Genomic DNA, 56,781 nt, shown 5'->3' with positions numbered 1-56,781 from the left:
GCCTGATTGCAGCCGATGCACGTGTTGATTTCGTCCGCCCGGCCCTGCGCCGCCTTGACGACGAATTCCGGATCCGCGAGCAGCGGGCGCGCCATCGATACCATGTCCGCGCAGCCGTCGGCGAGAATCCGTTCGGCGATTTCGGGCCGGTTGATGCGGTTCGTCGTGACGAGCGGAATGCCGACCTCGCCCTTCATCTTCTGCGTGACCCACGCGAACGCGCCGCGCGGCACCGACGTCGCGATCGTCGGCACGCGCGCCTCGTGCCAGCCGATTCCCGTATTGAGAATCGTCGCGCCCGCGCGCTCGACCGCCTTCGCGAGTTGCACGGTCTCGCGCCAGTCGCTGCTGTCCGGAATCAGGTCGAGCATCGACAGCCGGTAGATCAGGATGAAATCGCGGCCGACCGCTTCGCGCGTGCGCTCGACGATCTCGATCGGCAGCCGGATCCGGTTTTCGTAGGCGCCGCCCCACGCGTCGGTGCGCTTGTTCGTATGCATCGAGATGAACTGATTGATCAGGTAGCCTTCGGAGCCCATGATCTCGACGCCGTCGTAGCCGGCTTCGCGCGCGAGCTGTGCGCAGCGGACGAACGCGCGGATCTGCCGCTCGATGCCGCGCGCGCTCAGCTCGTGCGGCGCGAACGGCGAGATCGGCGACTTGATCTTCGACGGCGCAACCGCGAACGGGTGATAGCCGTAACGGCCTGTATGCAGGATCTGCAGCGCGATCTTGCCGTCCTCCGCGTGGACCGCGCGCGTGATCGCGCGATGGCGCCGCGCGGCGGCCGACGTCATCAGCGTGCCGCCGAACGGCTTGGTCCAGCCGGCCACGTTCGGCGCGAAGCCGCCCGTCACGATCAACCCGACGCCGCCGCGCGCCCGCTCCGCGAAATAGTCGGCGAGCCGCGGCAGCGTCTTGCGGCTGTCTTCGAGGCCCGTATGCATCGAACCCATCAGTACACGGTTCTTCAGCGTCGTGAAGCCGAGATCGAGCGGTGCGAGCAGATGCGGGAAAGGTGTCGTCATGATGGTCGGAGCGATACGCGATGAGCGTCATCGTAGGCGCGCGCCGCGTTGAACGTGAGGGGACAAACAGCCATAATGCTTGTCATTTCCGGCCAATATCCGATGAGCACACCGTCCCGCAAGGATCGCCTCGGGCTGCGCCGCCCGACGATTCCCGTCGCCTATCCGCGCCTGCTGCTGCAGGCGCTCGCCGCGCGCGGCATCGACGCGGCCGCCGTGCGCGCGGGCACCGGTCTGCGCGACGCGGTCCTGGCCGAGCCGGACGCGCGCGTCGCGCCGGCGCAATGGGGGCGGCTCGTGCTGAACGCGATCGACATCGGCGGCGATCGCGGCATCGGCCTCGCGTTCGGGCTGCTGCTGAAACCGACCGTGCACGGCTTTCTCGGCTATGCGACGCTGACCGCGCCGGACATCCGCACGGCGCTGCACGTGACGCAGCGCTACTTCCGGATGCGCAACCGGCAATATCGGCTGACCTATGCGGAAGACGAACGCGGCGCGACGCTGGAGCTGCACGGCGTACAGGCGAGCCCCGTGCTGCAGCATCATGTGATGTTCGAGTTCGTGCTGACCGGGCTCGCGCAGAACATCGCGCAATGGGCAGGCCGCACGTCGCCGGCGATCGCGCTGCGCTTCGCATGGCCGGAGCCCGACTATTTCGCGCGCTACCGCGACCGGCTGCCGCCGGTCGAATTCGGATGCGCGGCCAATGCGCTGTGGGTCGCGCGCGACGTGCTCGACTGGCCGCTGCCGTTCGCGGACGAAGTCGCCCATCGGCAGGCGCTGGTGCAGGTCGAACGCGAGTATGCGCAGGTGCGTCACGACGAAGGCGATTTCGTCGAGCGCGTGCGCGCGGAGCTGGCGCGCACGACGGGCGGTTATCCGGACCCGGAGGCGCTCGCGCACACGCTGCTCGTCTCGACGCGCACGCTGCGCCGCCGGCTCGAGGAGGCCGGCTCGAGCTATCGGCAACTGCTCGACGAAGCGCGCTTTCGCGACGCGAAGCAGCTGCTCGCGGCGTCGGACCTCGACCTGAAAACGATCGCCGAGCGGCTGCAGTTCACCGACCCCGCGAATTTCACGCGTGCGTTCCGGCGTTGGGCGGGGCAGACGCCGAGCGCCTATCGGCAAGCGGCGGCGGACGTGCGGCGCGGGTGATGTGCGGAATGCGCAGTGCGGGTGCGCGCATGCGTAATCCGACCGACGGCTCCATCTATCTCGTTCGCCTTGCGCGCGTCCAGAGCGCGCGCACCGACCTCACGGTAACGATCGGCGCGCTGCTCGCGTTCGCATTCGTCATCGGCATCATGTCGGCCGTACAACGCAGCACCGACGGCATGCTCGCCGTGTTTGCGTGGTGCGCAGCCGCCACGCTCGGCCTGTATGGGCTCAGCACGGTCCTGCGTTCGCTGTTCGGGTTCGCCCCGTGGCCCGATATCCGCCGGCTCAAGCCGCCGGGCGGCAGGCGCGAGGGCGGCGCGGCAAAAGCCGCGCTGACACTCGCGCCCGAAGAGGCAGCGCGTATCCGTTTCCTCTGACGCGTCAGCGCACCGGCGCCATCTGCCCGTCCTCGAACGTGAACACGGTTGTCGGCGCGTTCAGCAGCTCGCCGCGCACCGTGAACGCGTACGTCCCGGCCACGCCTTCATGCGAGGCCGAGCGCAGCGCTTGGATCAGCTTCGCGGGATCGGTCGTCTGCGCCGCCGCCATCGTTTTCGCGAGCAGCAGCATGCCGTCGTAGTACGTGATGCCGTATGTCTGCGGCTCGCTCTTGAAGCGCGCACGGTATCGCGCAACGTAGTCCCGGCCGGCCTCGGTCCTGTCGAGACCCGAGCCGCTCATCGCGCAGTACACGTTGCGCGATGCCGTCTGCGCGACGGTGCCCATATTGGCCGAGCAGATTCCGTCGCCGCCGAGCAGCCGCGCGCGCACGCCGCGCTGGACCATCTGCTTGGCCATCGGCGCGGCCTGCGCGGTATAGCCGCCGAAGAAGATCACGTCCGGGTTCTTTCCCTTGATCGTCGCGAGGATCGCGAGGAAATCGGTCGCCTGCGAATGCGTGAACTCGCGCGCGACGACCTGCAGCCCGAGCGACTTCGCCTTCGCGATGAACTGCTCGGCGAGCCCCTGCCCGTAGGCGGTGCGGTCGTCGATCACCGCGGCCGTTTTCGCGCCGAGCTTCCCGGCCGCAAACGCGGCCATCGACGCGCCGAGCACCGAATCGCTCGCGCCCGTGCGAAACACGTTGTCGTAGCCGAGCGCGGTCAGCTGCGGGTTTGACGCGACCGTCAGCATCGGCACGCGCGCGGCGTTCGTCAGCCGTGCCACCGGAATCGCGACGCCCGAATTCTCGGGGCCGAAGAACGCGGCCGGCTGGCGGTCCAGCAGGCGCTGCGCGACCTGCACGCCGGTGCGCGGGTCGGCCTGGTCGTCCTCGGCGACGATCCGGAACCGGACCGGCTGTCCGTCGACCGTGATCGGCGTGCGGTTCAGCGTCTCGACCGCGAGCCGCAGCCCGTTCTCGTCGTCCTTGCCGCTCACCGCTTGCGGCCCCGTCAGCGGACCGGAAAAAGCGATCGTGACGACGCGTTCCGCGTGGGCGGCGCCGATCGTGAATCCGCCCAGCGCCAGCACGGCAATCATGCATTTCAGCTTCATGGAGTCTCCTCGACGATGGCTCGCGATACGCGAGCCGGGATGGGCCGGCGCGGCGGTGCTAACCGTGTGGCGGCCGGCGGGTGAAGGACACCAGGGCGGACGTGCAGCTTTCTTCGGCACACTATCCGTTGTCCTTAATATCTGCAACGCAATTAAGACTTCGCGCAAGGCAACCGTATCGCATAGGCGCTTGCTGGCGACGAGCGTGCGCCGCTAGAGCAGGATGCGCGCGCCGCCGTCGCCGTCGTTCGCTTCGATTCGTACCGGTCCCGATGCTCGCGCGATCGCGTCGTACACGGGCGCCGAGACGCAGACGACCGGCACCGCCATCGCATACAGCTCCGCCGCGACGATCGCGCCGATCGAGATGATCAGGTCGCGCTCGCTCAGCACGATGCCGACCGGGCCCGTGCCGTTGCGGATCGCTTCGGCGAGCACGCTGCTGCTCGAGCTCGAGCCTTTCGCATGCGCCATCACCATGATCCGCCCGGCGAGGCTCGCGCCGACGAGCGGATGCCCGCGATCGACGATGCGCCCCGCGACCGAGTCGTAGCCGCCCCAGAAGCTCAGCGGCTTGGGCAGCACGATCGTCTCCGCGTACGCGTGGCCGGGCACGAGCGTGTCGCCGGCGAGCACGGTGCCGGCCGCGCCGGCGTGATGGATCTCAGTCATCGAATCGCACCTTTCCTTCGAATGCCGATCGCACGCACTCGCTCATGCTGCCGTACGCGACCGTGACGCCGATGTTCGCCGGCGCGTACGATGCCCATTTCCCCGAATTCGTCATCACGAGCCCCGACAGCTGCTTCATCACGGGCGTGATGTACGTGCACGTGTCGACGACGATCTGCACGCCGCGCGCCGCGAACTTGTCGGCGAGGCCGAGTTCGCCGAGCTCCCACAGGATGAAGCGGCTCGTGTTTACGTAGATATCGCATGCCGGCTTGCCGTCGAAGCGGTCGAGCACCGCGTCGAGCGTGCGGAATTCCGCGAGCGAAAAGTGCGGCGTGCCGAGCGCGACCGCGACGAGCGCGTCGCCTTCCGCGCCATGATTCAGCGTGCGCCGGATCTCGGCGAGATCGGCCATCGACACGTCGATCGTCTGCCGCGGCGCGCGGCCGTGCAGCGCGGCGTCGAGCGTCGGCGCCTCGGGCGTCACGCCGACCGCATGGAACAGCGCGACCGCACCGCTCGACGCGGCCGCGGCGCCGAGCGCCTTCAGTTCGTCCTCGGTCGTATCGGTCGGCAGCCCGACGATCACGGGCACCGTCGCGCCGGCGATCTTGCCGACGAGCAAGCCGAGCGCCGCGAAATGGATGTCGCGCGACGGCAGCCGGCCGAAGTCGGGCGCGTTGAACACGATCTGCCCGGCACGGTTCGCTTCGACGTGCAGCCCCGCATAAGGCGCGCGCCCGGTGATCGCGGCCGCCAAATCGAGAAAGTCGCCGTAGCGGCTCGTGCGCGCGCCGAGCACCGAGTTCGCGAACACGATCGCGTTCGATTCGGCCCAGGCGATCTGCTCGCCCAACGCGGGGCGGTGCTTCAGCTGATACGGCGCGCACGTGAAGCTCGATTCGCAGCCGAGCTGCAGATGCGCGTCCATCAGGCGCTGCGCGTCGCGCTCGATCGTGCGATCGCCGTGGTACAGCTCGGGATGGATCAGGTCGAGCGAGCCGACGTTCAGCGTCGTCGGCACCGCGACGCGCGCGCCCGTCGCGACGAAATAGTCGACGAAGTCGAGACTCGTCTGCCCGTGATACAGACAGCCGTCGATATGCGCGCACGTGATGTCGATCAGGTGCGGCGCGGACATCACCTGCGCGGTACGCGCGACGATCCGCATCGCGCGCGCGACGCCTTCGCCGAATTCGCCGCGCAACATCGCGTCGTCGCGCTCGCTCAACTGCAACATGGGTTGCTCCTCGTGACCCGCCCGGCCGCCATCGGCCGCTGAAGTGCGTGGAGCGACTGTACAACTGGAAATAAAATATGTCCAGATGGTCGGCGAAGGCCGTCACATCGAAACCAATTCAGCAATTTTCTTGCGGAAACGACGCTATCAAACCAATTTGGCGCGCCAATTGGATGGTGATACGTACCACTTTGCCGTTCTGTGGCTCGTACTCGACCCGGTTTCGCACGCGCGGCTTCGCCCGACTGCTGCGGATCGCGGGCCGATCGCCAGGGAAAGGGGAATGAATCGCGGCGGCAACAGCCAACCGCCGCCACCGTGCGGGAACGGACTGACTGCGGCTCAGCGCTTGCCAGTTAGCTGCAGCAGTTCGTCGCGCAGCGCCTGCGCCCGCTGCGCGCCGAACGCCGCTTCGAATTCGCGCTGCGCGGCCTGCCACGCGCGCTTCGCCTGACCGAACGCGCGCACGCCCTGCTTCGTCAGGTTCAGCACGTGCGCACGCGGATCGTGATCGGACGGCGCCGACGCGACGAGCCCGTCGCGCTGCAGCGGTTTCAGCGCGCGCAGCAGCGTCGTGCGGTCCATCACGAGCGCATCGGCGAGCTCGCTCATCAGCACGTCGGGCCGCCGCGACAGGATCGCGATGATCGAGAACTGCGCGGGCGTCACGCCCGCCGCGCTCAGATGGCGTTCATAAATTTGCGTGACAAATCGCGTCGCCTGCCGAAGCGCGAAGCAGTTGCACGCACCGATCGTCTCGATGTCGTCCATGCCGGCAAATGTATATGTGCATATGCATAAAGTCAATGTACACTCGATCGATCATCCCGCCGGTCGCGCGCGTCCGGCGCCCGCGACCGCCCGAGGAGACGGACATGGACTACATCGACAAGCTGCGGATCTTCCGGTCGGTCGTCGAGCTGCGCAGCTTCACGCGCGCGGCCGACATGCATGGCCTCGCGCGTCCGGTCGTCTCGCGCGCGATCGCCGAACTCGAGGCGCGGTTCGGCGGCCGCTTGCTGCACCGGACCACGCGCCAGGTGTCGCTGACCGAAACGGCCGAACGCATCTACGAGCGCTGCGCGGCCGTGCTCGACGAGCTGGACGCGCTCGAAGCCGAAGCGCAGACGCAGACGCGCGAGCCCGACGGCCTGCTGCGGCTCGTCGCGCACACGACCGCCGCGCTGAATCAGTTCGTGCCGTTGATCGCGGGCTTCAAGGCTGCGCATCCGAAAGTGCGTATCGACGTCACGTTGACCGAGCGGCCCGTCGATCTGGTCGGCGAGGGCTACGACATCGGCATCGTCGCTCCCTACATGCTGAGCTCCGACACGATGATCGTGCGGCTCATCGCGCGGATACCGTTCGTGATCGTCGCAACGCCCGCGTACCTGCGCGCGCATGGGAACCCCACGGCGCCGGCCGATCTCGTCGACCATCCGTTCGTGCCGCTGTCGCCGTCGCTGCGCCGCCCGGCGCTGTCGTTCCGCGTCGACGGCGACGTGCTGACCCTTCCGCTGCGCTTCGACATTTCGTCGAACAGCCCTGTGTTCAACCGCGAGATGGTGATGCACGGTTTCGGCATCGGCATCGTGCCGAGAACGCTCATTGAGACCGAGCTCGCGTCGGGCGCGCTCGTGCAACTGCTCGGCGACGCCGATCTCGTCGACGGGTGCGTCGAGCTGAAGCTCGCGTACGCGAACCGGTCGCTGCTGCCGGCGAAGGTCAAGGCGTTCATCGACTATGCGAGCGCCATGTGCGACCGCGAAGGCTGGATCACGCCCGTCGCGGCGTAGCGCCGGTTCGCGCACTCCGTTTGCCGTCGATTGGTACGCGCGGCGCACCAATCTGATCGCGCGGCCGTCATCGCTCCGTGCGCGCAGACTGCTTAAAGTGTGCACATGCACACGATGACGCTCACCGACGACGATTGTTTCGCGATCCGGCAGGCCGCACGCCGGATCTCGCAGTTCTACGAGCGCCATCTCGCGCATGCGGGCGTGACGCCGTCGCAGTACAGCATTCTGGCGCTGCTGCGCGAACGGCCGGGCCTGACGATGGCGGCGCTGTCGGCCGAGCTGGTCATCGAGCGTACCGCGCTGCTGCGCGCGCTCAGGCCGCTCGTCGGCGCCGCGCTCGTCGCCGGGCATACCGAGCCGGGCGGGCGCCGGCAGACCTTCTCGCTCACCGCGTGCGGCGAAACGAAGATCGCCGAGGCGCATGTGCACTGGCTCGCCGCGCAGCAGGCATTCGAGCGGCGCTTCGGGGCACGGCAGGCCGCCCACCTGCGCGACGAGCTGTTCCGGATCGCGCACAACCTGCCGGCGCGCTGACGGACTTCCTATCCGTCGCGCGCAGGCGTTTTCCCGATCGACGCATCGCCGTCGGTCGACTTGATCAGTGCATATACATAGGTGAATCGATGGACACGACTCAAACCGCAGCCGCCCGCGAAGCGGCCACGGCCGAACCGCCCGCGAAGCAGCGCCGCCGCGTACGCTGGATGCGCATCGCCGTGATCGCCGTCGTCGTCGCGGTCGGCGCGGCCGCACTCGACTGGCTGTTCGTGCTGCGTTTCCAGGAGAGCACGGACGACGCGTATGTCGGCGGCGACGTGACGGTGCTCGCGCCGAAGGTCGCCGGCTTCGTCGACCGGATCGGGGTGACCGACAACCAGCGCGTGAAGGCCGGCGACGTCCTCGTGCAGCTCGACGCGCGCGACTACGCGGCGAAGCTCGCGCAGGCGAGCGCGGAAGTCGATGCGGCGCGCTCGGCGGTGGCCGAGCTCGAAGCGAAGCAGCAGCTGCAAGACGCGGTGATCGGCCAGCATGCGGCGGACAAGAACGCATCGTCGGCCGAGCTGACGCGCGCCGCGGCCGATCGCGTCCGCTATCGCGAACTCGTGAAGGCCGACGCGGTATCGAATCAGCTCGTCGAGCGCGCCGACGCCGACTACGCGAAAGCGCACGCGGCCGTCGAACGCAGCGATGCGGCGCTGCTCGCGTCGAAGCGCGAGCTCGACGTGCTCGGCGCGCAGCTCGCCGATGCGCGCGCCCGCGTGAACACGGCGCTCGCCGCGCAGCGCGTTGCCGCATTGAACGTCGAATACACGACGATCCGTGCACCGGTCGACGGCTACGTCGGCAACCGCACCGGCCGCGTCGGGATGCTGGCGAACGTCGGCGTGCCGCTGCTGACGATCGTCCCTGCGTCCGGCTTGTGGATCGACGCGAACTTCAAGGAGGACCAGCTGCGCAAGATGCGCGCGGGCGATCGCGTCGACGTGTCGCTCGATGCGTCGGGCGCGCGGCTGCACGGCCGCGTCGACAGCGTCGCGCCCGCGACCGGCGCGACGTTCAGCGTGCTGCCGCCCGAGAATGCGACCGGCAACTTCACGAAGATCGTGCAGCGCGTGCCGGTGCGCGTCCATCTCGATCCGCAGCCGGGACTCGAGCAGGTGCTGCGTCCGGGGCTGTCCGCGGTCGTGACCGTGCACACCGACCGCGCGCACTGAACGGGAGACGACGATGACCACCGCGTTTTCCGGCGACCCGGCGTCGCAACCGACGAAGCAGCGCGTGTTCGCGTTCGCGCTGATGTGTGTCGGCTTTTTCATGGCGACGCTCGACATCCAGATCGTCGCGTCGTCGCTGCGCGACATCGGCGGCGGACTCTCAGCAAGCCAGGACGAACTGTCGTGGGTGCAGACGGCCTATCTGATCGCCGAGATCATCGTGATCCCGATGTCGGGCTGGCTGTCGAAGGTGATGTCGACACGCTGGCTGTTCGTCGCGTCGGCCGTCGGCTTCACGATCACGAGCATGCTGTGCGGGCTCGCGTGGGACATCAATTCGATGATCCTGTTTCGCGGACTGCAGGGCGCACTCGGCGCCGCGATGATTCCGACCGTGTTCACGACCGCGTTCGTGCTGTTTCCCGGCAGACAGCGGCTGATCGCGTCAACGACGATCGGCGCGCTCGCTTCGCTCGCACCGGCGATCGGCCCGGTGATCGGCGGCTGGATCACCGATCGATGGTCGTGGCACTGGCTGTTCTATCTGAATCTCGTGCCGGGCATCCTCGTCGCGGTACTGGTGCCGCGCTACGTGCGCATCGACGAGCCCGATCCGGGACTCATCAAGCGCGGCGACTATCTCGGGATCGCGCTGATGTCGGGCTTTCTCGGCTGCCTCGAATACGTGCTCGAGGAAGGGCCGCGCAAGAACTGGTTCGGCGATCACGTCATCGTTGCATGCGCATGGATCGCCGGCATCTGCGGCTTCCTGTTCGTCGTGCACGCGCTGACCGCCGAGGATCCGGTCGTCGACCTGCGTGCGCTTGCCGTGCGCAACTTCGGCATCGGCAGCCTGCTCTCGTTCGTCACGGGCATCGGCATCTTCGTGACCGTATTCCTGACGCCGCTGTTTCTCGCGCAAGTGCGCGCATTCAGCTCGCTGCAGATCGGCATCGCGCTGCTGTCGGTCGGCGCGTTCCAGTTGCTCGCGCTCTGTGCATACGCGTTCGCGGCCCGCTACTTCAGCCTGCGCTCGCTGCTCGTGTTCGGGCTCGTATGTTTCGGCGTCGGCTGCTATCTGTACACGCCGATCACGCACGACTGGGGCTGGCAGGAACTGCTGCTGCCGCAGGCGCTGCGCGGCATCGGCCAGCAGTTCAGCGTGCCGCCGATCGTGACGATGGCGCTCGGTTCGCTGCCGCCGTCGCGGCTGAAATCCGCCAGCGGGCTGTTCAACCTGATGCGCAATCTCGGCGGTGCGATCGGCATCGCGGTCAGCGCGACGATGCTCAACGACCGGCTGAACTTCCACTACCTGCGGCTCAACGAGCACGTGAGCGCCGGCGTGCCGCAGGTCGCGTCGCTGCTCGACGGCCGCACCGCGTACTGGGCGTCGGTCGCCGGCAACACGGTCGATGCCGCGCAGGCCGCGCTCGCCAACCTGCATCGGCTGATCTACCGCGAAGCGCTGACGCTCACGTATGCCGATGCGTACTACGCGCTGTCGCTCTGTTTCGTCGTCGCGCTGGTCGCGGTCATCTTCTCTCAACCCATCTCGCTGAACGCGCCGCCGCCGGATGCGCACTGAGGTCGTCATCATGAAACAGCTCATTGTCGCGCTCGCCGTCAGCGCGTTCGCCGTCGGTTGTGCGGTACAGCCGGCGCAGCATGCGACGCTGCCCGACGCGGTCGGCGCGCTCGCGCCTGCTACATGGGACACCGCCGTTCCGGCCGCCACGAGCGATGCGGCGGCGTGGTGGGCGCAGTTCCGCGACCCGACGCTCGACCGGCTGATCGCGACCGTGCTCGACGGCAACCTCGATCTGCAGGTCGCGGCCGAACGCGTGAAGCAGGCGCAGGCGCTGACCGCAAGCAAGCGCGCGGCGCTGCTGCCCGAACTCGACGCCACGGCGCATGCGTCCGACGCGCGCCAGAACGTTCCGCCGCCGCTCGGCTACGTGCGGCAGGCCGGCGCGGGGCTCGCGCTGAGCTGGTCGCCCGACGTGTTCGGCGGCGAACGGCTCGACCTGCTCGCCGCGCGTGCGGAACTCGTCGGGCAGACGCACGCGGAAGATGCGATGCGGCTCGCGCTGGCGGCCGACGCGGCATCCGCGTACGTCGATCTGCGCTGGGCGCAGCAGGAACTGAAGCTGCTGCAGGACAACGCGGCGATCCGGCAGCGTGCGCTCGATCTGACGCGCAAGCGGCAGGCGTTCGGGCTGTCGACGGAGCTCGACGTCACGCGCGCGAAGAATCAGCTCGATGCGCTCGAAGCGCGGATCGCGCCGACGCGCGCGCAGATCGCGCATCAGCTGAATCTGATCGCCGTGTATTCGGGCCGCACGCCGGAATCGATCGACCGGCTCGTGCTCGCCGAGTCCGCGCCGATTCCCGCGCCGCCGGCCGGCGCGCCCGTCACGCTGCCGTCGCAGGCGCTGCTGCGCCGCCCCGACGTGCTGACCGCCTACGCGCAGGTCGAACGGCGGGCGGCGCAAGTCGGCGTCGCGAATGCCGAGCGGTATCCGAAGTTCTCGCTGAATCTGGCCGACGGCGTGCTCGCCGCGTCCTATCTCGGCCTGCCGACGCTCACCGACAATCTGTTCAGCGCCGCGCTGAGCGCGACGAGCCCGATCTTCGATGCAGGGCGCATCGCGGCCGACATCGCGCAGAGCGAAAGCCGCTTGCGCGAGTCCGAACTCGCGCTGCGGCAGACGATGCTGCAGGCCTTGCGCGAAGTCGAGGATGCGCGCGCGAGCCTCGTCGCGACCGACGCGGCGTCGCAGCAGCTCGGCAGTGCGCTCGCCGCGTCCGACCGTGCGCTCGCGCTCGCGACGCGACTGTACAAGGGCGGCGCGACGGACTTTCTCGATGTGCTGACCGCGCAGGAGGCGTATCTGCGCGACTCCGATTCGCTGAATCAGGCCGCGCGCGAGCATGCGCTCGCGGCGATCGCGCTGTATCGATCGCTCGGCGGCGGATGGAGCAGGAACGATGCGGGGCAGGCGGCCGCGGCTGTCGCGAGCCGGTGAGCGCGAACGCGATGCGCTGCGCTGCGCTGCGGTGGGGGAACGTCGCCGAAGCGGCGAGGCGGCAATCATGGCAGTCGTGGCCGCATGCGGCGGCCATGACTGCCGGCGATACGCTTAGCGATCGAGCGCGAGCTTCGCGCCGAGACCGAGCAGGATCGTGCCCATCACCGCATCGATCGGCTTGCGCAGTTTCGCGTAGCCGGTCTGCACGCGGTTCGTCGAGAACAGCAGCGCGACCGTGCAGAACCACGCGAGCGACACCGCGACGACGACCGCCAGCGTCGCGCCGTGCACCCACGCGGGCGCATGTGCGGGCAGCAGCGTGACGAACAGACTGCCGAAGAACGCGGCGGCTTTCGGATTCGTCAGGCCGACCAGCAATCCTTTGCGGTATGCATGCGCGCCGCCGCGCACGGCCGGCGCGCGCATGGCATCGGCCGGCTGCGCCGACTGGCGCAGCCCCGACAGCGACTTGATGCCGAGGTAGATCAGATACGCGGCGCCGGCGATCCGGATCGCCTCGTAGAGCCACGCGAGCTTCGCGACGATCAGGCCGAGCCCGAAGATCGCCATCGCCGCCCATACGGCGTGCGACGACGCAATGCCGAGCGCGGCCAGCAAGCCGGCGCGGCGGTTGCCGAGCGCATGGGAAGACACGGCGATCAGGTCGGGGCCGGGGCTCACGCAGGCCAGCAGCATCACGCCGCCGACCGCGGCAAGTTGGGGAACGTAGCTCATGACGGTTCGGATCGGTACGGGTGGAAATGTCCAGGGAAAGCGGACGAATCGACCGACTGTAGCACGACGCACGGCGCCGTGCCGACGCCGCGCTGGCCCGCGTGCGGCGCGTTCATTCGGCGTGCGGCCAGCGATAGGCGATCACCGACGCGACCGGATACGCGAGCTCGCGCACCGCGCCGAGCTGGTTGCCGCCGAACAGATGCACGTGCGCATCGTCGTGACGCAGATAAAAGCCGACATGGCCCTTCCAGCTCGCCGGATCCTCGCGCGTCAGCACCGCGATGCAGCCGTACACCGGCTGCGCGAGCGGCCGCCCCCACTCGAGCCAGGAGCGCGCGAGCGCCGAGCCGGTGCCGCGCAGGCCGGCGCGTGCCATGCACCAGTTGGCGAACGACGAGCACCACGAAATCTTGTCGTCGTAGCCGGCGAGGTTCGTGTGCCCGTTGTATTCGACGATGCGCGGGTTGACGCGGCCCGGTGGAAACCGGCGCACGCCGCGCTCGGCGAGTGCGACGGCCATCCACGGCACGAGCGTGCCGTGCGGGTGGTCTGTGGGGGTCGGTCGGATCACGTCGTCCTCGGCGAAGTGGCTGGGCGATGGCGCTCCATCTTCGCATAGGTGCATGAACGCCGCGCGCCGCCACAGCATTCGCCGAGGCAGCCGCGCATCGATTGATAACCGGCGAACATCAATCGTTCAGAAAATTGCACTTATCGTTTCTGCGGCATCGCGCGAACATTCGCGAAAACAACAATCGCCGCCCTCCCTCCCCGCATTTTCCGGAGACATCCCGATGCACCCCTCGTCCAGTCTCTCGACCGGGCGCTCGAAGGCCGCTGCGGTCTTCCGCGTCACGGCCGGGAATTTTCTCGAGCAGTTCGACTTCTTTCTGTTCGGCTTCTACGCCACGCAGATCGCCAACGTGTTCTTTCCGGCCGCCAGCGAGTTCGCGTCGCTGATGATGACGTTCGCGGTGTTCGGCGCCGGCTTCCTGATGCGGCCGCTCGGCGCCATCGTGCTCGGCGCGTATATCGACGACGTCGGCCGTCGCAAAGGCCTGATCGTCACGCTGTCGATCATGGCGAGCGGCACGATCCTGATCGCGTTCGTGCCCGGCTACGCGACCATCGGCCTGCTCGCACCCGCGCTCGTGCTGCTCGGGCGGCTGCTGCAGGGCTTCTCGGCCGGCGCGGAGCTTGGCGGCGTATCTGTCTATCTGGCCGAAATGGCTACGCCGGGCCGCAAGGGCTTCTTCACGAGCTGGCAGTCCGCGAGCCAGCAGGTCGCGATCGTCGTCGCCGCGGCGCTCGGCTTCGCGCTGAATCGCTGGCTGAGCGCGGCCGACATCGCCGCGTGGGGCTGGCGCGTGCCGTTCTTCGTCGGCTGCATGATCGTGCCGTTCATCTTCATGCTGCGTCGCAAGCTCGAGGAAACGCAGGAATTCACCGCGCGCCGTCATCGTCCGACGATGAAGGAAGTATTCGCCACGCTGGCTCAGAACTGGGCCGTCGTCGTGGCCGGCATGATGCTGGTCGCGATGACCACCGCGAGTTTCTATCTGATCACCGTGTATGCGCCGACGTTCGGCAAGACCGTCCTGCATCTGAGCACCGCGGACAGCCTGCTCGTGACGCTGTGCGTCGACGTCTCGAACTTCGTGTGGCTGCCGATCGGCGGTGCGCTGTCCGACCGCATCGGCCGCCGCCCGCTGCTCGTCGCGATGACGGTGCTCGCGATCGCGACCGCCTATCCGGCGCTGTCGCTGCTCGCCCATGCGCCGACGTTCACGAACATGCTGCTCGTGCTGCTGTGGCTGTCGTTCATGTACGGCATCTACAACGGCGCGATGATCGTCGCGCTCACCGAAGTGATGCCCGTGCAGGTGCGCGTGGCCGGCTTCTCGCTCGCGTACAGCCTCGCGACGGCCGTGTTCGGCGGCTTCACGCCGGCGATCTCGACCGCGCTGATCCACATGACGGGCGACAAGGCCGCGCCCGGCTACTGGATGAGCTTCGCCGCCGTATGTGCGCTGCTCGCGACGTTCGCACTGTATCGCCGCCAGGCCGCGACGCTGACGCCCGCGCATTGACGGTCCGCTCGTCCCCCATGCTCACGTAACCTTCCCGTTCGCACGACCACGACGATGAAAAATCTGCTGCTGAAACTTTGCGCGACCGCGCTCGTCGCGACCTCCGTCGCCACCGCCCCGGTCCAGGCCGCCGAGCTCCACGTGATGAGCTCGGGCGGCTTCACCGCCGCATACAAGGCGCTCGGCCCGCGCTTCGCCGCCGACACCGGCAACACGCTCGACACGACACTCGGCCCGTCGATGGGCAAGTCGCCCGAAGCGATTCCGAACCGGCTCGCGCGCGGCGAGCCCGCCGACGTCGTGATCATGGTCGGCTACGCGCTCGACGAGCTGATCCGGCAAGGCAAGGTCGTGCCGGGCTCGCGCGTCGAGCTCGCCGATTCGCGGATCGGCATGGTCGTGCGCGAAGGCGCCGCGAAGCCCGATATCGGCACGGCCGACGGGCTTCGGCAAGCGCTGCTGCACGCGAAGTCGATCGCGTACTCGGACAGCGCGAGCGGCGTCTACATCGAGCGCGAGTTGTTCAGGAAGCTCGGTATCGAAGCGCAGGTGAAGCCGAAGGCGACGATGATTCCGCGGATTCCGGTCGCGTCCGTCGTCGCGAACGGCGACTATGAAATCGGCTTCCAGCAGGTGAGCGAACTGCTGCCGGTGCCGGGCGTCACGTTCGTCGGCCGGATTCCGGAGTCGTTGCAGTCGGTCACGCGCTTCGCCGGCGGCATCCCGGTCGGCGCACGGCATCCGCAGGAAGCGAAGGCGCTGCTCGACTATCTCGCATCGCCCGGCGTGCAGCCGGACGTGAAGGCGACCGGGCTCGACCCCGTGTCGGCCCGCTGACGCAGACCGAGCGCCGCATGCACGCGGTCCCTCGCGCGCCGTTCGGCACGCCGCTCGGCGCGCCGGCCGCGTATCACGATGCGGCCGCGCTCGCCGCGCTCGCCGCACTACTCGCGCGCTTCGCGTCGACGACCATCTCGTGAAACGCCTGCGCGGCCGGCGTCAGTTGCCGTCCGCGCCGCTTGACGATGCCGACGCGCCGCTTCACGACGGGGTCGACGAGTGGTACGCTCGTGAGGATCGGATGGTCGCGTCCGGGCATCGCCATCGACGGCACCGCGGCGACGCCGAGCCCCGCCTCGATCAGGCCGAGCAGCGTCGTCACGTGCCGCGTCTCGCACACGCTCGGCACCGGCGGTGCGACGCCCGACAGCGCCTGGTCGAGCAGCAGCCGGTTGCCGGACGTCTTGTCCACCGAGACGTACTCGTGCGCGTACAACTCGTCCCACGTCACGCGCTTCTTGCGCGCAAGCGGATGATCGCGGCGGCACGCGGCGACGAAGCGCTCCTGCAGCAGCACCTTGAAGTCGATCTCGGGCTCCTGGCTGCCGATGAAGCTCACGCCGAAATCGGCCTCGCCGCTGATCACAGCACCGAGCACCTCGTTCGCACCCGAATCGAGCAGCTTCACGCGGATGCGCGGGAAGCGGCGGTGATACTCGGCAATCACGTTCGGCAGGAAGTAATACGCGACCGACGGCACGCACGCGATCGTCACATGACCGAGGCGGCTCGACGACACGTCGCGGATGCCGAGCAGCGCCGCATCGAGATCGTCGAGCAGTTGCTCGGCGCTCGGCGCAAACACGCGGCCGACGGTCGTCAGCGTGACGCTGCGCGTCGTGCGCTCGAACAACCGCACGCCGAGCGCGTCCTCGAGCTTGTCGATGCGGCGGCTCAAGGCGGGCTGCGAAATGCTGAGCGCGTCGGCGGCCTTGCGGAAGCTGCCCAGCTCCACCACCGCGCGAAACGCCTGCAAGTCGGTCAAGTCGAAATTGATTCCCACGGGACAGCCTCCGCATTTCAATGCCCGGTATTGTGCATGAAGCGGAGGACGCAAGTGGGCGCGCGACGGCTTGGCGGTGGGCGTCGATCGGTAGGCCCGCAGCATCGGCACGAAGCGATCACCGTTGCCGTGCTGTGCGACCCGCCGGATCGACGTTGTCGACACCGGCAAGTTGCGCCAAGTCGATGCGCAAAGCGATGACCCGCCGCAAACGGCGGACAGCCGGCGTACTGCCGGCTGCTACGGAAAGGACAGCCGGCATGCGGGCGCGCACGCCACCGCACGCCGCTGCATGCCGACTTCTCGCTCAGATATGAAAGATCTGCGCGACCAGCGCGGCACCGAGGAACGTGCCGGCGTTCGCGACGAACGACACGAGCACGATCCGCCAGCCGAGGCGGCGAAACGCGGGAATGTCCTTGGCGATCGAGAGGCCCGCGAACGTCAGCATCGGCGTGACGACGCCGAGGAAATCGTTCTTCGCGCTCATCGCGGCGACGGCCGTCGCCCAGGGACACAGCGGCGAAGTCATGAACATCGCGACGACCGACACCCAGCAGACCGCCGGAATCTTGCGCCGCGTGACCGTCGACAGCGCATCGCCGATCACCGTCGCGAGCACCATGAACGCCATGCCGGGCAACCCGAACAGCGGCGACGTGCCGTGCGTGATCCAGTCGCATACGAGCGAGAACACGGCCGTCAGTAGCCAGGCCGCGACCTTCCCCGAGTAGCTGAGCGCCGGCGCCTCGGTCTGCACGTCGCCGAGCGACGGACGCGCAGCCTCGACGGATGCCGACGCGGACGACGCCTTCGTCGTGCGTCCGATCAGCGGTTCGAGCACGCGATAGCCGAACACCGCGAGCGGCAGCGAGATGAACAGCGTGAAATACGTGCCGATGGTCGTCGTGATCAGGTTGCTCGCGGCGGCGAACGTCAATACGTTCTTCGCGACTTCCGGCGACTGCTGCGCGGCGGCGATCGCGCCGGACGCGGCCGCCATCATGCTGCCCGAGCCGACGCCCGCACCCATCGCGAGCGCGAGCGGATGAAAGATGTTCAGGCTCGCGACAAAGCCCGCGAAGATCGCGATGAACACCGCGCCAAACACGGTGCCGGTCAGATATTCGGCGAGCACGCCGCGCCCTTCGGCCGAATTCATCCCGTACTTCTCGCCGATGATCGCGAGACTCGGCTCGCGTCCGACCGAGAACGTCGCGCCGATCGCTTCGCGCTTGATCCCGAGCAACAGCGCGAGCGGCAGGCCGAGCAGGATCGTGCCGACGAAGTGCCCGAGCTCCTGGAACGCGAGCGCCCAGCCGGCCGCGGCGAGCTTCGGCAGCGCGCTGCCGACCATCAGCCCGAGCTTCGCGACGAACAGCAGCAGCGCCGGCTGCAGCACCGCCGCCGCGAGAAACTGCGTCTTCACGTCGAGCCGCATGCTGCTGCGCCAGCGCTCGGACAGCAGCCCCAGCGCGCCGCCCATCAGCAGCGCCCAGATCATCGGCAGCAGCACGACCTTGCCGGGCCCGACATTGAACGTGAACGCGCCGATCGATTGCGCGATCAGCAATATCGCCGCCGCATAGACCAGCAGCTTCGCGCCTCTGAAACCGTCGCTTCCCGCGCCGTCCGCCGTCATCGTATGTTCCATGCTGATCTCCGCTCGAAGGCTCGTCGGCCTCGTATCAGGTTGTGTCGACTGGTCTCGTATCGTGCTGCCGCGACGCGTGCGCCGAACGACTCGGCGCCCATGCCGCGTCGCGCCGCCTTACAAATAGCCGAATGCGCTCGCGGGATGCTTCGCCGTTTCGACCCACACGCTTTTCGTCTGCGTATATTCGTACAACGCCTCGACGCCGCTCGAGCGGCCGTAACCGCTCATCCCGTAGCCGCCGAACGGCGACGCCACGTTGATCGTCTTGTAGCCGTTCACCCAGAACGTGCCGGCGTCGATCTGCGCGGCCACGCGATGCGCGCGCGCGACGTCGTTCGTCCATACGGCGCCGGCCAGCCCGAAGTCGGTATCGTTCGCGATCTCGATCGCTTCTTCCTCGGTGTCGAACGGAATCGCGACGACGACGGGCCCGAAGATCTCCGTGCGCGCGACGTCCATCCGATTGTGCGCGTTCGCGAGCACGGTCGGCGCGACGAAGTAGCCGTGCGCGCTCCGCTCGGTCGAGCCGGCCGCGAGCGTCGCGCCGGACTCGACACCGCTCGCGATCATCTTCATCACATGCTCGTACTGCGCGCGATGGCAGATCGGGCCGACCTCGGTGGCGTCGTCGGTCGGCGCGCCGACGCGGATCTTCTTCGCGCCCGTCGCCACCATCGCGACGAAGCGGTCGTAGATCGAGCGCTGTACTAGCAGACGCGAGCCGGCGACGCAGCTCTGCCCCGCGCCCGCGAAGATCGCGGCCTGCGCCGTGAGCGCTGCGCGATTCAGGTCCGCATCGTCGAAGACGATATTCGCCGACTTGCCGCCCAGCTCGAGCACGCACGGCAGGACGCGTTTCGCGGCCGCCTCGGCAATCCGCGCACCGGTCGCGGGCGAGCCGACGAACACGACTTTCTTCACGGCCTTGTGCGCGATCGCCGCCTGCGCGATCGTGTGCCCGTAGCCGGCGAGCACGTTGATCAGGCCGGTCGGAACACCCGCACGCTCGGCGAGCTGCGCGATCGCGAGCGAACTGAACGGCGTGAGCTCGGACGGCTTCAGCAGCACCGCGTTGCCCATCGCGATCGCCGGCGCGAGCTGCCAGCCGCACGTAAACACCGGCGCGTTCCACGGCGTGATCTGCAGCACGGTGCCGGCCGGCTCGCGGCGCGTGTAGTTCAGATGCGACGTCGGCACCGGAATCACGTCGCCGTAGAACTTGTCGGCCCAGCCGCCGTAGTACTCGAACATCTCGGCCACTTTCGCGACCTCGCCGCGGCAATCGCGGATCGGTTTGCCCGAACCGAGCGATTCGAGGCGCGCGAGCGCTTCCGCATGGCTGCGCACTTCGCGCGCGACGTCGAACATCGTGCGGCCGCGCGCCGCATGCGTGAGCGCCCACCACTGCCGTTGCGCGGCCTGAGCGGCCGACGCCGCCAGCGCGACGATCTCCGCGCCGCCGTCGCGATAGGCGAGGCTCTGCTCGCCGGTCGCCGCGTCGAACAGCTGGATCGTGTCGCCGCGCCCTTCGACGAGTTCGCCGTTCACGTATGAGCCGACGGTCTGCGCGCCGGGAAAGAACTGTCGAAATGCGTCGAGCAGCGTCTGTTCGATGGGGGATGCCATATCGTTTCCTCGTGGTGATGGATCGGCGCTCAGCGCGCGTCGACGAATTCGACGATGCGGTTGAAGTCTTCCGCGTCGCCGATCAATTCCGCGCTCGCGGCCCACAGGCGGCTCGCTTCGCTTGCGATCGGCGCGCTCACGTGTGCGCGCTGCAGCAGTTCGAGCGCGAGGCGCATGTCCTTGCGCATCAGTTTCATCGTGAAGCCCGAATCGAAACGCTCGTTCAGGATCCACGTCGGGTAATTGGTCAGCGTCGCGCTGTTGCGCCCGGAGCCGCCGCTCAGCGCTTCGATCAGCCGCGCCTTGTCGACGCCCGCCGCCTCCGCGGCTCTGACCGCTTCGCTCGTGACGAGCAGATGCACGCCCGTCAGCAGGTTGTTCAGCAGCTTCGTCACATGGCCCGCGCCTGCAGGGCCGACATGCACCTGCTTCGCGCTGATCGCCGACAGCACCGGCTGCACGGCCGCGATGTGCTCATCGGCGCCGCCGAGCACCATCGTCATCGTCGCGGTTGCCGCGCCCTTCGGGCCGCCGCTGACGGGCCCGTCGATGAAGCCGATGCCATGCGCATCGAGCGCGGCCGCGACCTGGCGCGTGCTGTTCGGATCGGCGGTCGTCGTGTCGATCACGATCTGCCCGCGCTTCGCATGCGATGCGACGCCGCCGTCGCCGAGCACGACCGCTTCGACGATCGCCGAGGTCGGCAGCGACAGGATCAGCACGTCGACCGCCGACGCGATCTCCGCAATCGACGCGCAGGGCCGCACACCTTCGTCGGCCAGTTGCCGCACGCTCTCTGCGTTCGCATCGAACCCCAGCACGTCGAAGCCAGCCCGCTTCAGCGACGACGCGATGCCGCGCCCCATGTTTCCCAGTCCGATCACGCCTACCGTCTTCATTGCCGCTCCCGATCGTTGCATTCGAAGGTTCGCGCGGAAGCCGTGTCGCGCTTGCGTTTCGCGCCGGTTCCGCTGCCGTTGTCGACGATCTTCGGCCCGTTTGACCCGTTCAACCAATAAGTGCCAATATTGAGATTGTTCTATTTATTCGAACGCTCGCCATGTCGACCAGCAGCCTGACCGAAAGCCGGATCGCGTACTTCTTCGAGGCGGTGCGCTGCGGCACGATCCGCGCGGCGGCCGACTGGCTCGACGTCGCGCCGTCGGCGGTGAGCCGCCAGATCGCGCTGCTCGAAGCGGAACTCGATGCCCCGCTGATCGAACGCCACGCACGCGGCGTCACGCCGACCGAAGCGGGCCGGTTCGTAATCCAGTACTACCGCGAGCAGCGCGCGCATCGCGACGATCTGCTGTCGCGGCTGCAGGATCTGCGCGGGCTGCGCACCGGGCACGTGCGCGTCGTGCTCGGCGAAGGCTTCGTGTCGGACCTGCTGTCCGGGCCGATGCAGCAGTTCTGCACGCAGTACCCGAAGATTCGCGTCAATCTCGATCTCGGCAGCACGAACGACGTAATGACGAAAATCGCCGAGGACGACGGCGAAATCGGCCTCGTCTACAACCCGCCGCGCGAGCCGCGCATCGTCTCGCGCGCGGCGCACCGGCAGCCGATGATGGCGATCGTCGGCGCCCGGATGGCGCGCGCGATCCGGCGCAAGAGCCTGACCGTGCAGGAGCTCACGGCGTATCCGCTCGCCGCCACGCATCCGTCGTACGGCACGCGGCAGATGCTGCAGGCCGTCGAATTCGCGGAAAAGATCAGCCTCGAACCGGCGATCACGACGAACTCGATCAACATCATGAAGCAGTTCGCGCGCTCGGAACTCGGCATCGTCGTCCTGCCCGCGTTCGCCGTCGCGAGCGAGCTGAAAGCCGGCGAACTGAAGGCGATTCCGATCGAACACCCGATTCTGCAGAACGCCGAAGCGCATCTCGTCACGCGCGTCGGCCGCACGCTGTCGGTCGCGTCGAACCGCATGCTGCAGATGATGTCGTCGCAGATGAGCGCGTTTCGCTAGCGCGCAGGCGTCGATGCCGCACTCGCGTGCGGTCCGCGAAAAAACGCATAATGCGTTGCGATCCGCGGCGAATGTTGTGCGACGCATCACAGCGGATGCAAGCGACATCGCCGCGCGCCCGACGCGATTCCGATCAACCGCTACCGAAAAGACGTCACGATGCGTATCCCTCCGCTGAAATCCATCATCGCGTTCGAGAGCGTCGCGCGCACCAAAAGCGTGAACCGCGCGGCGGAGGAACTCGGGCTGACCGCGTCGGCCGTCAGTCATCAGCTGAGCAATCTCGAAGCGCTGATCGGCCGGCCGCTGTTTCAGCGCTCGGGCCGCGGCCTCGTGCTGACGCCGACCGGCGAACGCTATCTGGCCGACGTGACGGGCTCGCTCGCCGACCTGAGCCGCGCGACCGAACGCGCGTCGAGCCGCACCGACGTCGACATCCTGCGCGTGCATTCGAGCCCGAGCTTCGGGCTCATGTGGCTGCTGCCGCGACTGTCGTCGTTTCAGGAGGCCAACGGCGATCTGCAGCTCAATCTCGCCTGCTCCTATGAAAACGTGTCGTTCTCGAACGGCTACTACGACATCGATATCCGGCACGGCTACGGCAACTGGGACAACCTCGAAGTGAAGACCGTGCGCGGCGAATACATCGCACCGCTCGCCTCACCCGCCTATCTGGAGCGGCATCCGGTCCGCACGCCCGAAGATCTGCTCGCGCATCGTCTGATCTATTCGGAGACGCCGCTCGTGCAGTGGAAGCAATGGTTCGGCCGAACCGGCGTGTCGGCCAAGCAGAAGACCTTCGACTTCTCGTTCGACCGCTCGTACATGTCGATCGAGACGGCCGCGCTCGGCCTCGGCATCGCGCTCGAAAGCCTCACGCTGGCGTCGGTGAAGATCCGCGACGGCCTGCTCGTGCCCGTTTTCGACGACAGCTACGCCGTCGAGGTCGGCGCGCATCATCTGGTTTACCCGAGCCAGAATGCGGCGCTGCCGCGCATCCAGCGCTTCCTCGCATGGATCGAACGGGAGGCGGCCGCCTCCACCTGAATTTTTCTCAGCAATGGTTGAGCGTTTCCGCGTTGATGGTGCCGCGTCGTCCCCCGACACTACAGGCACTCATCGACACCCAGGAGACAAACGATGTTGCTCGAGAACCGGATCATCGTCGTGACGGGCGCGGCCTCGCCGCGCGGCATCGGCAAGGCCACCGCGCAGGCGCTTGCCGCCCAGGGCGCGCGCATCGCGATCCTCGATTTGCGCGAGGAAGACGCGCGCGCGGCCGCCGCCGATCTCGGCAGCGGCCATCTCGGGCTCGCCTGCGACGTGACCGACAAGGCCGCATGCGTCGCCGCGGCCCGCGCGACGCTCGAACGCTACGGCCGCATCGACGGCCTCGTCAACAACGCCGGCATCACGCAGCCGGTGCGCACGCTCGACATCGGCGCGAAGGACTTCGACGCGATCGTCGACGTGAACCTGCGCGGCACGCTCTACATGTCGCAGGCCGTGATTCCCGCGATGAAGGAACAGCAAGGCGGCAGCATCGTCTGCATGTCGTCGGTGTCCGCGCAGCGCGGCGGCGGCATCTTCGGCGGCCCGCACTACAGCGCCGCGAAGGCCGGCGTACTCGGCCTCGCGAAGGCGATGGCGCGCGAATTCGGCCCTGACCGCATCCGCGTCAACGCGATCACGCCCGGCCTGATCCAGACCGACATCACCGGCGACAAGCTGACGCCCGACATGCGTGCCGACATCGTCAAGGGCATCCCGCTCGGGCGGCTCGGCGACGCGGCCGACGTCGCGAATGCATGCCTGTTCCTCGTCAGCGACCTGTCGACCTATCTGACCGGCATCACGCTCGACGTGAACGGCGGCATGCTGATTCACTGAGCGCGTCCGACGACCGTTCCCAAAACGCCCGGACACGACCGGGCGACATGGCAGGAGACACGACGATGAAATCCCGATACAGTGCGCCGCCGCTCGCCGGCGACGCGATTCCGCTCACCGATCCGCCGACCTTCGAGGCGCGCACGTATGCGAAAGTCAGCCGTCGGCTGATTCCCTTCCTGATGCTCTGCTATCTCGGCGCGTACCTCGATCGCGTCAACGTCGGCTTCGCGAAGCTGCAGATGCTCAACGATCTGCGCTTCAGCGAAACCGTGTACGGGATGGGCGCCGGCATCTTCTTTCTCGGCTACTTCCTGTTCGAGGTGCCGAGCAACCTGATCCTGCACCGCGTCGGCGCGCGGCGCTGGCTCGCGCGGATCATGCTCACGTGGGCCGTCATTTCCGCGAGCTTCGTGTTCGTGAAGTCGCCCGCCGCGTTCTACGTGCTGCGGTTTCTGCTCGGCGTCGCCGAAGCCGGCTTCGCGCCCGGCGTGATCCTTTACCTGACCTACTGGTATCCGTCCGCGCGTCGCGCGAAGGCGCTGTCGCTGTTCTTCATGGCGATTCCGCTCGCGGGCATCGTCGGCGGGCCGCTGTCCGGCGCGATCATGCACACGCTGCACGGTGCGATGTCGATGGCCGGCTGGAAGTGGCTTTTCCTGCTCGAAGCCTTGCCGTCGCTCGTGCTCGGCGTCGCGATCCTCCGCTATCTCGACGACGGCATCGCCCAGGCCAAGTGGCTCTCCGATCCGGAGAAGGCGCTGCTCGCGCGCAACGTCGCCGGCGACGAGGCGCACAAGACGGCGCATCTGTCGATCCGCGCGTTCGTCGGCGATCGCCGGCTCTGGCTGATGGCCGCGATCTACTTCTGCGTCGTGCTCGGCCAGTACGGGCTCACGTTCTGGCTGCCGACGATCATCCGCAAGGCGGGTGTGTCGGACCCGCTCTGGGTCGGCGTGTTCACCGCGATTCCGTATCTCTGCGCGATCGTCGCGCTGCCGCTGATCGGCATGAGCGCCGACCGCCGCCGCGAACGTCGGCTGCATCTCGCGGTGCCGATGCTCGTCGCCGCCGCGGGCTTTGCCGCACTGCCCGCACTCGGCAGCGTCACCGCGTCGATCGTCTGCCTGAGCATCGCGGCGGCCGGGATTCTCGCTTCGTCGTCGCAGTTCTGGTCGCTGCCGACCGCGCTGCTGGGCGGCGTATCGGCCGCCGCGGGCATCGCCGCCGTGAACTGCTTCGCGAATCTCGCCGGTTTCTTCTCACCGGCGATCGTCGGCTGGCTCAACGATCTGACCGGCAAGTCGACCGCCGGGCTGATCTTCATCTCGGCCGCGGTCACGCTGGGCGCCGCGCTCGTATTCGCCGTGCCGGCCCGGTCCGTGAACCGCTGACGCGCCGGCACACTTTCGACCTCACAGGAGCAACAGATGGATAGCGAAGTCATTACCGAAGACGTCGCGCTCGCCGAGCGCGCGTACCGGATCAGGAGAAACGCGCTGCGCATGGGCGAAGTGCAGGGCCAGGGCTATATCGGCCAGGCGCTCGACATCGCCGACGTGCTCGCGGTCGCATACTTCGGCGCGATGCGCTACCGCCCGCAGGACCCGGACTGGGAAGCGCGCGACCGCTTTCTGCTGTCGAACGGGCATTACGCGATCGCGCTCTACGCGGCGCTGTTCGAAGCGGGCGTGCTGCCCGCCGATGAGCTCGAGACGTACGGCAGCGACGACAGCCGCCTGCCGATGTCCGGGATGGCGAGCTACACGCCGGGGATGGAGATGTCGGGCGGCTCGCTCGGGCAGGGACTGACGATCGCCGTCGGCCGCTGTCTCGGCCTCAAGCGCAAGGGATCGGACGCCTTCGTGTACACGTTGTTCTCCGACGGCGAGCTCGACGAGGGCGCGATCTGGGAAGGACTGATGTCGGCCGCGCACTGGCAGCTCGACAACCTGATCGCGATCGTCGACGTGAACAATCAGCAGGCCGACGGCCCGTCGACGCAGATCATGGCGTTCGAGCCGCTCGTCGACAAGCTCGAAGCATTCGGCTGGTACGTGCAGCGCGTGAACGGCAACGACATCGACGCGGTCAAGCAGGCGTTCGACAACGCACGCCGCCACGATCGGCCGCAGCCGCGCATCATCGTCTGCGATACGAAGATGGGGTGCGGCGTGCCGTTCCTCGAACAACGCGAGAAGAACCATTTCATCCGCGTCGACGCGCACGAGTGGCAGCTCGCGCTCGACGCACTCGAAGCCGGGAGACCAGCATGAGTACCGCCGCCCAGAAGCCGCGCCTGAAAACCTCCGCGATGATCGCATCGATCGCGGCCGAAGGACAGCCGACGCGCGCCGCACCGTTCGGTCATGCGCTCGTCGAGCTCGCGCGCACGAAGCCCGACGTGATCGGCATGACGGCCGATCTCGGCAAGTACACGGACCTGCACGTATTCGCGAAGGCGTTTCCCGAGCGCTACTACCAGATGGGGATGGCCGAGCAGCTGTTGATGGGGGCCGCGGCCGGCTTCGCGCACGAAGGTGCGCAGCCGTTCGTGACGACCTATGCGGTGTTCGCGACGCGCCGCGCGTACGACTTTATCCATCAGACGATCGCCGAGGACAATCTCGACGTGAAGATCGTCGCCGCACTGCCGGGACTGACGACGGGCTACGGCCCGAGCCACCAGGCCGCGGAAGATCTCGCGCTGATGCGCGCGATGCCGAACATGACCGTGATCGATCCGTGCGACGCGCTCGACATCGAGCAGATGGTGCCCGCGATCGCGGCGCACGACGGCCCCGTGTATGCGCGGCTGCTGCGCGGCAACGTGCCGGTCGTGCTCGACGAATACGACTACACGTTCGAGCTCGGCAAGGCGAAACGGCTGCGCGACGGCAACGACGTACTGCTGATCTCGTCCGGCATCATGACGATGCGCGCGCTCGAAGTAGCGAACGCGCTGGAGGCCGATCGCGTCGGCGTCGCGGTGCTGCACGTGCCGACGATCAAGCCGCTCGATACCGCGACGATCGTGCGCGAAGCGAAGCGCACGGGCCGCATGGTCGTCGTCGCGGAAAACCATACGGTAATCGGCGGGCTCGGCGAAGCGGTCGCGCGCACGCTGCTTGCCGAAGGCGTCGCGCCGACGTTCCGGCAGATCGCGCTGCCCGATGCGTTCCTCGACGCGGGTGCGCTGCCGACGCTGCACGATCGTTACGGCATCTCGACCGCCACGATGGTCGCGTCGATCAAGCGCTGGCTCGGCTGATCGCGCACCGGGCCGCGGTGCGGCGACCGGCGGCCGTCCGCCTGCGCCGCAGCGCGCGCCCGACGCGCGGCTTACTCGTCCAGGGGAATGGGGTGCGGCCGGTTTGCTCCGAGGATCGTCCCCGTATTATGTCGGCAGTGCCACCGATTCCCCTGCCCGCCATGCGCATCACGCCCCTGCCGCCCCTGCAATGTCTCGTCGCGTTCGAAGCCGCGGTGCGGCACGCAAGCTTCACGCGCGCGGCCGCCGAACTGCACCTGACCCAAAGCGCGATCAGTCGTCAGATCCAGCAGCTCGAGGAGTTCCTCGGCCGCTCGCTGTTCGTCCGCGAACACCGTTCGCTGCGGCTGACGATCGCCGGCGAGCAATACGCGGCGCAGGTGCATCACCTGCTCACGCAATGCGCGGAAGCGACGCACGACGTGATGAAGCCGTACGGCGACCTCGAGCTGACGATCGCCTGCTCGTCCGGTGTGGCGCTGCTGTGGCTCACGCCGCGGCTACCCGAGTTTCGCGCCGCGTATCCGAACATCAAACTGCGGCTGATCGTGCGCGACGGGCTCGCGTCGATGTCGCCGGCGGAGTTCGATGTGGGCGTCTATTACGTGCGTCAGCAGGCGCCCGCCGAATACACCGTGCGCCGCCTGTTCGACGAGGAAGTGTTTCCCGTCTGCGCGCCGGGCTATCTGGCCGGACGCACGCTCGACGCAGCCGATCTCGCGAACGAAACGCTGCTGCGCCTCGAGGACGGGCAGCGTCAATGGATGTCGTGGTCCGAATGGTTCGAGCAGAACGACATCGACCGGCAGAAGGCGCAGCCGCAGGACATCACGATCAACTCGTATCCGCAGATCGTGCAGATGACGATACTCGGTCAGGGCGTGTCGCTCGGCTGGCGCTACATGATCGACGCGTGCATCGAAGCCGGGCTGCTCGTGCGCGTCACCGACGCATCGGCGAGCCACGGCGGCGGCTATTATGTGATCTCGCCGAACGACCGCGCGCAGAACCAGGCCGCACGCCTGTTCTCGCGCTGGCTGTTCGAACAGGCGGAGCGGCAAATCGCGGCCTGAGCCGGCGTGAGCGCGATGCATGCGTCCAGCGCATGCGTGCATGCGAATCTTTCGTTTCAGAAAAAAATCGCGCTGTCCTTAGCATGAGGTTCACGCGGGGCGCCCGTCCCGTCTTCTGACTGAGGAAGAGACCATGCAAGGAACGCTTTCCCCGCGCGCCGCGCCGTCCGTCGATGCGGCCGTGCAGCAGCGCCGCCGCGCCATCATCGCGACCGTGATCGGCAACGGTCTCGAATGGTTCGACTTCACCGTCTACAGCTTCTTCGCGGTGATCATCGCGAAGCTGTTCTTTCCGACCGGCAATGAACTGACATCCGTGCTGCTGACCGTCGCGACCTTCGGCGTCGGGTTCTTCATGCGGCCCGTCGGCGGCATCGTGCTGGGCGTCTACGCGGACAAGGTCGGGCGCAAGGCCGCGCTGTCGCTCACCATCCTGCTGATGGCGTTCGGTACCGCGCTGATCGGGCTCGCGCCAACCTACGAACAGGCCGGCATCGCCGCGCCGATGCTGATTGTCGTCGCGCGCCTGCTGCAAGGGTTTTCCGCCGGCGGCGAAATGGGCGGCGCTACCGCGTTCCTCACCGAATACGCGCCGCCGGAAAAGCGCGCGTATTACTCGAGCTGGATCCAGTCGAGTATCGGCTTCGCCGTCTTGCTCGGCGCGGCGACCGGCACGTTCGTGACCACGTCGCTCGATACGCAGGCGCTCCATAGCTGGGGCTGGCGGCTGCCGTTCCTGCTCGGGATCGTCGTCGGGCCGGTCGGGTATTTCATCCGCAGCCATCTCGACGAGACGCCCGCCTTCAGCGCGGTCGAGGCGCAGGCGAAGGAGAGTTCGCCGCTGAAGGCCGTGCTGTCGACCTATCCGCGCGAGACGTTCGCGAGTTTTGCGATGGTCATCCTCTGGACCGTCTGTACGTATGTGCTGCTGTTCTATATGCCGACCTATTCCGTCCGCACGCTGCATCTGCCGCAGTCGACGGGGTTTGCGGCCGGGATGGTCGGCGGCTCGATGATCATGTGTTGCTCGCCGCTTGTCGGCAGGCTCGCCGATCTGTGGGGGCGCCGCGTGTTTCTCTCCGGTGCGGCGCTCGCCATCCTCGCGCTCGCATGGCCGATGTTCGCGTGGATCAATCATGCGCCGGGGTTCGTCTCGTTGATCGCGTTTCAGGCCGTGTTCGGTTTGCTGATCGCCGCTTATACGGGGCCGATTCTTGCCGCGTTCGCCGAGCTGTTTCCGACCAAGGTGCTGTCGACCGGCCTTTCCGTTGCGTACAACTTCGCGGTCACGATCTTCGGCGGCTTCGCGCCGTTTCTGATGACCTGGCTGATCGCCCGCACGGGCAGCAACATGGCGCCCGCGCTCTACGTGATCGTCGCGGCCACGATCAGTTTCGTCGGGACCCGCTTCGTGAAGGACACGAAGCGAACCGCTTTCGTGAATCGATAAGGATCTTTCTCCATGACCATTACCGTGCTTCAGGGCGGCAACGTGCTCGATCTCGAACGAGGCGTGTTGCTCGAACATCATCATGTCGTGATCGAAGGCGAACGAATCGTCGAAGTGACCGATCGGGCGGTGGACTTTCCGAATGCGCAGGTGATCGATGCGCGCGGCAAAACCGTCATGCCGGGATTCATCGATTGCCACGTGCACGTGCTGGCCTCGAATGCGAATCTCGGCGCCAATGCGACGCAGCCGAATATTCTCGCAGCGATTCGATCGTTGCCGATTCTCGATGCGATGTTGTCGCGCGGGTTCACCAGTGTGCGCGACGCCGGAGGCGCGGACTGGGGATTGATGCAGGCGGTCGACACCGGACTCGTTGCGGGACCGAGGATTTTTCCGTCGGGGAAAGCGTTGTCGCAGACGGGCGGGCACGGGGATTTTCGGCCTCGCGGCGATTTGCTGGAGCCCTGTTCCTGCTGCTTTCGCACCGGGGCGATTGCACGTATCGTGGACGGCGTCGAAAGCGTGCGGCTCGCCGTGCGCGAAGAGATCCAGAAAGGCGCAACACAGATCAAGATCATGGCTTCCGGCGGCGTTGCGTCGCCGACCGATCCGATCGCCAACACGCAATATTCCGAGGACGAGATTCGCGCCATCGTCGATGAAGCCGAGGCCGCGAATACTTACGTGATGGCGCATGCGTACACGGGACGCGCGATTGCTCGTGCCGTGCGATGCGGCGTGCGGACGATCGAGCACGGGAATCTCGTCGACGAGGCGGCCGCGCAGCTCATGCATCAGCACGGCGCGTTCGTGGTGCCGACGCTCGTGACGTATGACGCGCTTGCCAAACATGGCACGGCGTTCGGGCTGCCCGCCGACTCCGTTGCCAAGGTGGCGTCCGTGCAGCAGAAGGGACGCGAGTCGCTCGAAATCTATGCGAAGGCCGGCGTGAAGATGGGGTTTGGCTCGGACCTGCTCGGCGAAATGCACGCGTTTCAGTCGGGCGAGTTTCGGATCCGGGCGGAAGTGCTCGGGAATCTTGAAGCGCTCAGGTCGGCAACGACCGTGGCAGCCGAGATCGTCAATATGGCGGGACAACTCGGCGTCGTGGCGGCCGGTGCGATGGCCGACCTCGTCGTACTCGATGGCAATCCGCTCGACGATATCGGCGTCGTGGCGGGCGAAGGCGAGCATATCGCCTGTGTGCTGCAGCGCGGGAAGCTCGTGAAGGCGCGCGACGGCAGCCGTTAATGCGTCGTTCGCGATGGCATTCGGCCATTCGAGCCACCTGAACAGCACGCACACGACATCCCTCGCCGCGCTTACGGCCGCTTCCCGCGTCGTCGCATCCCTTCAATATAATTCATGACGTGCCGCCATCTGATGCGCGGCCCACATGCATCGATCGAAGGGATTCAGATGACGCTCGCCCAGTTGCAGGCCCTCGCCGCCGTGGTCGAACTCGGCTCGCTGACGGCGGCCGCCGACCGGCTCAACCGCAGTCAATCCGCGATCAGCCATGCGCTGACCGAACTTGAAGACCTCACGGGTGTGAAGCTGCTCCTGCGCGACCGCCAGCCGGTCGCCCTGACGGCGGCCGGCGAACGTCTGTGGCCATACGTGAGGAACGTGGTGCGCGAAGCGCAAACGCTGCGCCAGCAGTTCAGCCTGTCGCGCGGCAAGCTCGAAGGACGGCTGGTGGTCGCGTCGCTGCCGAGCGTGTCGCTCGCGTTCGTCGCGCCCGCGCTCGAGGCGCTGAAAGCGATGCACCCGGGCGTGTCGGCCGTGCTGCTCGAAGGCACCGACGCGGAAGTCGAAGCATGGATCGACGACGGCACCGCCGATGTCGGCGTGGTGGCGGGCAGCAAGACGTTCGCGAACCATTTGCCGCTGCTCGACGAGGATTTCGTCGCGGTCGCGGCGGCCGGCAGCTTCGACGATCGCAAGAGCGTGTCCGCAAAACACCTGTCCGCGCTGCCGTTCATTTTCTCGAAGGCCGGCTGCGGGCCCGTGATTGCGGATTACTTTGCGCGCGGCGGCGTGCCGCTTCGCGCCGCCTTCAACGTGGTCGAGATGCGCACGATCCTGTCGATGGCCGAGGCCGGCATGGGCGTGTCGATCGTGCCTCGCATCACGCTCACTTACACGCCGTTCGCCGGCCGCGTATTGACGCTCTCGCCGAAGCTGCAGCGTTCGGTGCGATTGGCGTGGAATCGAACAGGCAACGCGGTGACCGATGAGTTCATCAGGCTCATCGCCGAGCAGCGCGTGAAGGCCGGCGCGGCAACCCGAAAACGAGCATCGAAGCGGGCCTCAAAAGAAAAGTAGTGCTTCAATGCGGGTTGAAAAGCGCTCATGCGCGGCTTGCAGATTATTCATGCCGGATGCCCGCGATATGCAATACATTGCACGGAGCCTGTCGACCCGACTTTCCCCGCACCGAAGGAGACCGCCGTGCCGCCGATGTCCACCCTGCTCGCTTTCGGACTCCTGTCGCTCGGCATGGTCCTGACGCCCGGGCCGAACATGATCTACCTGATCTCGCGGTCGATCTGCCAGGGTCGACGTGCTGGCCTGGTGTCGCTCGGCGGCGTGGCGCTCGGGTTCGTGTTCTACATGTTTTGCGCGGCGTTCGGCATCACCGCGCTCGTGCTGACCGTGCCTTACGCGTACGGCACATTGCGCGTCGCCGGCGCGCTGTATCTCGCGTATCTCGCCTGGCAGGCGCTCAAGCCCGGCGGACGCTCGGCGTTCCAGGTCCAGCCGTTGTCGCCCGATAGCCGCCGGAAACTGTTCACGATGGGCTTCGTCACGAACCTCGCGAATCCGAAGATCGCGGTGATGTATCTCTCGCTGCTGCCGCAGTTCATTTCACCGGGACATGGCAGCGTCCTCGCGCAATCGCTCGCGCTCGGCTGCGTGCAAATCGCGGTGAGCGTCAGCGTCAATGCGCTGATCGCGAGCATGGCCGGGTCCATCGCCGGATTTCTCGCGCGCCGGCCGGCCTGGGCACTGGCGCAGCGCTGGCTGATGGGCACGGTGTTGGCCGGGCTCGCGGCACGCATCGCGCTCGAATCGCGCAGCTAGGAAGACGCCCGCTTCCATACGCCGTGATGTAAAACGGCCGCCGTGATGCCACGGCGGCCGCTCTCCGGAAACGCGCGACGTCACACCGTCGCGCGCCGCTCATTCATCCACCTTGAACGCCGAAACGAGCGTCGTCAGCTCCGCCGCCTGCTGCCGCAGGCTTTCGGCCGCGGCGGCGCTTTCCTCGACCAGCGCCGCGTTCTGCTGCGTCATCTGATCGAGCGACTGCACCGCGTCGCCGATCTGATCGATACCGGCGCTCTGCTCGAGGCTCGCCTCCGCGATCTCGCTCATCATCGCGCTCACGCCCTGCACTTGCGACACGACATCGCTCATCACGCGCCCCGCTTCGGTCACGAGCTTCGAGCCGACGTCGACCGTGCCCGCGCTGTGCTCGATCAGCGCCTTGATTTCCTTCGCGGCCTGCGCGCTGCGCTGCGCAAGATTGCGCACCTCCGATGCGACGACCGCGAAGCCGCGCCCCTGCTCGCCTGCGCGCGCCGCCTCGACGGCCGCGTTGAGCGCGAGGATGTTGGTCTGGAACGAGATGCTGTCGATCATCACGATGATCTCGGAGATCCGCTGCGACGCATCGCTGATCTGCTGCATCGTGCTGACCACTTCACCGACGACCTGCCCGCCGCGCGCGGCCGTCTCCGATGCGCCGTTGATCATCTTCGCGGCGGTCGTCGCGGTCTCCGTGTTGTTGCGCACGACGGCCGTGATCTCCTCCATCGACGACGCCGTACGTTCGAGATTGCTCGACTGTCCTTCGGTCCGCTCGCTGAGATCGGCGTTGCCGGACGCGATCTGCGCGGAGCCCGTCGCGATCGACGCCGATGCCGCGCGAATTCTGTGCACGAGCGTCGACAGCGACGACACGAAGCGGTTGAACGCATCCGACAACTGTCCGATCTCGTCGGCGCTCTCGACCGTCATCCGGCGCGTGAGATCGCCCTGGCCGCTCGCGATTTCCGACAGCAGCGTCGCCGCACGGCGAATCGGGGCCGCGATCGCGCGGCCGACGAACCAGATCACGACGAGCGCGACGCCGAGCCCGACGACGGCCGCGACGAGCGCCGCACTTTGGATCGCGCGCGTGACGGGCCCGAGCAGTTCCGCCTCCGGCACTTCGACGACCACGTACGCATTCAGCTCCGGCACGAACGACGTCGCGATGAATCGCTCGCCGCCGTCGCCGGCGTAGCTCAGGTACGCATACGGCTTGCCGGCGAGCAGCACCGACGCTGCGTCGTCGGGCAGGCCCGGCGTGTCCTTCATGAAATGCTTGCCGTCGATCAGCGACGTATCGCGATGCATCATGATCGCGCCGTCCGGCCGCACCAGATACGCGAAGCCCGTTTCGCCGATCCGGTAGGCGGCGATCCCTTTCGCGAGCGCGTCGACGGACAGGCTCATGCACGCGGCGCCGATCGGCGCGCCGTCGAGTTCGATGCGGCTGTTGATGAACATCATGTAGCCGCCGACCGTCACCTCGTGGTCCATGTGCACTTCGAACGGCGCGCCGGTCTGCAGGAAGCGCGTGAGCCACTGATCCTGGTCGGTCACCTTGCGCTGCAGGCCGGCTTCGTTGTAGTAGTTGCCGCTCTTCACCGACGCCCATTGCACCGATGCGGCCTTCTGCTCGTCCTTCACGTTGCGCGCGAGCTGAATCCAGTTGCGCGTGCCCGCGTCGGGCTCGCCGTCGGCTTCCCACTGCAGCAGGAACGCATCGCGCGCGAGGATGCGCGACGCCGCGATCGGCCCGGCCAACTGGCGCTGCACGTCCGCGCGAATGCCGTTGACGGCCGTCGGCAGCTCCTGATGGACGACGCGATCGCGCACGGCATCGCCGATCAGACGGATGCTGAGCCCGCTCGAGATCGCGACGAAGACGAGCAGGCAGCTCGTCATGCTGAGAATCAGCTTGTTCTGAATGGACAGCTTGCGCCAGAAATGCATGAAAAACCCTCGATGAACCGCTCGTGTGAGCCAGTTCGGGTTATCGGCATGCGGGCGCCGAACCTCATTGCTGAATTTCGATGTTCGTCATATCGAATCGCTTATGTCGTCGACAGGCCGGTGCCGGCATCAATACGCGACGAAGATCGTCACGCGGCGATTGCGCGCGCGCGACGACGCGTCGTCGCCGGCGACGAGCGGCTGCGTATCGGCGCGGCCGACGGCCGCGAGCCGATGCGGCGCGATGCCGCGTTCGGCGAGATAGCGGACGACCGCCCCCGCACGCGCGGACGACAATTCCCAGTTCGATTCGTACTTCGCGTTCGCGATCGGCACGCTGTCGGTGTGCCCTTCGACGAGGATGTCGCCGCTCGCATGCGGACCGAGCGCCTGCGCGATCCGCTCGAGCACGGGCAGCGCATCCGGCAGCAGGTGCGCATCGCCGACATGAAACAGTATCCCGGCGTCGATGCCGATCTCGATCCCGTGCGGCGCTTGCACGAGCGAGATGCGGCCGCCAGCCTTCAGCGCGTCGAGCTGCGCGACCCATGCGGGCACACGCGCAGGCGCCTGCGGCTCGGCCGTGCGCGCGGCCGCATCATCGAGCCGCGCGCGCGTCCGCTCGCGCGCGTCGAGCGCGTTGACTTTCGCGAGCTGCAGCACGTACAGCGCGAGAAACAGCACCATCAGCGTCGTGATCAGATCGGCGTACGAGATCAGCCAGCGTCCTGACTGCGTGCCTTCGGCGGCGTCGTCGTCGCGCTCGACGTCGGTTCGTGCGTTCATCGCCGCGCTCCCGGTGCGCACGCCATCGCGATTGCGCGCGTCATGCGAGCGACTCCGCGGCGCGCGTCCGCACGTCGCCGGTCAGCCGCGTTTCGATCGTATGCGGCGACTCCTTGCGCGAGATCGCGAGCAGCCCGTCGAGATACAGCTTGCGAAACCGCAGTTCGCTGTCGACGTGCGCACGCAGTTTCCCGTACAGCGGCAGAAACACCAGATTCGCGAACGCCAGGCCGTACAGCGTCGCGACAAACGCAACCGCGATGCCGGGCCCGAGCTGCGCGGGTTCGAGAATGTGGCCCGTAACCTGGACGAGCCCGAGCACCGAGCCGAGAATCCCGAACGTCGGCGCATAGCCGCCCGCCTGCTGCCAGACGCGTGCGGCCGCGAGGTGGCTGCGCTCGTACGCATCGAGTTCGCGTTGCAGCGCATCCTCGATCACGGCCGTCGACATGCCGTTCGCGAGCAGTTCGAGCCCGCGTCGCGCGAACGGATGAATGCCGGTCACGTCCATCGATTCGAAGGCGAGCAGCCCCTCGAGCTTCGCGCGGTCGCCCCATTCGAGCAGATCGGACAGATGCTTGCGATCGGCGGCCGTCGCGCGCACGAACGCGAGCCGCAGCTGCTTCACCGCATCGACGAAGCGCGCCCACGTGTTCTGGATCATCACCGCGCCGAGCGTGCCGCCCAGTACGATCACGAACGCTTCGAGCTGAAACAGCGTCGCCAGATGTCCGCCTTCGAGCGTGAAGCCGAATACGATGGCCGCGCCGCCGAGCAGCACACCGGCCAAGGTCAGCAGATCCATGTCGTTTCTCCCTGTTCCGATGCGCGTCAGGCGCCCGATTCCGGCGTCGGCACCGCGCCGGCGGCCGGCGCCTTCGCCGCGCGCACCGCGTCGAGCAGACGCCGCTCGATGTCGTCGACTTCGACCGGATCGACCTTCAGGTCGCGGCGCATCACCCACGACACCTCGTTGCGCCGCACTTCGGTCATCACCGAAAACAGCCGGTCGGCCACGGCGCGATCGTCGACATTCGCGATCAGCTTCGCGAGGTCGTACGTATCGAAGGCGCTGACGATCTCGAACAGCGTGCGCTGATCGACCCACACGAGATCTTCGAGTGAACGCACGTCGGCCGAGCGCCGCGCATCGCGCCGCGAAAAATACGCGACGCCTTTGCGTTCGACGAAGCTCAGCACCTTCGACTTGCGGAACGCGAACACGTCGTCGGCGATTTCGCCGTGCGCGAGCTTGTTCAGCAGCAGCTTGCGGTCGACGCCGATCAGCGATTCGAGATCGGCGAGCTCGATCAGCTCCAGTTCGCTGTTGATCGACAGGTCGAGATCGTGATCGGCGACCTGCTGCGCGCGATCGACGATGCGCGCCGCGTCGAACGTGACGACCTGACGCGCGTCGGCCGACGCCGAATGCTCGAGCGCGACGCCGCCCGCTTCGACGGACGCGGCTTCGATCGTCACGAGATTCAGCTTTTCCATGCGGCGCAGCATCGCCATCACGTGCGGACGCGAATGGCCGGCAATCGCCCGGCATTTGCGGATCACGTCGACGAGCGGCACCGAGGCCTGCTCCCCCTGCACGTGCAGCGGCCGGCGCGCCCACGTGTCGCCCGTCTCGCGCGCGGTGCCGTCGCCCATCAGCGCGAGCACGTGCGCATACGACAGCACGCCCGGCATGAAGTCCGCATGCGTGTAGGTCGCGAGCTGATCGTCCTTGCGCTTCACGCGGCGAATCGACGTGCGCACGATATGGCGCAGCAGCGCCGACACGCGCTCGATCTCTTCGTCGAGCACGCTCGTCGGCACGACGGTGAGCTGGCAGAACGACAGCGCCTTCGCGGTATGCGCGCGCGGTTCGACCGCGAGCAGCGCGGCTTCGCCGAAGAATTCGCCGCGCCCGAGCGTCGCGAGCACGACGCGCTGGTCGTCGCAGCGCGTGGATAGCTCGACCTTGCCGTCGGCGATCAAGAAGATGACGGGTTCGCCGGCGTAACCCTCTGCGTAAATGATTTCGCCGGGCGCGGCCGTACGCGTCCACGATTGCTGACGATTCAAGTCTGATTCCCCTGCTGCGCTGATTGTTGTCGGCCGCACGTCGCGTGTTCAGACACGTCGATCGTCAGTCGTCCCCGTGGCCCCGTTTACGTCATCGGCGCGCGCGTTCTTTAGCGGAATTGCGCGCGATTCGGCGCGGTCTCGACGTCAAACGTTTGCGCGGCCGGCAGCGTGCAAGCTGCGGCGCGACGTTGAAAGCCCGGTGTCAGTTGCGGCAGGGAAAGGGCGCGCCGTCACGCGACCGCGCGCCTTGTGCGCGACGGCCCGGTGTGCACCGGGCCGTGCGTCGTCAATGCACCCAGCGGCACATCCGATGATGGTGGTGGTGATCGAAATGGCACACGCGGTGCGCGTGGGCTTCGGCAAGTGCCGGCGCGAGCACGGCACAGGCGACTGCGGCGGCGGTAAGGATCTTCGCGATGCGTTTCATGGTCGTCTCCCGATCGAGTCAGCCGGGCGATCCGGCTGCTATCCGGTTAACGCGGGCCGCGTGCGATCGGTGCACCGCCGCCGCCCGCGATCCACGCCATGCGCCGGCGGGCGACACAAGCTTTCGTCGCGCTTACTTGAGACGTCCCGACAGGAATTGCCCGAGCCGTTCGCTTTTCGGGTTGACGAGAATCTGCTGCGGATCGCCCTGCTCCTCGATCTTGCCCTGATGCAGGAAGATCACGTGATTCGACACGTTGCGCGCGAAGCCCATCTCGTGCGTGACGACGACCATCGTGCGGCCTTCTTCGGCGAGCGCCTGCATCACCTTCAGCACTTCGCCGACGAGTTCGGGATCGAGCGCCGACGTCGGCTCGTCGAACAGCATCACCTCGGGCTCCATCGCGAGCGCGCGCGCAATGGCGACGCGCTGCTGCTGGCCGCCGGACAGATGCGACGGATACATGCCCTCGACGCGCGCGGGCAGGCCGACCTGCTCGAGATACTTGCGGGCGCGCGCGACCGCTTCGTCCTTGGCGATCCCGAGCACCGCGATCGGCGCTTCGATCACGTTCTCGAGCACCGTCATGTGCGCCCACAGATTGAAGTGCTGGAACACCATCGCGAGCTTCGTGCGCATGCGCTGCAGCTGCTTCGGATCGGCGACGCGCAGCGAGCCGCTGCTATCGCGCACGGTGCGGATCGGCTCGGTGCCGATCGTGATCTGCCCCGAGCATGGCTGCTCGAGAAAGTTGATGCAGCGAAGAAACGTACTCTTGCCGGAGCCGCTCGAGCCGATGATGCTGATCACGTCGCCGGCCTTCGCCTTCATCGTGACGCCCTTCAGGACTTCGTTGTCGCCGAACTTCTTGTGCAGGTCCTCGACGATGAGCTTGTACATGCGTGTGTTTCCTTTCGAATGCGTGAACGTGTCAATGGCTGCGCGGCGACAGGTACGCGAGCCAGCGCGCCTCGAGCTTGCGGAATGCCCAGATCAGCGCGAACACGACCACGGCATAGATCACGGCCGCGATCCCGTACGCCTGGAACGACATGTAGGTCGCCGAGTTCACGTCGCGCGTGACTTTCAGGATGTCGGGCACGGTCGCGGTGAACGCGAGCGTCGTCGCGTGCAGCATCAGGATCACTTCGTTGCTGTAGCTCGGCAGCGAACGGCGCAGCGCGGACGGCAGGATCACGCGCGTATAGAGCTTGAAGCGCGACATGCCGTACGCCATGCCGGCCTCGATCTCGCCGGACGGCGTCGCCTTGATCGCGCCTGCAAAGATTTCGGTCGCGTACGCGGCCTCGTTCAGCACGAACGCGAGCAGCGTGCAGTTCATCGCGTTGCGGAAGAACGCATCGAGCAGCACGTGGTCGTGCACGACCTGCAGGCTGTAGATGCCCGTGTAGCACATCAGCAGCTGCACGTAGAGCGGCGTGCCGCGGAACACGTAGGTGTAGAGCCAGACGGGCCCCGAGATCCAGCGATTCGACGAGGCGCGCGCGATCGCGAGCGGCACCGCGAGCGCGAAGCCGAGCACGATCGACACGACGAGCAGCCACAGCGTGATCGCGAGGCCGCTGAAGCGGTAGCCGTCGGTATAGAGATAGTGCTGCCAGTACTGGCTGACGAGTTCGATCACAGTGCAAGCCTCCGGACGCCGACCGAATAACGCTTCTCGAGGTGGTGCAGCACGACGTTCGACACCGTCGTGATCGCGAGGTAGATCGCACCGGCCGCGAGCGTGAAGAAGAAGAAGTCGAGCGTGCTCTTGCCGGCGTCCTGCGACGCCTTCACGACGTCCGCGAGGCCGATGATCGACACGAGCGCGGTCGCCTTCACGAGCACCTGCCAGTTGTTGCCGATGCCCGGCAGCGCAAAGCGCATCATCTGCGGGAACAGGATGCGCCGAAACACGCGCCAGCCACCCATTCCGTATGCGAAGCCCGCTTCGAGCTGACCGCGCGGCACTGCGAGGAACGCGCCGCGGAACGTTTCGGTGAAGTAGGCGCCGTAGATGAAGCCGAGCGTCACGACGCCGGCGAAGAACGGATCAATGTCGATCTGTTGCCAGCCGAGCAGATCGGTCACGTTGTTCAGCAGGATCTGGATCCCGTAGAACAGCAGCAGCATCAGCACGAGGTCGGGCACCGCGCGGATCAGCGTCGTATAGAACGTGCCGACTGCGCGCAGCACGCGGTTCGTCGACAGTTTGGCGGCCGCGCCCGCGAGGCCGAGCAGCAGCGAAGCGGCGAGCGACAGCACCGCGAGCTTCACGGTCTCGACCGTACCGGCCCACAGCAGCGGGCCAAATCCCTGGAAAATCATGTCGGTTCCATCCGGAAAGACAGGCGGCGCGCGAGGCCGTGTGCCGCGCGCGCCGCCGCGGCGTCAGCCGCCGTAGACGTCGAACGCGAAATACTTCTTCTCGAGCTTCCTGTACGTGCCGTCCTTCAGCATCGCGGCGATCGCCGCGTCGATCTTCGCTTTCAGGTCGGCGTCTTCCTTGCGCAGCCCGATGCCCGCGCCGTTGCCGAGCGTCTTCGGATCGTCGAGGTTGCCGCCCGCGAACGCGAAGTTCGCGCCGCGCGGCGTCTTCAGGAAACCGAGATCGGCCTGCACGGCGTCCTGCAGCGCCGCGTCGAGGCGGCCCGACATCAAGTCCTGATAGACGCCGTCCTGGTTCTGATACGGGACGACCTGCACGCCCTTCGGCGCCCAGTACGCCTTCGCGTACGTTTCCTGGATCGTGCCCTGCTCGACGCCGACCGACTTGCCCTTCAGCGACTCGGCGCTCGGCTGCAGGCCGGCACCCTTTTTCGCGACGAGCCGCGTCGGCGTGTTGAACAGCTTGTCGGAGAACGCGATCTGCTCGGCGCGCGCGGGCGTCATCGACATCGACGACAGCACGCCGTCGAACTTTTTCGCCTTCAGCGCGGGGATCATCCCGTCGAAGTCGTTTTCGACCCACACGCATTTCGCCTTCAGCCGCGCGCAGATTTCGTTGCCGAGATCGACGTCGAAGCCGACGACCTTGCCGCTCGCGTCCTTCGATTCGAACGGCGGATAGCTGGCGTCGACGCCGAAGCGGATCGTCGACCAATCCTTCGCATGCGCGCCGACGGCGATGCACGCGAGAGCGACACTGAGCACGAGTTTTTTCATGGCGTTCCTGTAAGTGGCCGAGCCCCGCAGATGCGCGCGGCATCTGCCCCAACCCGCGGCGCGCGATCGTCGCGGCCCGAAGTTGTACATACAACTTTGCCTTTTGGCGGCTCGCCCGCGCAATCCGTGTTTATCTCTAGTCGCCGAACAGGTGCGCCTTTCGAATGAATTTCCTTTTATTTCATATAGCTACAGATGCATGGCGCCTGCTCGTCGCCGTTGTCGGAAGAATAGCCGGATCGAGCGCGCGCGGGCTTTCTGTCTAGACATGTTTCGCCGCCGGACCGCCGCTATGTCCCTTTCAGGTACGCAAGCCGATTCGAAGCTTGTCTATACTTGACGGCGCGGCGCGCAGCGCCTTCCGCCGCCTCTTGAACAACGACGCAATGACCACACCGATCTATCAGGAAATCAAGGACTTCATCCTCGCGCGCATTCATGCCGGCGAATGGGCGGAGGGCGACCAGGTGCCGTCGGAGAACGAGCTCGCGCGCGAGTTCAACGTCGCGCGCATGACCGTGAACCGCGCGCTGCGCGAGCTGACGGCCGAGCAGGTGCTCACGCGCACGCGCGGTTCCGGCACGTATGTCGCGTCGCCGAAGTACGAGTCGACGCTCGTCGCGATCCGCAGCATCTCCGACGAAATCGCCGCGCGCGGCCACGCGTATCGCGCCGAGGTGCTCGAAGTCGGCGCGGCCGTCGCCGACGCGAAGCTCGCCGACGAACTGCAGCTCGACGCGGGCAGCCCGATCTTCCACTCGCGCGTGCTGCACTTCGAGAACGACACGCCCGTGCAGCTCGAAGAACGCTGGGTCAATCCGGCCTGCGCGCCCGAGTACGCGCTACAGGACTTCACGACCACCACGCCGAACCAGTACCTGACGCGCGTCGCGCCGCTGCAGCGCGTCGAATACCGGATCGAGGCCGCCATGCCCGGCGCGGAAACGCGCCGCCGGCTCGCGATGGACGACCGCGAGCCGTGCCTGATGCTGCATCGGCGCACGTGGTCGCAGGGGATGGTCGCGTCGGTCGCGAATCTCTGGCATCCGGGCAGCCGCTACCGGTTCACCGGACATTTCTGAGCGGGCGCGCGGCGCGCGCCGGGCATCAACGCCTGCGCGCGCGTCCAGCGTTCGATCGCCTCGACCGCGCGGGTGAGCCCGTCCTCGCTGGCGATGCGCGCGCCGAGCGCTGCCGCGCGCGAGCGCGTGTCCTCGCGCTCCGCGAACGCGATCGCATGCGCGAGTGCGGCCGCCTGCACGCGGCCGCCCGGCACGGCGCCGGCCGCGACGCCGAGCCGCTGCAGCCGGTCCGCCCAGAAAAACTGATCGCCCGCGAACGGCACGACGACCGACGGAATGCCGGCGCGCGCGGCCGAATGCGAAGTGCCCGACCCGCCGTGATGAATCGCCATCGATGTGCGCGGTAGCAACCAGTCGTGCGGCGTGTCGCCGATCACGTGAACGTTGGGCGGCAGCAGCGACGCGTCGATCGCGCTCCAGCCCGGATAGAACAGCGCGCGCCGGCCGTCGAGCGCCGCCGTCAGCGCGGCGGCCATCGCTGCACGATCGAAGCCCGTCATGCTGCCGAAGCCGATATAGGCCGGCCGCTCGCCCGCATCGAGGAACGACGCGAGCGCGCGCGGCGGCGTCCATTCGCGCGTATCGACGCGCCACTGACCGACCGCGCGCACGTGGTCGGGCCAGTCCGCCGGCGCGGACAGCAGCGCCGGCGACACGCCGTACAGCATCGGATGGTCGGTCCAGACGCGCCCGCGCGGCGGCAACCCGCAGACACTCGCCCGCGCGGCGTTCGTCGCGCGCCGGAACGCGTGCCACAGCAGCGCGTTCACGAGCCGGTGGCTCGCGCGGTTCAGCCAGCGCGGCACGCGGCGCGGCGGCAGGAACGGCGAGCCGAACGCCGCGGTGGGCGTAATCGGGATCATCCCGGCGCCGATCGCCGGCACGTTCCGATATTCCGCAACCGACAGACCGACGAACGCGGCAAGCCCCGATACGACGATCGCGTCGCAGCCGGCCGACGCCTGCGCGAGCTCGCGCATCCACGCGGCCGTGTTCGCGTTCGCGATCGCCGCGAGCGCCTTCGACGTGTCGCGGAATCCGCCCTGCCCGAGCACCGCGTCGGACAACGCGCCGCGAATGTCGCCAGATAGCGCGGCGCAGGGCACGCCGAGCGCCTCGGCGCTCGCGAGCGTCGAGGCATCGGCAAGCAGCCGCACGTCATAGCCGGCATCGAGCAGCGCGCGACCGAGCGCCGCGAGCGGACGCGTGTCGCCTTCGGTGCCATAGGTTGCAATCACGAGCTTCATCGGCGCTCCTCGTGCATCGGCATGAATGGTTTCAGAAAAGTGCACGTCGTATACTAATGCAATTCGTACACTTTCAGCGAAACGCTCCGCCATGATGCCACCGCCCGCCGATTCCGGCCGCCGCGCACGCAAGCGCATCCAGATGCTCGCGCATCTCGCCGACACCGCCGCGCGCCTGTTCGACGCGCACGGCTACGACGCGGTGACGATGGAGCAGATCGCCGACGAAGCGGACGTCGCGAAGCGCACGCTCTACAACCACTTTGCGACGAAGGAAGCCGTGCTCGCGCACTGGCTCGAACGCGAGCTTGCGCGCGATCTCGCGCATCTGCAGCGCGACGTCGCGCGGCGCAGGACGTTCGCGTCGCGGATCGCCTGCGTGCTCGATGCGTCGGCCGCCTGGTGCGAGCAGCATCCGGCGCATCTGCTCGCGTATCTGCGCCATCGGTTCCTGAGCATCGGTGCGACCGCACCGGAAGGCGGCGATCCGGGCGGCGGCGACATCGCGCCCGTCTGGCATCGACTGATCGCCGACGCGCAGCGCGCAGGCGAACTGAACCGGTCGCTGCCGGCCGAGCAGCTCGCGACGTGGTTCCATCACCTCTATCTCGGCGCGATGCTGCGCTGGCTGACGGTGCCGGGGCTGTCGCTGAAGCAGGAATTCCGTGCGGTCGCGAAGCTGTTCGTGGAAGGCGCGCAGGCCGCGCGGATCGCGCCGCGCGCCTCGCACGCCGCCCCGGCGCGATGAGCGTGCGTCGCGGGCCGCGCGCGCCCGCTGTGTCGGTCGCGACACAGGACCCATGCGAAAAGCGCCGCGCCGCAGTATGCTGACGACGTACGGCTGCACGGCGCGCGTCGGGCTCCCTCCGTATCGCGCGTTCTCGTGCCGCCGTCACGACCGCAATCCTGCGTCGCAAGGAGGGATTCGTGATGGCTACCACGCATCAGCATTTCCACCTCGAACTACGGCACGCCACTGCGCCGACCTATTTCATCAGCTACCTGTTCCCCGCGCTGCTGTTCGTGTACGAACTGCTGCGGGTCGGCCAGTGGATTCGCGATCACGGGATGCAGTTCGCCGCGTTCAAGCAGATGGGCTACGAGTTTCTGCTGATGCTGCTGTTCGTCGGACTGCAGATCGTCGTCGAGGCGATCTTTCTGCTCGGTGCCGCGATGCGCAAGGATCATCGCGACTTCGAACACCGCGTACCGAACGTGATTCTCGGGATCGGCTGCTCGATCGCGCTGCTCGCGATCGATCTCGCGATCCAGCTCGCGTTCTGATTCGGGCGTGCCTCGCCCGCCCGTGCGCTTAGGCGCGCGCGTCGCGCAGCAGCGTCGCGACGGCGGCCAGCACGTCGTCCGTGCGTTCGCGGTGCGGCATGTGCCCGCACGCGCCGAGCATCAGGTACGACGACGGGCCCGCGACGCGCGCGGCGATCCGCTTCGGGTGCGCGTCGGAGCCGTATTCGTCCTGCTCGCCGTGAATCGCGAGCGTTGCGCAGCGCACGCGCGGCAGGTCGTCGTCGAGGCTCCAGTCGCGAAACGCCGGCGACAGCCACGTGTCGACCCACGCGCGCAGCACCCATTCGGCCTTGTCGCCGTGATAGCGCGCGAGCCGGTCGAGCTGGCCCGATTCGTCGAACTGGCGCCCCGCATCGCGAATGCCGTCCAGCGTGCGCGGCTCGACGAAGGCCTGCGCGGCGACCGTCACGAGTGCGCGACAGCGATCCGGATACGCGGCCGCGCAACCGACCGCCATCCCGCCGCCGACGCTGTGTCCGAACGCGACGAACGCGTCGACGCCGAACTGCTCGAGCACCGCGCGAAACGCGTGGTCGGCCTCGTCGCGCACGAAGGTCGTCGCGAGCGTGCCGCGGTGTGGGTCCGAGCGGCCGAAGCCGAGACGGTCGTATGCGATCACGTCGCGTTGCGTCGCGGCCGCGAGGCGTTCGGGAAAGTCGCGCCACAGCTCGACGCAGCCGAGCGAATCGTGAAGCAGGAGGATGGGCGCGGCCGGCTGAGGCGCGGCCGGCTGAGGCGCGGCCGGCTGAGGCGTGGCCGGCTGAGGTGTGGCCGGCATAGGCGCTGCCGACTGAAGCGCGACCGTCTCCCCTGCGACAACCGCAGACGCAGCCCCCTTCCGCCCGGCACGCCAGCGCTTCGCGAACAGACGCCCATGCGGCGTCTCGACGTAGGTCTCCTCGGTGACGATATCGGTCATGTGTCGGTCGATGTGCGGGTGAACGGCCGCGTGCGGGCGGCCGGATCGAATCGCGTTCGATGGTGGCCTGCCGGTGCCCGGCGCGTCAAGCGCGGCACCGCGCGCGCCAAAACGAAACGGGAAGCGCACCGCTTCCCGTTCGTTGCCCGACGACGCGCCGCGCAGCACCGCGGCACGCTCGCGCTAGACCTCGGTCGCGTACAGCGCGTCGCGCTGCGCCTCGCTCAGCGAGTCGAGCGGCACGTCGGGCAGCCGGTAGCAGATCATCGTGCCGTACAGCTCGGCCAGGCAGTCGCTGCCGGCGTCGAGGGCGTAACCGTCCTCGCCGTCCGGCGCCGGCGGATACACTGCGCGCCACGCATTGATCGCGGCTTCGATTCGCACGATGGAAACGGGTTCGGTCTTCCGCTCGGCGGGTGATGCGCTCATGACTTCCTCTGGGTTGCGCGCTCCGCGGGCCGCGGCGGCCCGACGGAACGATGAAGATACCGGGCCGCGCCGGCCCGGCAGGGGTCGGAAATATAACCGGCTTTGACCCTGCATAGAGAAAATCCGAGCAAAAAAAACGGGAAGCCTGCGGCTTCCCGTTTCGTCGTCCGGAACGGCGTCCGCCGCCGCGCGCCGCGCGCCGCGCACGTCGTTATGCGGTTTCGTGCTGCGAGACCGGCTGCGCCTGTGCGCCGCGCTGCCCGTCGCGGTTCGCGGCAACCCACGGCGCGATTTCCATGTCTTCGTAGCGGACGAAACGGCTTTTCTTCACGAGCCGATAGCCGAGCCATACCGCGAGGAACAGCGGGATGCCGACATAGGTCGCGACGACGCCCGCCCAGTCGATCCGGTTCGCGAGAAACGCCTGATAGTCCTGACCGAGCGCGATCACGATGCAGAGGACGAACGCGAACAGCGGGCCGAACGGGAACCACTTCGACTCGTACGGCAGTTGATCGAGACGGTAGCCCTGCTTCACGTAGCCCTTGCGGAACCGGTAGTGGCTGACCGCGATGCCGAGCCACGCGATGAAGCCCGTCATTCCCGACGTGTTGAGCAGCCACATGTAGACGGTCTTGTCGCCGTAGAGCGACGTGAAGAAGCAGAGCGCGCCGACGGCCGTCGTCGCGTAGAGCGCATTGCGTGGCACGCCGCCCGGCGACAGCTTCGCGAACAGCTTCGGCGCGCGGCCTTCGGTGGCGAGGTTGTACAGCATGCGCGTCGACGCATACATGCCCGAGTTGCCGGCCGACAGCACTGCCGTTAGGATCACCGCATTCATCACGCCCGCGGCGAACGCGAGGCCTGCGTGACGGAACACGAGCGTGAACGGGCTCACGCCGATGTCGGTCACGTCGGTCTTCAGCAGGTTCGGGTCGGTGTACGGAATCAGCACGCCGATCACGAAGATCGCGAGCACGTAGAACAGCAGGATCCGCCAGAACACCTGACGCACTGCGCGCGGAATCGTCGTGCGCGGGTTTTCCGATTCGCCGGCCGCGACACCGATCAGCTCGGTGCCCTGGAACGAGAAGCCGGCGATCATCGCGACGCCCATCATCGCCGGCAGCCCGCCCGCAAACGGCGCGTCGCCGATCGTCAGGTTGCTCCAGCCGCCGTGCGGCGCGCCCTTCAGAATGCCGAAGATCATCAACAGGCCGACGCCGATGAAGGCGACCACGGTGACGACCTTGATCAGCGCGAACCAGTATTCGGCCTCGCCGAAGCCGCGCACGGTCAGTGCGTTCAGCAGGAACATCACGCCGAGGAACGCGGCGCTCCACCAGACGCCCGGTACGTCCGGGAACCAGTAGTGCATCACGAGCTGCGCGGCGACCAGCTCGACCGCGATCGTCACCGCCCAGTTGTACCAGTAGTTCCAGCCGAGCGCGAAGCCGAAGCCTTCGTCCACGTATTTCGCGCCGTACGTCGCGAACGAGCCCGACACCGGCATGAACGCGGCCATTTCGCCGAGGCTCGTCATCAGGAAGTACACCATCAGCCCGATCAGCATGTAGGCGATCATCGCGCCGCCGGGGCCGGCCTGCGAGATCGACGCGCCGGACGCGACGAACAGGCCCGTGCCGATCGAGCCGCCGATCGCGATCATCGTCAGGTGGCGCGCCTTCAGCGCGCGGTGAAGCTTGGGTGGGTTCTCGGACGAACCGGGTCGGTCGGAATTCGGAAGTGCGGACATAAACGAGACGAACGTTGAGCGGACCGGCGGGAGCCGGAGCGGCGCATACGGAACCGGGAGGTGCGATGCGCGGCCTGCGATGCGGCCCGATGCGCGTTGCGCCTGGCCGCCTGCGGCGAAGCGCGGATTCTACCTGATTCGTCGCAGGGACAGTTCGCGTCCGACCGCGCCGCGTCATGCAACGCTCAACGGAATCAACGAGTTGCACGCGCGTGACGGCGCGTCGATCCGGCACCGATAAATCGTTCGATGAATCGGGGCGCAATTGGAACAATATTCAGACGAATAAATCGAAATCCGCGCGATTCAAATCGTTCGCGTTTTCGTGATTTCGGTTCATTTCGCGCAGTCGGTAATCGCGGGTAACCGAACTGACGCCATTTTTTGCGCGGTCATTTTGCCCGCGATCGGCATCGTTTTCCGATTCGGGGGATAATACGGCCCGATTTGAAATAACCATCATCAGAAATCGCGCACGACGCGAACGTTTCGCCCCGACCGAGGATGAACTTGCTCCTGCCGTTCGCCGCACTGCGTCGCCATACCGCATCCGTCGTCTCGCGCGTGCTGTCGCCGCGCGGCGTGCTCGTCGCCGGCATCATGCTGCTGCTGTTCAGCTGGGCGCTTTCCGTGTCGCTGCTGATCGACGCGCGGCGCGATGCGCGCGATCACGCCGTCGAAAATGCGCGCAATCTGATGCTGCTGATCGAACGCGACGTCGCGCGCAATATCGAGCTTTACGATTTGTCGCTGCAAAACGTCGTCGACGGCATTGCCGATCCGGAATTGATGCGCTTGCCGCCGCCGCAGCGGCATCGCGTGCTGTTCGACCGTGCGGCGACCGGCACGTATCTCGGATCGATTTTCGTGCTCGACGCGCACGGCAATATCACGATCGATTCCGGCACGATTCCCGCACGCACCGGCAATTTCTCCGAACGCGATTATTTCGTCGCACATCGCGACGCGCAGGTGAAAGGGCTGTACATCAGCCGCCCTTATGCGTCGCGGCTGCGCGGCGGCGCACTGACGATCGCGCTCAGCCGCCGCATCGACCGCCCGGACGGCAGCTTCGGCGGCGTCGTGGTCGGCACGCTGAGCATCGACTACTTCCGGGCGCTGCTCGACGGCCTCGCCGTCGGCCGGCACGGCAGCGCGGCGATCGTCGAGGACAACGGCACGCTCGTGAGCCGGCTGCCGTTCGACGCGCGCGTCGTCGGCCTCGATCTGCACGATTCGCCGCTGTTCATCCAGGCGCGGCGCGCGGGCGACGGCGTGCTGACCGGCACCGGCGCGGTCGACGGCGTGCGGCGCATTTATGTATACCGGCAACTCGCCGGACTGCCGCTCATCGTCGACGTCGCGCCGGCCGAAGCCGACGTGTACCGGCCGTGGCGCCGCCGCGCGGCGTCGATCGTCGTGCTGATGAGCCTGTTTACCGGGTTTGTCGCATGGGGCTCGCTGCTGCTGTCGCGCGAGCTGCGGCGGCGGCAGGTGGCCGAAGCGAAGCTGTACCGGCTCGCGCGCACCGACTCGCTGACCGGCCTCGACAACCGCGGCGCGTTCGACGCGGCGCTCGCGCAGGAAGCGCGCCGCGCGGCGCGCAGCGGTCGGCCGCTGTCGGTGCTGTTCGTCGACGTCGACCACTTCAAGGCGTTCAACGACTACTACGGGCACCTGGCCGGCGACGACGTGCTGCGCCGCGTCGCGCAGTGCGCGTCACGCTGCCTGCGCCGCGCGACCGACCATATCGCGCGCTACGGCGGCGAAGAATTCGTCGTCACGCTGCCCGACACCGACGCGCAAGGCGCAGCGACCGTCGCCGAAGGCATCCGGCGCGCGATCGCGGCGCTTGGCATCGAGCACGTGAAAAGCCCTTACGGACACGTGACGGCCAGCATCGGCACCGCGACCGATGCACACGGCCGGATGGACGCGGCGACGCTGCTGCAGCGCGCCGACGACGCGCTGTACCGCGCGAAATCCGGCGGCCGCAACCGTGTCGAATACGCCGAGCGAAGCGCCGCCGGCGCATGATGCAGGGCGCGCACGCGTTCTTCGTGGACAGCCCGCGCCCGTTCCGCTAGCGTTACGGGTGCCTCGTGCGGCGCAACGCCGCGCGTTCCAGCCAACCGGTTCCGCCCGATGACCGTCACGCCTTCTGCCCGGCTGCCCGCCTGCCTGCGCGGCGCGCTGCGCCCGCTGCTCGACCCGTACCGCCGCTACCGGCATGCGAAGCTGATCCATGCGATGCGCGTCGCGCTCGCGATCCTCGTGTCGATCGCGCTGTCGACCGGCATGCGCGTGCCGCACGGCGAATGGTCGACGATTACCGTGCTGATCGTCGTCGGCGGGCTCCAGCATCACGGCAATATCCGCAAGAAGGCGGCCGAACGCGCGCTCGGCACGTCGATCGGCGCGGTCGCGGGGCTGCTGCTGATCCTCGTCCATTCCGCGCTCGGCGCGCCGCTCGCGTTCTATCTGCTGATGGCCGCCGCGTGCGGCCTGTGCGCGTATTACGCGATCGGCAAGGCCGGCTATATCGCGCTGCTGTCCGCGATCACGATGGTGATCGTCGCCGGGCATGGCGACAACGAGATCGTCGACGGCCTGTGGCGCGCGGTGAACGTGCTGACCGGCATCGCGATCGCGCTCGCGTTTTCGTTCGCGCTGCCGCTCTATGCGACCTATTCGTGGCGCTACAAGCTCGGCGACGCGCTGCGCGCCTGCGCGGCCGTGCACGCGCGGCTCGCCGGCGACCGCCACGTCAGCGACGACGCGCATCTGAAGGAAATGGCCGCCCTCAGCGCGCTGCTCGTGCAGTTGCGCTCGCTGATGCCGTCCGTGTCGAAGGAGTGCGCGATTCCCGTCGCGCATCTCGAGGCGATCCAGCGCAGCCTGCGGCTCTGCATCGGCTATCTCGAGATCCTGTCGAGCGCATTGCCCGCGCGCGAGGATGTCGCGGCCCGCGAATACATGCGCGTCTCGATGAAGGCGCTGCACCGGCGCATTCGCGACACGCTGATCGGCGCGAGCCGCGCACTGAAGTTCGGCACGCCGAGCCGGCTGTCGCCCAGGCGGCAGCCGGCCGGCACGCCGCCCGACGCGCCGCCGCCGCAGTTGTCCGGCTATGTGTCGATCACCGCGATGCTCGCCGCCGAAGTCGACCAGTTGCGCGAGAAACTGCTCGATACCGCGCAGGCGTGGAATATCTGATGCCGGCGGCCGTTGCGTCGACATTCTTTCAATTTCCATACAATTGCGGCGCGGCGGCGTACGGCCCGGTCCGTCGCCGCAGCGGCCGCGCGACCTGTTCGGCGGGCGGCCAAAAACGGCCCGAGAAGCCCGTCGCAGCGGGCCGCCGGGCCGATTTCCGCGAAATCAGCCCTTGCCGCAACTTCCCGGACAGCCGATACTCGCGTATTCCGCGAAATACGATCCCACCGGACTTCAATCCACGGTAATTCCTATGAGCACGATTCTCGAAAGCCTCCCGACCGGCCAGAAGGTCGGTATCGCCTTCTCCGGCGGCCTGGACACCAGCGCCGCGCTGCACTGGATGAAACTGAAGGGCGCCGTCCCGTACGCGTACACGGCAAACCTCGGCCAGCCCGACGAAGACGATTACGATGCGATCCCGAAACGTGCGCTCGAATACGGTGCGGCCGGTGCCCGCCTGATCGACTGCCGCGCGCAACTCGTCGCCGAAGGCATCGCCGCGCTGCAAAGCGGCGCGTTCCACATCACGACCGCCGGCGTCACGTACTTCAACACGACGCCGATCGGCCGCGCCGTGACGGGCACGATGCTCGTCGCCGCGATGAAGGAAGACGGCGTGAACATCTGGGGCGACGGCAGCACGTACAAGGGCAACGACATCGAGCGCTTCTACCGCTACGGTCTGCTCGTGAACCCGGATCTGAAGATCTACAAGCCGTGGCTCGACCAGACGTTCATCGACGAACTCGGCGGCCGCGCGGAAATGTCCGAATTCATGCGTCAGTCGGGCTTCGCGTACAAGATGTCGGCCGAGAAGGCGTATTCGACCGACTCGAACCTGCTCGGCGCGACGCACGAGGCGAAGGATCTGGAAAGCCTCGAAAGCGGGATCAAGATCGTGAACCCGATCATGGGCGTCGCGTTCTGGCGCGACGACGTGAAGATCGCCGCCGAAGAAGTGACGGTGCGCTTCGAAGCCGGCCAGCCGGTCGCGCTGAACGGCGTCGAGTTCAAGGATCAGGTCGAGCTGCTGCTCGAGGCGAACCGCATCGGCGGCCGTCACGGCCTCGGGATGAGTGACCAGATCGAGAACCGCATCATCGAGGCGAAGAGCCGCGGCATCTATGAAGCGCCGGGGCTCGCGCTGCTGTATATCGCTTACGAGCGTCTCGTGACGGGCATCCACAACGAAGACACGATCGAGCAGTACCGCGAGAACGGCCGCCGTCTCGGTCGCCTGCTGTATCAGGGCCGCTGGTTCGACCCGCAGGCGATCATGCTGCGCGAAACGGCCCAGCGCTGGGTCGCACGCGCGATCACCGGCGAAGTGAAGATCGAGCTGCGCCGCGGCAACGACTATTCGATTCTCAGCACGAAGTCGCCGAACCTCACGTATCAGCCGGAGCGTCTGTCGATGGAGAAGGTCGCGTCGACGTTCTCGCCGCGCGACCGGATCGGTCAACTGACGATGCGCAATCTCGACATCACCGATACGCGCGACAAGCTGCGCGTGTATACGCAGGTCGGGCTGCTGACGCCGGGTGAAGCGTCGGCGCTGCCGCAGATCAAGGGCGATAGCGGGGAGTAAGCCGCTTGCCCGCGGCCGGGTGGCGGGAATGCCGCCCGGCCGGTTGCCTGTCGAATCCGCGTTTCCCCTCGCCTTCCCCTCTCCCTTCCGCTCCCTTCCGGGCATTGCACGCACTGCCAGTACCAGGTCCGCAATCGGTAGGACGGCGCAGCTGGACCCGCTGCGGAAGAAGTCATTTCGGCGCGGCGGCCGTCGTCGTGCTCGTGGTCATCATCGTCGTTGCAGCCGCCACCGGGGCCGATGCCGGCGTCGTCGGCGTGCGCGCGAGATCCTGGCCGATCAGCTCCGCGATCGACTTCTCGCACGACTTGATCCCTTCCACCGACTTGTCGAAGTTCTTCTCGAGATCGCTGAAGCTGCCGTACGTGTACGCCACGTCGCTCTCGACGTGCACGCTGTTCGCCTTGACGTCGTAGCCGCACGCGAACGTCTTGAAATAGAGATCCTGCTTCGTCTTCGCGTCGATGATGCGCGCGCGGACGACGACCGAAGGAATGTAATCGGGCCGACTGGCCGGCGAAATGTAGCCGAACGACGTGAACCACACGTTCATGATCGCGTCCGCGTCGGTCTGGATGTCGGAATAGTCGTCCGACTTGCCGTCCGCCGCCCGCTTCGGTTTCTGGTTCAGCTTCACGATCTGATAGCCGTTGTCGGCAAGACGGCCGGTGACGCCGTCGACGATGTCCGGTACGAACGCGATCTTGTTGACCGTCACGCGCTCGGTGTAGGTGTTCGTATGGCTTGTGTTGAGGGCGACTTGCGCGAGTGCGCCGATCAGGCCGAAGCCGCCCGCGGCGCCGCCCAGATTGATGACGCCGACCTGCCTCGGCTCGGCGACTTCGAGGAGCGCGATCGAATGCAGCTTTTCACGCGCTTGCGCGTTCATATCGGTCTTCGGCACCGTCACGCAGCCGGACAGCAGCGTGACGAGCAGGCCGCACGCGAACAGCGTTACTGTGGAGCAGTTCTTCATTGAGTCGAAAGGGCTTAGGTTGTTGACGGAACGTTTTCGTCGGGCCGTCGCACGCGGCGCGTGAAGACGCCGCGTGCGACGGCCGTGCGTTTATTGCTTGATGACCTGACCGTATGCGACGAAGCTGTAATCAGCCGCGCGTAGCACGTACAGGATCGACCGCTGGAAGCCGTTGCTGCCGCGGATCGGCACGAACATGATCGCGGCGCTGCCCGACAGCGGCACGCCGGCCGGCAGCTTGCAGCCGGACGATGTCGAGGCCGTCAGCGTCATGTCGTACATGTTCTGGTTGGAGTTCGGCGTCGCGAGCAGCAGCGTGCCGGTCATGTTGCAACCGCTCAGCGTGCCGGTGACCGAGCCGCCCGATGCGATCGTGAACGATGCGTTCGTCGTCGACCATGCGCCGGTGACGCTGTCTTGCGTGACGCTCAGCGCGTTTTCGGCGTTGTAGGTCCACGTGAAGTCCGAGGCCGTACCGTCGCGACTGATCGTGCCGGACAGCGTCTGCTTCGCGCTGTATGCGCCCGATCCCGAGTCGATCTTCTTGACGATGCCCGTCATGCCCGCGAAGTTGAAGCCCGAGCTGAGCGACCACGTCGCGCCGTTGATCGTCAGGCTCGTGAAATCGTTGGACATCACGAACGAGCTGAGCAGGTTCAGCGTGCTGACGTTGTGGTTCGGGTCCACCAGGGCAATGGTCGAGTAGCCGAGGTTGCCCGACTGCGTCCAGATCCCGGTCGGGCCGCTCGCCGTTGCGGCGGTCGAACCGGCTTGCGGATTCGTCAGGCTCGGCAGCGCCTCGCCCACCATCGCCGGCTGCGAGGAAGCGACCGGTGCGCTTGCCGGTGCGGCCGCGAGCGGCGTCGATGCAACGGCCGGTGCGCTGGCTGCGTTATTGGCGCCGCCGGTATTGGCCGGTGCTCCGCTGCTTGCGTTCGACGAGTCGTCGCCACCGCCGCAGCCCGCGACGATGAATGCCGAGATCGCGGTTGCTGCCAGCAAACAAAGAGACTGCTTCTTCAATTCAACCCCCGTTTTTTTGATGCGTTTTTTGGTCGTTAAGATTCGGATCTGTTTGTGTTGCGTTGAGTTGGAATCGCTTGTTGTTTGGGTTTTTGGGCGGACCTCCTTCAGTGCTGGTGAGTGGGCTTTGTGATATTTCGACGATGGGCGATGCGAGGGTCGGCAGGTGGTCGATCCGCGGCGCGCGGGGTGGCGGATACAGGCGTGGATGCGCGGTCGCGCGAGGTGGCGCTCGCGGCGATGACAGCGCAAGGCGGCAGAAAAGCCGCTGCGCTGGAGCAAAAGGAAGCGACGCGCTGGCCCCCGTTGCCCGCGCGCCGAGTGGAATCGGTGCGTCTCATGTTCTGGTCAAGTACACGGCTTCGCCGGCCGTGCGCCCCTCGTCGGTTCGTCTTGTTGTTCGGTCGTTTTGGTACTGCTTTTGGGCGATCTCGAGGAAAGGTATCGGCAGGTTTTTCGCGTTCTTTAGCGGAATCGTTGAATGATTTTTCTAATCGATTCTCATTTGCCACGGAGGTATCCAGGCGCCTGATGCTGAACACCTCTTTACGTGGACGGCCCACGCGCACCCCGATACTTAGAAAGATCATCGTCGACCGGGTACGCGGCTGCCGGGCGAGCAGACAGAAGTATCCGAACTCATCCGCTTCGGACAACGACGCGCGACGGCATCAGCGCTTCACCGATCGTGATAGCCGCCGATTTCAGCTGGCCCACGCTTCACGAGCACACCACGGTGCACGGCAGATGCTCAAGGGTCCTCATTAAGGATAAGGTTGTACTCTCGCTCGAAGATCGGGTATGTAGCAAGATCGTGATCGTAAAATGCTTCGAAAAATCCCGATTCTTGCCACGCTCCGGGCGCAATGCTGATCGTCCCATTGGCGTCTATTTTTGAACGCCAGTTCGACGGGACCGTCGCACTTACCAGTTCAAAGCACTCCGCCTGGTGCTCCCCCAGGCTTGGCCATTCTCCCGCCTTCTCCGATGTCACTAATCCATAGCGACGCTTTCCAGCTGCATCGATCTCGACGGTCACCACATGGTAGATACGCCCGAGCGTCAGCCACGGAGAGGACGCTACCTCACGACCAAAGGCATCAAGTAAACGAACGCATTTAACTTTCATGGCTTCCTGGGTACAGGTTCCGGCATCGGCTCGCTACACTTTTCGTGCATCGTCTCGCGCCCGATACTAGCAAGACTCGCAGCTCCATTCGCACGCGTTTTGGTGCGGCACGCAATCAACGGAATTCGGCAAATGCACGTTGACGAAGACGTGCGCCGCGAGGCGGCGGGAAGGATTTTCTAGTGGTCGAACTTCGGTACGCGGCTGAGGGCGAAGCGAGCAAATCGGTTGGCAGCGCCGCGACGCTCACCGACGCCACAACGCACAAACCCGGTTCGCGGCAGCGTTCGCCTCACCGGCGCTCTCCGGGCAATAGCTGGCACACGCCTATCCTGCTATAGCACTCTACTGAAGCCAAAACGGCTCGCCCTCCAGCCCGTCGTATTCGGCAAGTGGCTTGTTCTTGTCGCGCGCGAAGCCCGGCAAGTCGGACATCACGACTCGAACCGGCTGGTAAATATCGAAATCGTTCAAAAACCATTTCGCCGAACTACAGGCGTTCTTAAAGCCCTCGAAGTATTTGCTGAACACATCGGCAAGGGTCGGCTGGTCCGGATTCAGCCAGCTCCGCTGCGGGTCGCCCGACAACAATGAATCCCACTCGACGGCTGAAGCGGCGGGTTGCTGTGCAAATATCTGGCGAGCCTGCTCCATCAGCACCGCAGCCTTATCGAGTTCTTCCCGCCGCAGGTAGCGGCGATACAAGCGATCAGTCAACAGCCTCCAGTCCTGCTCCGGGTGAGCCTGTTCCGCGTAGATTTTCAAGCACTCAAAGAACAGGATCACGTCCGAACTAGGGAAACGCTGATTTATTCGGCTCGGCGGTCATCGCAGACGTAGCC

55 protein-coding genes (1 of these 55 only partly in view) are annotated in these 56,781 nt (G+C 66.9%); 26 read left to right on the top strand and 29 right to left on the bottom strand.

Going from position 1 to position 56,781, the window contains the following annotated elements:
* Window positions 1-1,028, bottom strand: the 5' portion of a protein-coding gene (locus ACSHSS_RS17455; RefSeq protein ID WP_445545285.1) for an oxidoreductase. 1,006 nt of this gene lie to the left of the window's left edge; the window shows 1,028 of its 2,034 coding nt (coding positions 1-1,028); the start codon lies at window positions 1,026-1,028; its stop codon lies off the left edge, out of view.
* Between the two features lie 75 nt (window positions 1,029-1,103).
* Here ACSHSS_RS17455 and ACSHSS_RS17450 point away from each other — a divergent pair, with 75 nt between their 5' ends.
* Both ACSHSS_RS17450 and ACSHSS_RS17445 read left to right on the top strand, forming a co-directional pair.
* Window positions 1,104-2,186, top strand: coding sequence for an AraC family transcriptional regulator (locus tag ACSHSS_RS17450; protein WP_059875259.1), 1,083 nt, complete (start codon window positions 1,104-1,106; stop codon window positions 2,184-2,186).
* Window positions 2,126-2,566 (top strand): hypothetical protein, encoded by a 441-nt coding sequence (locus tag ACSHSS_RS17445; RefSeq protein ID WP_445545284.1) that lies wholly within the window; start codon window positions 2,126-2,128, stop codon window positions 2,564-2,566. Before ACSHSS_RS17450 ends, ACSHSS_RS17445 begins: the two co-directional genes overlap by 61 nt.
* Before the next feature lie 4 nt (window positions 2,567-2,570).
* Here the strand turns inward: ACSHSS_RS17445 and ACSHSS_RS17440 are convergent, their stop codons facing one another.
* The 4 genes from ACSHSS_RS17440 to ACSHSS_RS17425 form a co-directional block, all read right to left on the bottom strand.
* On the bottom strand, window positions 2,571-3,686 hold the full coding sequence (locus ACSHSS_RS17440) for a branched-chain amino acid ABC transporter substrate-binding protein (protein WP_445545283.1): 1,116 nt from the start codon (window positions 3,684-3,686) through the stop codon (window positions 2,571-2,573).
* A gap of 213 nt (window positions 3,687-3,899) precedes the next feature.
* Complete coding sequence (locus tag ACSHSS_RS17435) at window positions 3,900-4,358, bottom strand: aconitase X swivel domain-containing protein (protein ID WP_059875261.1); 459 nt, start codon at window positions 4,356-4,358, stop codon at window positions 3,900-3,902.
* The gene (locus ACSHSS_RS17430; protein WP_445545282.1) at window positions 4,351-5,598 is read right to left on the bottom strand and encodes an aconitase X; all 1,248 of its coding nucleotides are present in this window, start codon (window positions 5,596-5,598) and stop codon (window positions 4,351-4,353) included. Before ACSHSS_RS17430 ends, ACSHSS_RS17435 begins: the two co-directional genes overlap by 8 nt.
* A 342-nt stretch (window positions 5,599-5,940) precedes the next feature.
* On the bottom strand, window positions 5,941-6,369 hold the full coding sequence (locus ACSHSS_RS17425; RefSeq protein ID WP_445545281.1) for a MarR family winged helix-turn-helix transcriptional regulator: 429 nt from the start codon (window positions 6,367-6,369) through the stop codon (window positions 5,941-5,943).
* Window positions 6,370-6,473: 104 nt separating this feature from the next.
* Here ACSHSS_RS17425 and ACSHSS_RS17420 point away from each other — a divergent pair, with 104 nt between their 5' ends.
* From ACSHSS_RS17420 to ACSHSS_RS17400, 5 genes are all read left to right on the top strand, one after another.
* Window positions 6,474-7,394, top strand: coding sequence for a LysR family transcriptional regulator (locus tag ACSHSS_RS17420; RefSeq protein ID WP_445545280.1), 921 nt, complete (start codon window positions 6,474-6,476; stop codon window positions 7,392-7,394).
* Between the two features lie 105 nt (window positions 7,395-7,499).
* A complete protein-coding gene (locus ACSHSS_RS17415) occupies window positions 7,500-7,931 on the top strand; it encodes a MarR family winged helix-turn-helix transcriptional regulator (RefSeq protein ID WP_445545279.1) in 432 nt (143 codons plus the stop codon).
* Window positions 7,932-8,020: 89 nt separating this feature from the next.
* Window positions 8,021-9,112: an HlyD family secretion protein gene (locus ACSHSS_RS17410; protein ID WP_006416804.1), complete on the top strand. Its 1,092-nt coding sequence runs from the start codon at window positions 8,021-8,023 to the stop codon at window positions 9,110-9,112.
* Window positions 9,113-9,125: 13 nt separating this feature from the next.
* A complete protein-coding gene (locus tag ACSHSS_RS17405) occupies window positions 9,126-10,700 on the top strand; it encodes a DHA2 family efflux MFS transporter permease subunit (RefSeq protein ID WP_105840709.1) in 1,575 nt (524 codons plus the stop codon).
* 10 nt (window positions 10,701-10,710) lie between these two features.
* The gene (locus ACSHSS_RS17400) at window positions 10,711-12,141 is read left to right on the top strand and encodes an efflux transporter outer membrane subunit (RefSeq protein WP_445545278.1); all 1,431 of its coding nucleotides are present in this window, start codon (window positions 10,711-10,713) and stop codon (window positions 12,139-12,141) included.
* A gap of 114 nt (window positions 12,142-12,255) precedes the next feature.
* On the opposite strand, the gene ACSHSS_RS17395 is transcribed toward ACSHSS_RS17400, so the two are convergent.
* Together ACSHSS_RS17395 and ACSHSS_RS17390 are read right to left on the bottom strand one after the other, a co-directional pair.
* Entirely contained in the window at window positions 12,256-12,879 is a 624-nt protein-coding gene (locus tag ACSHSS_RS17395; protein ID WP_006397986.1) for a LysE family transporter, read from the bottom strand.
* A 112-nt stretch (window positions 12,880-12,991) separates the two neighbouring features.
* Window positions 12,992-13,453: an NlpC/P60 family protein gene (locus ACSHSS_RS17390; RefSeq protein ID WP_217115546.1), complete on the bottom strand. Its 462-nt coding sequence runs from the start codon at window positions 13,451-13,453 to the stop codon at window positions 12,992-12,994.
* A gap of 223 nt (window positions 13,454-13,676) precedes the next feature.
* Between ACSHSS_RS17390 and ACSHSS_RS17385 the strand changes: the two genes are divergently transcribed.
* Window positions 13,677-14,972, top strand: a complete 1,296-nt coding sequence (locus ACSHSS_RS17385; protein ID WP_445545277.1) for an MFS transporter — start codon at window positions 13,677-13,679, stop codon at window positions 14,970-14,972.
* Between the two features lie 54 nt (window positions 14,973-15,026).
* The gene (locus ACSHSS_RS17380) at window positions 15,027-15,809 is read left to right on the top strand and encodes a substrate-binding domain-containing protein (protein WP_012217515.1); all 783 of its coding nucleotides are present in this window, start codon (window positions 15,027-15,029) and stop codon (window positions 15,807-15,809) included.
* Window positions 15,810-15,882: 73 nt separating this feature from the next.
* Here the strand turns inward: ACSHSS_RS17380 and ACSHSS_RS17375 are convergent, their stop codons facing one another.
* The 4 genes from ACSHSS_RS17375 to ACSHSS_RS17360 form a co-directional block, all read right to left on the bottom strand.
* Window positions 15,883-16,815 carry a LysR family transcriptional regulator gene (locus ACSHSS_RS17375; protein ID WP_060097340.1) on the bottom strand — a complete coding sequence of 311 codons (933 nt, stop codon included), beginning with the start codon at window positions 16,813-16,815 and terminating at the stop codon, window positions 15,883-15,885.
* Between the two features lie 307 nt (window positions 16,816-17,122).
* On the bottom strand, window positions 17,123-18,469 hold the full coding sequence (locus ACSHSS_RS17370; protein ID WP_060151061.1) for a DUF3100 domain-containing protein: 1,347 nt from the start codon (window positions 18,467-18,469) through the stop codon (window positions 17,123-17,125).
* 117 nt (window positions 18,470-18,586) lie between these two features.
* The gene (locus ACSHSS_RS17365; protein ID WP_445545276.1) at window positions 18,587-20,098 is read right to left on the bottom strand and encodes an aldehyde dehydrogenase family protein; all 1,512 of its coding nucleotides are present in this window, start codon (window positions 20,096-20,098) and stop codon (window positions 18,587-18,589) included.
* A 29-nt stretch (window positions 20,099-20,127) separates the two neighbouring features.
* Window positions 20,128-21,114, bottom strand: coding sequence for an NAD(P)-dependent oxidoreductase (locus ACSHSS_RS17360; RefSeq protein WP_445545275.1), 987 nt, complete (start codon window positions 21,112-21,114; stop codon window positions 20,128-20,130).
* Window positions 21,115-21,158: 44 nt separating this feature from the next.
* Here ACSHSS_RS17360 and ACSHSS_RS17355 point away from each other — a divergent pair, with 44 nt between their 5' ends.
* The 11 genes from ACSHSS_RS17355 (at window position 21,159) to ACSHSS_RS17305 (ending at window position 32,847) form a co-directional block, all read left to right on the top strand.
* Entirely contained in the window at window positions 21,159-22,073 is a 915-nt protein-coding gene (locus ACSHSS_RS17355) for a LysR family transcriptional regulator (RefSeq protein ID WP_445545274.1), read from the top strand.
* A gap of 159 nt (window positions 22,074-22,232) precedes the next feature.
* Window positions 22,233-23,120 (top strand): LysR substrate-binding domain-containing protein, encoded by an 888-nt coding sequence (locus ACSHSS_RS17350; RefSeq protein ID WP_012217520.1) that lies wholly within the window; start codon window positions 22,233-22,235, stop codon window positions 23,118-23,120.
* 93 nt (window positions 23,121-23,213) lie between these two features.
* A complete protein-coding gene (locus ACSHSS_RS17345; RefSeq protein WP_006397972.1) occupies window positions 23,214-23,963 on the top strand; it encodes an SDR family NAD(P)-dependent oxidoreductase in 750 nt (249 codons plus the stop codon).
* Between the two features lie 65 nt (window positions 23,964-24,028).
* Window positions 24,029-25,357: an MFS transporter gene (locus tag ACSHSS_RS17340; protein WP_035488202.1), complete on the top strand. Its 1,329-nt coding sequence runs from the start codon at window positions 24,029-24,031 to the stop codon at window positions 25,355-25,357.
* 36 nt (window positions 25,358-25,393) lie between these two features.
* Complete coding sequence (locus tag ACSHSS_RS17335; RefSeq protein ID WP_445545273.1) at window positions 25,394-26,239, top strand: transketolase; 846 nt, start codon at window positions 25,394-25,396, stop codon at window positions 26,237-26,239.
* Window positions 26,236-27,234, top strand: coding sequence for a transketolase family protein (locus ACSHSS_RS17330; protein ID WP_006397969.1), 999 nt, complete (start codon window positions 26,236-26,238; stop codon window positions 27,232-27,234). The genes ACSHSS_RS17335 and ACSHSS_RS17330 overlap by 4 nt, the downstream gene beginning before the upstream one ends.
* Before the next feature lie 161 nt (window positions 27,235-27,395).
* Window positions 27,396-28,307, top strand: coding sequence for a LysR substrate-binding domain-containing protein (locus ACSHSS_RS17325; protein ID WP_445545272.1), 912 nt, complete (start codon window positions 27,396-27,398; stop codon window positions 28,305-28,307).
* 133 nt (window positions 28,308-28,440) lie between these two features.
* Window positions 28,441-29,757 carry an MFS transporter gene (locus ACSHSS_RS17320; protein WP_445545271.1) on the top strand — a complete coding sequence of 439 codons (1,317 nt, stop codon included), beginning with the start codon at window positions 28,441-28,443 and terminating at the stop codon, window positions 29,755-29,757.
* Between the two features lie 12 nt (window positions 29,758-29,769).
* A complete protein-coding gene (locus tag ACSHSS_RS17315) occupies window positions 29,770-31,011 on the top strand; it encodes an amidohydrolase family protein (RefSeq protein ID WP_445545270.1) in 1,242 nt (413 codons plus the stop codon).
* Window positions 31,012-31,179: 168 nt separating this feature from the next.
* The gene (locus ACSHSS_RS17310) at window positions 31,180-32,088 is read left to right on the top strand and encodes a LysR family transcriptional regulator (RefSeq protein ID WP_445545290.1); all 909 of its coding nucleotides are present in this window, start codon (window positions 31,180-31,182) and stop codon (window positions 32,086-32,088) included.
* 126 nt (window positions 32,089-32,214) lie between these two features.
* A complete protein-coding gene (locus tag ACSHSS_RS17305) occupies window positions 32,215-32,847 on the top strand; it encodes a LysE family translocator (RefSeq protein ID WP_445545269.1) in 633 nt (210 codons plus the stop codon).
* A 99-nt stretch (window positions 32,848-32,946) separates the two neighbouring features.
* On the opposite strand, the gene ACSHSS_RS17300 is transcribed toward ACSHSS_RS17305, so the two are convergent.
* From ACSHSS_RS17300 to ACSHSS_RS17260, 9 genes are all read right to left on the bottom strand, one after another.
* Window positions 32,947-34,809 carry a methyl-accepting chemotaxis protein gene (locus ACSHSS_RS17300; protein ID WP_445545268.1) on the bottom strand — a complete coding sequence of 621 codons (1,863 nt, stop codon included), beginning with the start codon at window positions 34,807-34,809 and terminating at the stop codon, window positions 32,947-32,949.
* 129 nt (window positions 34,810-34,938) lie between these two features.
* A complete protein-coding gene (locus ACSHSS_RS17295; RefSeq protein WP_445545267.1) occupies window positions 34,939-35,595 on the bottom strand; it encodes an OmpA/MotB family protein in 657 nt (218 codons plus the stop codon).
* Between the two features lie 40 nt (window positions 35,596-35,635).
* The gene (locus ACSHSS_RS17290; protein WP_006397961.1) at window positions 35,636-36,400 is read right to left on the bottom strand and encodes a flagellar motor protein; all 765 of its coding nucleotides are present in this window, start codon (window positions 36,398-36,400) and stop codon (window positions 35,636-35,638) included.
* Between the two features lie 26 nt (window positions 36,401-36,426).
* Window positions 36,427-37,668, bottom strand: coding sequence for a cyclic nucleotide-binding domain-containing protein (locus ACSHSS_RS17285; protein ID WP_445545266.1), 1,242 nt, complete (start codon window positions 37,666-37,668; stop codon window positions 36,427-36,429).
* Window positions 37,669-37,957: 289 nt separating this feature from the next.
* Window positions 37,958-38,098: an HHHH-motif protein gene (locus ACSHSS_RS17280; RefSeq protein WP_012467807.1), complete on the bottom strand. Its 141-nt coding sequence runs from the start codon at window positions 38,096-38,098 to the stop codon at window positions 37,958-37,960.
* A gap of 132 nt (window positions 38,099-38,230) precedes the next feature.
* Window positions 38,231-38,998, bottom strand: coding sequence for an ABC transporter ATP-binding protein (locus tag ACSHSS_RS17275; protein WP_035954046.1), 768 nt, complete (start codon window positions 38,996-38,998; stop codon window positions 38,231-38,233).
* A 31-nt stretch (window positions 38,999-39,029) separates the two neighbouring features.
* Window positions 39,030-39,743 (bottom strand): ABC transporter permease, encoded by a 714-nt coding sequence (locus ACSHSS_RS17270; RefSeq protein ID WP_060110775.1) that lies wholly within the window; start codon window positions 39,741-39,743, stop codon window positions 39,030-39,032.
* Entirely contained in the window at window positions 39,740-40,429 is a 690-nt protein-coding gene (locus ACSHSS_RS17265) for an ABC transporter permease (protein WP_006397957.1), read from the bottom strand. The genes ACSHSS_RS17270 and ACSHSS_RS17265 overlap by 4 nt, the downstream gene beginning before the upstream one ends.
* A gap of 63 nt (window positions 40,430-40,492) precedes the next feature.
* A complete protein-coding gene (locus ACSHSS_RS17260; RefSeq protein WP_006397956.1) occupies window positions 40,493-41,266 on the bottom strand; it encodes an ABC transporter substrate-binding protein in 774 nt (257 codons plus the stop codon).
* Window positions 41,267-41,652: 386 nt separating this feature from the next.
* On the opposite strand from ACSHSS_RS17260, the gene hutC reads away from it, so the two are divergent.
* Window positions 41,653-42,348, top strand: coding sequence for a histidine utilization repressor (gene hutC, locus ACSHSS_RS17255; protein WP_006397955.1), 696 nt, complete (start codon window positions 41,653-41,655; stop codon window positions 42,346-42,348).
* Here hutC and ACSHSS_RS17250 read toward each other — a convergent pair.
* Entirely contained in the window at window positions 42,324-43,595 is a 1,272-nt protein-coding gene (locus tag ACSHSS_RS17250; protein WP_445545265.1) for a glycosyltransferase, read from the bottom strand. The genes hutC and ACSHSS_RS17250 overlap by 25 nt on opposite strands.
* A gap of 91 nt (window positions 43,596-43,686) precedes the next feature.
* Between ACSHSS_RS17250 and ACSHSS_RS17245 the strand changes: the two genes are divergently transcribed.
* A complete protein-coding gene (locus ACSHSS_RS17245) occupies window positions 43,687-44,343 on the top strand; it encodes a TetR/AcrR family transcriptional regulator (RefSeq protein ID WP_445545264.1) in 657 nt (218 codons plus the stop codon).
* A gap of 182 nt (window positions 44,344-44,525) precedes the next feature.
* Complete coding sequence (locus ACSHSS_RS17240; protein ID WP_006397952.1) at window positions 44,526-44,879, top strand: hypothetical protein; 354 nt, start codon at window positions 44,526-44,528, stop codon at window positions 44,877-44,879.
* A 28-nt stretch (window positions 44,880-44,907) separates the two neighbouring features.
* Here the strand turns inward: ACSHSS_RS17240 and ACSHSS_RS17235 are convergent, their stop codons facing one another.
* The 4 genes from ACSHSS_RS17235 to ACSHSS_RS17220 form a co-directional block, all read right to left on the bottom strand.
* A complete protein-coding gene (locus tag ACSHSS_RS17235) occupies window positions 44,908-45,819 on the bottom strand; it encodes an alpha/beta fold hydrolase (protein ID WP_445545263.1) in 912 nt (303 codons plus the stop codon).
* Window positions 45,820-46,002: 183 nt separating this feature from the next.
* Window positions 46,003-46,248: a DUF3717 domain-containing protein gene (locus ACSHSS_RS17230; RefSeq protein ID WP_006397950.1), complete on the bottom strand. Its 246-nt coding sequence runs from the start codon at window positions 46,246-46,248 to the stop codon at window positions 46,003-46,005.
* A gap of 211 nt (window positions 46,249-46,459) precedes the next feature.
* A complete protein-coding gene (locus ACSHSS_RS17225) occupies window positions 46,460-48,004 on the bottom strand; it encodes an amino acid permease (protein WP_217060553.1) in 1,545 nt (514 codons plus the stop codon).
* Window positions 48,005-48,281: 277 nt separating this feature from the next.
* Window positions 48,282-48,467 carry a hypothetical protein gene (locus ACSHSS_RS17220; RefSeq protein ID WP_162482216.1) on the bottom strand — a complete coding sequence of 62 codons (186 nt, stop codon included), beginning with the start codon at window positions 48,465-48,467 and terminating at the stop codon, window positions 48,282-48,284.
* Between the two features lie 41 nt (window positions 48,468-48,508).
* Between ACSHSS_RS17220 and ACSHSS_RS17215 the strand changes: the two genes are divergently transcribed.
* The 3 genes from ACSHSS_RS17215 to argG all read left to right on the top strand — a co-directional run bounded on the left by ACSHSS_RS17215 (window position 48,509) and on the right by argG (window position 52,811).
* Complete coding sequence (locus ACSHSS_RS17215) at window positions 48,509-50,041, top strand: GGDEF domain-containing protein (RefSeq protein ID WP_043280588.1); 1,533 nt, start codon at window positions 48,509-48,511, stop codon at window positions 50,039-50,041.
* 108 nt (window positions 50,042-50,149) lie between these two features.
* The gene (locus tag ACSHSS_RS17210; protein WP_445545262.1) at window positions 50,150-51,220 is read left to right on the top strand and encodes an FUSC family protein; all 1,071 of its coding nucleotides are present in this window, start codon (window positions 50,150-50,152) and stop codon (window positions 51,218-51,220) included.
* Window positions 51,221-51,473: 253 nt separating this feature from the next.
* On the top strand, window positions 51,474-52,811 hold the full coding sequence (gene argG, locus ACSHSS_RS17205; protein ID WP_006397943.1) for an argininosuccinate synthase: 1,338 nt from the start codon (window positions 51,474-51,476) through the stop codon (window positions 52,809-52,811).
* Between the two features lie 172 nt (window positions 52,812-52,983).
* Here the strand turns inward: argG and ACSHSS_RS17200 are convergent, their stop codons facing one another.
* The 4 genes from ACSHSS_RS17200 to ACSHSS_RS17185 all read right to left on the bottom strand — a co-directional run bounded on the left by ACSHSS_RS17200 (window position 52,984) and on the right by ACSHSS_RS17185 (window position 56,725).
* Window positions 52,984-53,787: a hypothetical protein gene (locus ACSHSS_RS17200; RefSeq protein ID WP_445545261.1), complete on the bottom strand. Its 804-nt coding sequence runs from the start codon at window positions 53,785-53,787 to the stop codon at window positions 52,984-52,986.
* A 90-nt stretch (window positions 53,788-53,877) separates the two neighbouring features.
* On the bottom strand, window positions 53,878-54,789 hold the full coding sequence (locus ACSHSS_RS17195) for a hypothetical protein (protein WP_445545260.1): 912 nt from the start codon (window positions 54,787-54,789) through the stop codon (window positions 53,878-53,880).
* Window positions 54,790-55,561: 772 nt separating this feature from the next.
* Window positions 55,562-55,939, bottom strand: coding sequence for a hypothetical protein (locus tag ACSHSS_RS17190; protein ID WP_144245488.1), 378 nt, complete (start codon window positions 55,937-55,939; stop codon window positions 55,562-55,564).
* 345 nt (window positions 55,940-56,284) lie between these two features.
* Window positions 56,285-56,725, bottom strand: coding sequence for a hypothetical protein (locus tag ACSHSS_RS17185; protein ID WP_445545259.1), 441 nt, complete (start codon window positions 56,723-56,725; stop codon window positions 56,285-56,287).
* Window positions 56,726-56,781: the final 56 nt, after the last annotated feature.

This window comes from Burkholderia sp. BC1 (assembly GCF_052683555.1).
The sequence above is the reverse complement of the archived record's forward strand: the minus strand, read 5'-3'. Positions and strand labels throughout refer to the sequence as shown.

Coding starts and splice junctions, on each gene's coding strand:
- hutC (WP_006397955.1), top strand. CDS start 41,653: ATGACCACACCGATCTATCAGGAAATCAAGGACTTCATCCTCGCGCGC.
- ACSHSS_RS17210 (WP_445545262.1), top strand. CDS start 50,150: ATGACCGTCACGCCTTCTGCCCGGCTGCCCGCCTGCCTGCGCGGCGCG.
- ACSHSS_RS17385 (WP_445545277.1), top strand. CDS start 13,677: ATGCACCCCTCGTCCAGTCTCTCGACCGGGCGCTCGAAGGCCGCTGCG.
- ACSHSS_RS17420 (WP_445545280.1), top strand. CDS start 6,474: ATGGACTACATCGACAAGCTGCGGATCTTCCGGTCGGTCGTCGAGCTG.
- ACSHSS_RS17335 (WP_445545273.1), top strand. CDS start 25,394: ATGGATAGCGAAGTCATTACCGAAGACGTCGCGCTCGCCGAGCGCGCG.
- ACSHSS_RS17400 (WP_445545278.1), top strand. CDS start 10,711: ATGAAACAGCTCATTGTCGCGCTCGCCGTCAGCGCGTTCGCCGTCGGT.
- ACSHSS_RS17280 (WP_012467807.1), bottom strand. CDS start 38,098: ATGAAACGCATCGCGAAGATCCTTACCGCCGCCGCAGTCGCCTGTGCC.
- ACSHSS_RS17450 (WP_059875259.1), top strand. CDS start 1,104: ATGCTTGTCATTTCCGGCCAATATCCGATGAGCACACCGTCCCGCAAG.
- ACSHSS_RS17350 (WP_012217520.1), top strand. CDS start 22,233: ATGCGTATCCCTCCGCTGAAATCCATCATCGCGTTCGAGAGCGTCGCG.
- ACSHSS_RS17190 (WP_144245488.1), bottom strand. CDS start 55,939: ATGAAAGTTAAATGCGTTCGTTTACTTGATGCCTTTGGTCGTGAGGTA.
- ACSHSS_RS17225 (WP_217060553.1), bottom strand. CDS start 48,004: ATGTCCGCACTTCCGAATTCCGACCGACCCGGTTCGTCCGAGAACCCA.
- ACSHSS_RS17300 (WP_445545268.1), bottom strand. CDS start 34,809: ATGCATTTCTGGCGCAAGCTGTCCATTCAGAACAAGCTGATTCTCAGC.
- ACSHSS_RS17325 (WP_445545272.1), top strand. CDS start 27,396: ATGCGCATCACGCCCCTGCCGCCCCTGCAATGTCTCGTCGCGTTCGAA.
- ACSHSS_RS17320 (WP_445545271.1), top strand. CDS start 28,441: ATGCAAGGAACGCTTTCCCCGCGCGCCGCGCCGTCCGTCGATGCGGCC.
- ACSHSS_RS17290 (WP_006397961.1), bottom strand. CDS start 36,400: ATGGATCTGCTGACCTTGGCCGGTGTGCTGCTCGGCGGCGCGGCCATC.
- ACSHSS_RS17215 (WP_043280588.1), top strand. CDS start 48,509: ATGAACTTGCTCCTGCCGTTCGCCGCACTGCGTCGCCATACCGCATCC.
- ACSHSS_RS17395 (WP_006397986.1), bottom strand. CDS start 12,879: ATGAGCTACGTTCCCCAACTTGCCGCGGTCGGCGGCGTGATGCTGCTG.
- ACSHSS_RS17345 (WP_006397972.1), top strand. CDS start 23,214: ATGTTGCTCGAGAACCGGATCATCGTCGTGACGGGCGCGGCCTCGCCG.
- ACSHSS_RS17370 (WP_060151061.1), bottom strand. CDS start 18,469: ATGGAACATACGATGACGGCGGACGGCGCGGGAAGCGACGGTTTCAGA.
- ACSHSS_RS17310 (WP_445545290.1), top strand. CDS start 31,180: ATGACGCTCGCCCAGTTGCAGGCCCTCGCCGCCGTGGTCGAACTCGGC.
- ACSHSS_RS17415 (WP_445545279.1), top strand. CDS start 7,500: ATGCACACGATGACGCTCACCGACGACGATTGTTTCGCGATCCGGCAG.
- ACSHSS_RS17230 (WP_006397950.1), bottom strand. CDS start 46,248: ATGAGCGCATCACCCGCCGAGCGGAAGACCGAACCCGTTTCCATCGTG.
- ACSHSS_RS17435 (WP_059875261.1), bottom strand. CDS start 4,358: ATGACTGAGATCCATCACGCCGGCGCGGCCGGCACCGTGCTCGCCGGC.
- ACSHSS_RS17200 (WP_445545261.1), bottom strand. CDS start 53,787: ATGAAGAACTGCTCCACAGTAACGCTGTTCGCGTGCGGCCTGCTCGTC.
- argG (WP_006397943.1), top strand. CDS start 51,474: ATGAGCACGATTCTCGAAAGCCTCCCGACCGGCCAGAAGGTCGGTATC.
- ACSHSS_RS17440 (WP_445545283.1), bottom strand. CDS start 3,686: ATGAAGCTGAAATGCATGATTGCCGTGCTGGCGCTGGGCGGATTCACG.
- ACSHSS_RS17355 (WP_445545274.1), top strand. CDS start 21,159: ATGTCGACCAGCAGCCTGACCGAAAGCCGGATCGCGTACTTCTTCGAG.
- ACSHSS_RS17425 (WP_445545281.1), bottom strand. CDS start 6,369: ATGGACGACATCGAGACGATCGGTGCGTGCAACTGCTTCGCGCTTCGG.
- ACSHSS_RS17380 (WP_012217515.1), top strand. CDS start 15,027: ATGAAAAATCTGCTGCTGAAACTTTGCGCGACCGCGCTCGTCGCGACC.
- ACSHSS_RS17245 (WP_445545264.1), top strand. CDS start 43,687: ATGATGCCACCGCCCGCCGATTCCGGCCGCCGCGCACGCAAGCGCATC.
- ACSHSS_RS17260 (WP_006397956.1), bottom strand. CDS start 41,266: ATGAAAAAACTCGTGCTCAGTGTCGCTCTCGCGTGCATCGCCGTCGGC.
- ACSHSS_RS17250 (WP_445545265.1), bottom strand. CDS start 43,595: ATGAAGCTCGTGATTGCAACCTATGGCACCGAAGGCGACACGCGTCCG.
- ACSHSS_RS17275 (WP_035954046.1), bottom strand. CDS start 38,998: ATGTACAAGCTCATCGTCGAGGACCTGCACAAGAAGTTCGGCGACAAC.
- ACSHSS_RS17340 (WP_035488202.1), top strand. CDS start 24,029: ATGAAATCCCGATACAGTGCGCCGCCGCTCGCCGGCGACGCGATTCCG.
- ACSHSS_RS17220 (WP_162482216.1), bottom strand. CDS start 48,467: ATGATGGTTATTTCAAATCGGGCCGTATTATCCCCCGAATCGGAAAAC.
- ACSHSS_RS17240 (WP_006397952.1), top strand. CDS start 44,526: ATGGCTACCACGCATCAGCATTTCCACCTCGAACTACGGCACGCCACT.
- ACSHSS_RS17365 (WP_445545276.1), bottom strand. CDS start 20,098: ATGGCATCCCCCATCGAACAGACGCTGCTCGACGCATTTCGACAGTTC.
- ACSHSS_RS17315 (WP_445545270.1), top strand. CDS start 29,770: ATGACCATTACCGTGCTTCAGGGCGGCAACGTGCTCGATCTCGAACGA.
- ACSHSS_RS17295 (WP_445545267.1), bottom strand. CDS start 35,595: ATGAACGCACGAACCGACGTCGAGCGCGACGACGACGCCGCCGAAGGC.
- ACSHSS_RS17330 (WP_006397969.1), top strand. CDS start 26,236: ATGAGTACCGCCGCCCAGAAGCCGCGCCTGAAAACCTCCGCGATGATC.
- ACSHSS_RS17235 (WP_445545263.1), bottom strand. CDS start 45,819: ATGACCGATATCGTCACCGAGGAGACCTACGTCGAGACGCCGCATGGG.
- ACSHSS_RS17430 (WP_445545282.1), bottom strand. CDS start 5,598: ATGTTGCAGTTGAGCGAGCGCGACGACGCGATGTTGCGCGGCGAATTC.
- ACSHSS_RS17265 (WP_006397957.1), bottom strand. CDS start 40,429: ATGATTTTCCAGGGATTTGGCCCGCTGCTGTGGGCCGGTACGGTCGAG.
- ACSHSS_RS17410 (WP_006416804.1), top strand. CDS start 8,021: ATGGACACGACTCAAACCGCAGCCGCCCGCGAAGCGGCCACGGCCGAA.
- ACSHSS_RS17405 (WP_105840709.1), top strand. CDS start 9,126: ATGACCACCGCGTTTTCCGGCGACCCGGCGTCGCAACCGACGAAGCAG.